The organism is Marinomonas sp. GJ51-14, from assembly GCF_055808695.1.
Genome location: NZ_CM147879.1, coordinates 324,848 through 382,518, shown reverse-complemented (window position 1 = coordinate 382,518; position 57,671 = coordinate 324,848). Strand labels below are relative to the sequence as shown.

56 protein-coding genes (1 of these 56 cut by a window edge) are annotated in these 57,671 nt (G+C 40.9%); 31 read left to right on the top strand and 25 right to left on the bottom strand.

Translation table 11 applies throughout. The annotated features are described in order from the left end of the window. From fghA to AC0L3Y_RS01855, 3 genes are all read left to right on the top strand, one after another. On the top strand, positions 1 to 624 hold the 3' portion of the coding sequence (fghA, locus tag AC0L3Y_RS01865; RefSeq protein WP_473468067.1) for an S-formylglutathione hydrolase. 228 nt of this gene lie to the left of the window's left edge; 624 of the gene's 852 nt are visible here — the last part of the coding sequence; its start codon lies off the left edge, out of view; it ends in the stop codon at positions 622 to 624. Positions 625 to 856: 232 nt separating this feature from the next. Beyond that, positions 857 to 1,879, top strand: coding sequence for a GTP pyrophosphokinase (locus tag AC0L3Y_RS01860; RefSeq protein WP_473468064.1), 1,023 nt, complete (start codon positions 857 to 859; stop codon positions 1,877 to 1,879). 113 nt (positions 1,880 to 1,992) lie between these two features. After that, positions 1,993 to 2,238, top strand: coding sequence for a type II toxin-antitoxin system Phd/YefM family antitoxin (locus AC0L3Y_RS01855; protein WP_473468059.1), 246 nt, complete (start codon positions 1,993 to 1,995; stop codon positions 2,236 to 2,238). A 129-nt stretch (positions 2,239 to 2,367) separates the two neighbouring features. Here AC0L3Y_RS01855 and AC0L3Y_RS01850 read toward each other — a convergent pair whose 3' ends face one another. Further along, positions 2,368 to 3,387, bottom strand: coding sequence for a succinylglutamate desuccinylase/aspartoacylase family protein (locus tag AC0L3Y_RS01850; protein WP_473468057.1), 1,020 nt, complete (start codon positions 3,385 to 3,387; stop codon positions 2,368 to 2,370). A 38-nt stretch (positions 3,388 to 3,425) separates the two neighbouring features. Further along, the gene (gene rimK / locus AC0L3Y_RS01845; protein ID WP_036162891.1) at positions 3,426 to 4,316 is read right to left on the bottom strand and encodes a 30S ribosomal protein S6--L-glutamate ligase; all 891 of its coding nucleotides are present in this window, start codon (positions 4,314 to 4,316) and stop codon (positions 3,426 to 3,428) included. Positions 4,317 to 4,465: 149 nt separating this feature from the next. Here rimK and AC0L3Y_RS01840 point away from each other — a divergent pair, with 149 nt between their 5' ends. Together AC0L3Y_RS01840 and AC0L3Y_RS01835 are read left to right on the top strand one after the other, a co-directional pair. Next, complete coding sequence (locus tag AC0L3Y_RS01840; RefSeq protein WP_473468054.1) at positions 4,466 to 5,311, top strand: LysR family transcriptional regulator; 846 nt, start codon at positions 4,466 to 4,468, stop codon at positions 5,309 to 5,311. Positions 5,312 to 5,452: 141 nt separating this feature from the next. Beyond that, positions 5,453 to 5,854 carry an MAPEG family protein gene (locus tag AC0L3Y_RS01835; protein ID WP_473468051.1) on the top strand — a complete coding sequence of 134 codons (402 nt, stop codon included), beginning with the start codon at positions 5,453 to 5,455 and terminating at the stop codon, positions 5,852 to 5,854. A gap of 44 nt (positions 5,855 to 5,898) precedes the next feature. Here AC0L3Y_RS01835 and AC0L3Y_RS01830 read toward each other — a convergent pair whose 3' ends face one another. The 3 genes from AC0L3Y_RS01830 to AC0L3Y_RS01820 all read right to left on the bottom strand — a co-directional run bounded on the left by AC0L3Y_RS01830 (position 5,899) and on the right by AC0L3Y_RS01820 (position 10,156). Continuing rightward, on the bottom strand, positions 5,899 to 7,614 hold the full coding sequence (locus AC0L3Y_RS01830) for a SulP family inorganic anion transporter (protein ID WP_473468048.1): 1,716 nt from the start codon (positions 7,612 to 7,614) through the stop codon (positions 5,899 to 5,901). A gap of 13 nt (positions 7,615 to 7,627) precedes the next feature. Then, positions 7,628 to 9,214, bottom strand: a complete 1,587-nt coding sequence (locus AC0L3Y_RS01825) for a bifunctional protein tyrosine phosphatase family protein/NAD(P)/FAD-dependent oxidoreductase (protein ID WP_473468046.1) — start codon at positions 9,212 to 9,214, stop codon at positions 7,628 to 7,630. A 66-nt stretch (positions 9,215 to 9,280) separates the two neighbouring features. Then, on the bottom strand, positions 9,281 to 10,156 hold the full coding sequence (locus AC0L3Y_RS01820) for an MBL fold metallo-hydrolase (RefSeq protein WP_473468044.1): 876 nt from the start codon (positions 10,154 to 10,156) through the stop codon (positions 9,281 to 9,283). A 241-nt stretch (positions 10,157 to 10,397) separates the two neighbouring features. Between AC0L3Y_RS01820 and AC0L3Y_RS01815 the strand changes: the two genes are divergently transcribed. After that, positions 10,398 to 11,750 (top strand): sigma-54 interaction domain-containing protein, encoded by a 1,353-nt coding sequence (locus tag AC0L3Y_RS01815; protein ID WP_473468041.1) that lies wholly within the window; start codon positions 10,398 to 10,400, stop codon positions 11,748 to 11,750. A gap of 135 nt (positions 11,751 to 11,885) precedes the next feature. Next, positions 11,886 to 12,719: an SDR family NAD(P)-dependent oxidoreductase gene (locus AC0L3Y_RS01810; RefSeq protein WP_473468039.1), complete on the top strand. Its 834-nt coding sequence runs from the start codon at positions 11,886 to 11,888 to the stop codon at positions 12,717 to 12,719. Positions 12,720 to 12,780: 61 nt separating this feature from the next. Here AC0L3Y_RS01810 and AC0L3Y_RS01805 read toward each other — a convergent pair whose 3' ends face one another. Further along, positions 12,781 to 13,785 carry an alpha/beta hydrolase gene (locus tag AC0L3Y_RS01805; RefSeq protein WP_473468037.1) on the bottom strand — a complete coding sequence of 335 codons (1,005 nt, stop codon included), beginning with the start codon at positions 13,783 to 13,785 and terminating at the stop codon, positions 12,781 to 12,783. Positions 13,786 to 13,812: 27 nt separating this feature from the next. Continuing rightward, the gene (locus tag AC0L3Y_RS01800) at positions 13,813 to 14,100 is read right to left on the bottom strand and encodes an HlyU family transcriptional regulator (RefSeq protein ID WP_473468035.1); all 288 of its coding nucleotides are present in this window, start codon (positions 14,098 to 14,100) and stop codon (positions 13,813 to 13,815) included. A gap of 209 nt (positions 14,101 to 14,309) precedes the next feature. On the opposite strand from AC0L3Y_RS01800, the gene AC0L3Y_RS01795 reads away from it, so the two are divergent. Further along, positions 14,310 to 14,528 (top strand): VF530 family protein, encoded by a 219-nt coding sequence (locus tag AC0L3Y_RS01795; RefSeq protein WP_473468033.1) that lies wholly within the window; start codon positions 14,310 to 14,312, stop codon positions 14,526 to 14,528. Positions 14,529 to 14,563: 35 nt separating this feature from the next. On the opposite strand, the gene AC0L3Y_RS01790 is transcribed toward AC0L3Y_RS01795, so the two are convergent. From AC0L3Y_RS01790 to AC0L3Y_RS01775, 4 genes are all read right to left on the bottom strand, one after another. Continuing rightward, complete coding sequence (locus AC0L3Y_RS01790) at positions 14,564 to 14,947, bottom strand: GGDEF domain-containing protein (RefSeq protein WP_473468031.1); 384 nt, start codon at positions 14,945 to 14,947, stop codon at positions 14,564 to 14,566. Further along, positions 14,944 to 15,594, bottom strand: a complete 651-nt coding sequence (locus AC0L3Y_RS01785) for a hypothetical protein (RefSeq protein WP_473468029.1) — start codon at positions 15,592 to 15,594, stop codon at positions 14,944 to 14,946. The genes AC0L3Y_RS01790 and AC0L3Y_RS01785 overlap by 4 nt, the downstream gene beginning before the upstream one ends. Before the next feature lie 81 nt (positions 15,595 to 15,675). Next, positions 15,676 to 16,152, bottom strand: coding sequence for a LabA-like NYN domain-containing protein (locus AC0L3Y_RS01780; RefSeq protein ID WP_473468027.1), 477 nt, complete (start codon positions 16,150 to 16,152; stop codon positions 15,676 to 15,678). 65 nt (positions 16,153 to 16,217) lie between these two features. After that, entirely contained in the window at positions 16,218 to 17,141 is a 924-nt protein-coding gene (locus AC0L3Y_RS01775) for a hypothetical protein (protein ID WP_473468023.1), read from the bottom strand. Positions 17,142 to 17,374: 233 nt separating this feature from the next. Here AC0L3Y_RS01775 and AC0L3Y_RS01770 point away from each other — a divergent pair, with 233 nt between their 5' ends. The 12 genes from AC0L3Y_RS01770 to AC0L3Y_RS01715 all read left to right on the top strand — a co-directional run bounded on the left by AC0L3Y_RS01770 (position 17,375) and on the right by AC0L3Y_RS01715 (position 29,878). Further along, positions 17,375 to 17,740 carry a DUF1304 domain-containing protein gene (locus AC0L3Y_RS01770; protein ID WP_473468020.1) on the top strand — a complete coding sequence of 122 codons (366 nt, stop codon included), beginning with the start codon at positions 17,375 to 17,377 and terminating at the stop codon, positions 17,738 to 17,740. A 66-nt stretch (positions 17,741 to 17,806) separates the two neighbouring features. Next, positions 17,807 to 19,573 (top strand): sensor domain-containing diguanylate cyclase, encoded by a 1,767-nt coding sequence (locus AC0L3Y_RS01765; RefSeq protein WP_473468018.1) that lies wholly within the window; start codon positions 17,807 to 17,809, stop codon positions 19,571 to 19,573. Between the two features lie 136 nt (positions 19,574 to 19,709). Further along, on the top strand, positions 19,710 to 20,993 hold the full coding sequence (locus AC0L3Y_RS01760) for a ribonuclease J (RefSeq protein ID WP_473468016.1): 1,284 nt from the start codon (positions 19,710 to 19,712) through the stop codon (positions 20,991 to 20,993). Positions 20,994 to 21,261: 268 nt separating this feature from the next. Continuing rightward, positions 21,262 to 21,888, top strand: coding sequence for an RraA family protein (locus AC0L3Y_RS01755; RefSeq protein WP_473468014.1), 627 nt, complete (start codon positions 21,262 to 21,264; stop codon positions 21,886 to 21,888). 1 nt (position 21,889) lies between these two features. After that, positions 21,890 to 23,098 carry a pyridoxal phosphate-dependent aminotransferase gene (locus AC0L3Y_RS01750; RefSeq protein WP_473468012.1) on the top strand — a complete coding sequence of 403 codons (1,209 nt, stop codon included), beginning with the start codon at positions 21,890 to 21,892 and terminating at the stop codon, positions 23,096 to 23,098. A 183-nt stretch (positions 23,099 to 23,281) separates the two neighbouring features. Next, the gene (locus AC0L3Y_RS01745) at positions 23,282 to 24,187 is read left to right on the top strand and encodes a LysR family transcriptional regulator (protein ID WP_473468009.1); all 906 of its coding nucleotides are present in this window, start codon (positions 23,282 to 23,284) and stop codon (positions 24,185 to 24,187) included. Positions 24,188 to 24,318: 131 nt separating this feature from the next. Further along, positions 24,319 to 25,005 (top strand): 5-oxoprolinase subunit PxpB, encoded by a 687-nt coding sequence (gene pxpB, locus AC0L3Y_RS01740; protein ID WP_473468007.1) that lies wholly within the window; start codon positions 24,319 to 24,321, stop codon positions 25,003 to 25,005. Further along, on the top strand, positions 25,002 to 25,979 hold the full coding sequence (locus tag AC0L3Y_RS01735; RefSeq protein ID WP_473468004.1) for a 5-oxoprolinase subunit C family protein: 978 nt from the start codon (positions 25,002 to 25,004) through the stop codon (positions 25,977 to 25,979). The genes pxpB and AC0L3Y_RS01735 overlap by 4 nt, the downstream gene beginning before the upstream one ends. Before the next feature lie 9 nt (positions 25,980 to 25,988). Further along, complete coding sequence (locus AC0L3Y_RS01730; protein ID WP_473468002.1) at positions 25,989 to 26,744, top strand: LamB/YcsF family protein; 756 nt, start codon at positions 25,989 to 25,991, stop codon at positions 26,742 to 26,744. Positions 26,745 to 27,003: 259 nt separating this feature from the next. Beyond that, a complete protein-coding gene (locus tag AC0L3Y_RS01725) occupies positions 27,004 to 27,993 on the top strand; it encodes a TRAP transporter substrate-binding protein (protein WP_473468000.1) in 990 nt (329 codons plus the stop codon). 67 nt (positions 27,994 to 28,060) lie between these two features. Further along, on the top strand, positions 28,061 to 28,573 hold the full coding sequence (locus tag AC0L3Y_RS01720) for a TRAP transporter small permease subunit (protein ID WP_473467997.1): 513 nt from the start codon (positions 28,061 to 28,063) through the stop codon (positions 28,571 to 28,573). A 15-nt stretch (positions 28,574 to 28,588) separates the two neighbouring features. Further along, positions 28,589 to 29,878 carry a TRAP transporter large permease gene (locus AC0L3Y_RS01715; RefSeq protein WP_473467996.1) on the top strand — a complete coding sequence of 430 codons (1,290 nt, stop codon included), beginning with the start codon at positions 28,589 to 28,591 and terminating at the stop codon, positions 29,876 to 29,878. Between the two features lie 90 nt (positions 29,879 to 29,968). Here AC0L3Y_RS01715 and epmB read toward each other — a convergent pair whose 3' ends face one another. Next, positions 29,969 to 31,006, bottom strand: coding sequence for an EF-P beta-lysylation protein EpmB (gene epmB / locus AC0L3Y_RS01710; protein ID WP_473467994.1), 1,038 nt, complete (start codon positions 31,004 to 31,006; stop codon positions 29,969 to 29,971). Positions 31,007 to 31,136: 130 nt separating this feature from the next. Between epmB and efp the strand changes: the two genes are divergently transcribed. Further along, positions 31,137 to 31,712, top strand: coding sequence for an elongation factor P (efp, locus tag AC0L3Y_RS01705; RefSeq protein WP_473467991.1), 576 nt, complete (start codon positions 31,137 to 31,139; stop codon positions 31,710 to 31,712). A 127-nt stretch (positions 31,713 to 31,839) separates the two neighbouring features. On the opposite strand, the gene AC0L3Y_RS01700 is transcribed toward efp, so the two are convergent. Further along, entirely contained in the window at positions 31,840 to 32,283 is a 444-nt protein-coding gene (locus tag AC0L3Y_RS01700) for a DoxX family protein (RefSeq protein ID WP_473467989.1), read from the bottom strand. A 186-nt stretch (positions 32,284 to 32,469) separates the two neighbouring features. Between AC0L3Y_RS01700 and AC0L3Y_RS01695 the strand changes: the two genes are divergently transcribed. The 3 genes from AC0L3Y_RS01695 (at position 32,470) to AC0L3Y_RS01685 (ending at position 36,113) form a co-directional block, all read left to right on the top strand. Then, entirely contained in the window at positions 32,470 to 33,198 is a 729-nt protein-coding gene (locus AC0L3Y_RS01695) for an SDR family oxidoreductase (protein ID WP_473467988.1), read from the top strand. Between the two features lie 219 nt (positions 33,199 to 33,417). Further along, complete coding sequence (locus AC0L3Y_RS01690; RefSeq protein ID WP_473467987.1) at positions 33,418 to 35,100, top strand: cation:proton antiporter; 1,683 nt, start codon at positions 33,418 to 33,420, stop codon at positions 35,098 to 35,100. Between the two features lie 26 nt (positions 35,101 to 35,126). Then, on the top strand, positions 35,127 to 36,113 hold the full coding sequence (locus AC0L3Y_RS01685; RefSeq protein ID WP_473467986.1) for a universal stress protein: 987 nt from the start codon (positions 35,127 to 35,129) through the stop codon (positions 36,111 to 36,113). 16 nt (positions 36,114 to 36,129) lie between these two features. Here the strand turns inward: AC0L3Y_RS01685 and AC0L3Y_RS01680 are convergent, their stop codons facing one another. The 3 genes from AC0L3Y_RS01680 to AC0L3Y_RS01670 form a co-directional block, all read right to left on the bottom strand. After that, the gene (locus AC0L3Y_RS01680) at positions 36,130 to 36,318 is read right to left on the bottom strand and encodes a DUF1289 domain-containing protein (protein ID WP_473467984.1); all 189 of its coding nucleotides are present in this window, start codon (positions 36,316 to 36,318) and stop codon (positions 36,130 to 36,132) included. Beyond that, positions 36,312 to 36,767: a hypothetical protein gene (locus AC0L3Y_RS01675; RefSeq protein WP_473467981.1), complete on the bottom strand. Its 456-nt coding sequence runs from the start codon at positions 36,765 to 36,767 to the stop codon at positions 36,312 to 36,314. The genes AC0L3Y_RS01680 and AC0L3Y_RS01675 overlap by 7 nt, the downstream gene beginning before the upstream one ends. Positions 36,768 to 36,918: 151 nt before the next feature. Beyond that, positions 36,919 to 38,382 carry an aminotransferase-like domain-containing protein gene (locus AC0L3Y_RS01670; RefSeq protein WP_473467979.1) on the bottom strand — a complete coding sequence of 488 codons (1,464 nt, stop codon included), beginning with the start codon at positions 38,380 to 38,382 and terminating at the stop codon, positions 36,919 to 36,921. A gap of 129 nt (positions 38,383 to 38,511) precedes the next feature. On the opposite strand from AC0L3Y_RS01670, the gene AC0L3Y_RS01665 reads away from it, so the two are divergent. The 7 genes from AC0L3Y_RS01665 to kduD all read left to right on the top strand — a co-directional run bounded on the left by AC0L3Y_RS01665 (position 38,512) and on the right by kduD (position 46,829). Next, positions 38,512 to 39,396 carry an EamA family transporter gene (locus tag AC0L3Y_RS01665; RefSeq protein ID WP_473467978.1) on the top strand — a complete coding sequence of 295 codons (885 nt, stop codon included), beginning with the start codon at positions 38,512 to 38,514 and terminating at the stop codon, positions 39,394 to 39,396. 27 nt (positions 39,397 to 39,423) lie between these two features. Next, the gene (locus AC0L3Y_RS01660) at positions 39,424 to 40,047 is read left to right on the top strand and encodes a LysE family translocator (protein ID WP_473467976.1); all 624 of its coding nucleotides are present in this window, start codon (positions 39,424 to 39,426) and stop codon (positions 40,045 to 40,047) included. A 48-nt stretch (positions 40,048 to 40,095) separates the two neighbouring features. After that, positions 40,096 to 41,073: an EF-P lysine aminoacylase EpmA gene (gene epmA / locus AC0L3Y_RS01655; RefSeq protein WP_473467974.1), complete on the top strand. Its 978-nt coding sequence runs from the start codon at positions 40,096 to 40,098 to the stop codon at positions 41,071 to 41,073. A 62-nt stretch (positions 41,074 to 41,135) separates the two neighbouring features. Next, positions 41,136 to 43,439, top strand: a complete 2,304-nt coding sequence (locus tag AC0L3Y_RS01650; RefSeq protein WP_473467973.1) for an ATP-binding protein — start codon at positions 41,136 to 41,138, stop codon at positions 43,437 to 43,439. Between the two features lie 20 nt (positions 43,440 to 43,459). Continuing rightward, positions 43,460 to 44,818 (top strand): sigma-54-dependent transcriptional regulator, encoded by a 1,359-nt coding sequence (locus AC0L3Y_RS01645; protein ID WP_473467971.1) that lies wholly within the window; start codon positions 43,460 to 43,462, stop codon positions 44,816 to 44,818. Positions 44,819 to 44,940: 122 nt separating this feature from the next. Further along, complete coding sequence (locus tag AC0L3Y_RS01640) at positions 44,941 to 45,735, top strand: GGDEF domain-containing protein (RefSeq protein WP_473467968.1); 795 nt, start codon at positions 44,941 to 44,943, stop codon at positions 45,733 to 45,735. A gap of 335 nt (positions 45,736 to 46,070) precedes the next feature. Then, a complete protein-coding gene (gene kduD, locus AC0L3Y_RS01635) occupies positions 46,071 to 46,829 on the top strand; it encodes a 2-dehydro-3-deoxy-D-gluconate 5-dehydrogenase KduD (RefSeq protein ID WP_473467967.1) in 759 nt (252 codons plus the stop codon). Positions 46,830 to 46,914: 85 nt separating this feature from the next. On the opposite strand, the gene AC0L3Y_RS01630 is transcribed toward kduD, so the two are convergent. The 9 genes from AC0L3Y_RS01630 to AC0L3Y_RS01590 form a co-directional block, all read right to left on the bottom strand. Then, positions 46,915 to 48,528, bottom strand: a complete 1,614-nt coding sequence (locus AC0L3Y_RS01630) for a TRAP transporter large permease (RefSeq protein ID WP_473467965.1) — start codon at positions 48,526 to 48,528, stop codon at positions 46,915 to 46,917. Between the two features lie 15 nt (positions 48,529 to 48,543). Further along, entirely contained in the window at positions 48,544 to 49,221 is a 678-nt protein-coding gene (locus AC0L3Y_RS01625) for a TRAP transporter small permease (protein WP_473467963.1), read from the bottom strand. A gap of 155 nt (positions 49,222 to 49,376) precedes the next feature. Beyond that, the gene (locus tag AC0L3Y_RS01620) at positions 49,377 to 50,369 is read right to left on the bottom strand and encodes a TRAP transporter substrate-binding protein (RefSeq protein ID WP_473467960.1); all 993 of its coding nucleotides are present in this window, start codon (positions 50,367 to 50,369) and stop codon (positions 49,377 to 49,379) included. A gap of 345 nt (positions 50,370 to 50,714) precedes the next feature. After that, positions 50,715 to 51,719 (bottom strand): GNAT family N-acetyltransferase, encoded by a 1,005-nt coding sequence (locus AC0L3Y_RS01615; RefSeq protein WP_473467957.1) that lies wholly within the window; start codon positions 51,717 to 51,719, stop codon positions 50,715 to 50,717. A 17-nt stretch (positions 51,720 to 51,736) separates the two neighbouring features. After that, positions 51,737 to 52,768 carry a tRNA(Met) cytidine acetyltransferase TmcA domain-containing protein gene (locus tag AC0L3Y_RS01610; RefSeq protein ID WP_473467954.1) on the bottom strand — a complete coding sequence of 344 codons (1,032 nt, stop codon included), beginning with the start codon at positions 52,766 to 52,768 and terminating at the stop codon, positions 51,737 to 51,739. A 163-nt stretch (positions 52,769 to 52,931) separates the two neighbouring features. Then, the gene (gene prpD, locus AC0L3Y_RS01605; protein WP_473467952.1) at positions 52,932 to 54,419 is read right to left on the bottom strand and encodes a 2-methylcitrate dehydratase; all 1,488 of its coding nucleotides are present in this window, start codon (positions 54,417 to 54,419) and stop codon (positions 52,932 to 52,934) included. 64 nt (positions 54,420 to 54,483) lie between these two features. Further along, the gene (gene prpC, locus AC0L3Y_RS01600) at positions 54,484 to 55,611 is read right to left on the bottom strand and encodes a bifunctional 2-methylcitrate synthase/citrate synthase (protein WP_473467950.1); all 1,128 of its coding nucleotides are present in this window, start codon (positions 55,609 to 55,611) and stop codon (positions 54,484 to 54,486) included. Positions 55,612 to 55,684: 73 nt separating this feature from the next. After that, complete coding sequence (gene prpB, locus AC0L3Y_RS01595; protein WP_473467946.1) at positions 55,685 to 56,584, bottom strand: methylisocitrate lyase; 900 nt, start codon at positions 56,582 to 56,584, stop codon at positions 55,685 to 55,687. Between the two features lie 77 nt (positions 56,585 to 56,661). Continuing rightward, positions 56,662 to 57,348 (bottom strand): GntR family transcriptional regulator, encoded by a 687-nt coding sequence (locus AC0L3Y_RS01590; protein ID WP_473467941.1) that lies wholly within the window; start codon positions 57,346 to 57,348, stop codon positions 56,662 to 56,664. Between the last annotated feature and the right edge of the window lie 323 nt (positions 57,349 to 57,671).

Below are 57,671 nucleotides of genomic sequence, written 5' to 3'. Positions count from 1 at the left end.
GTTTGTCCAGATACCAGCCCACGCGGAACGGATTACCCGAATGAACATGAAAGTTACGATTTCGGTTCTGGTGCAGGTTTTTATGTGAACGCCACAGTTGCGCCGTATTCTAGTACTTACCACATGTACGATTACGTAGTGCAAGAATTACCGCATTTGGTAGAAGCGAATTTCCCTGTGACAGACAAGCGTTCTGTTTCAGGCCATTCTATGGGCGGACACGGTGCTTTGATTTGTGCCTTGAAGAATCCGGGTAAATATCAGTCGGTTTCTGCCTTCGCTCCCATCGTCAATCCAACCAATTGTCCTTGGGGCGAAAAAGCCTTCACGGGTTATTTGGGTGAAGACAAAACAACTTGGAACGAATGGGACGCGGCTTACTTAGTGGAAAACTTGGTTGAGAGTTTAGGAGAAAACGCGGAACGCCTGCCTTTGTTCATCGACCAAGGCGAAGCCGATAACTTCTTGGTAGAGCAACTAAAACCAGAAGCATTGGAAGCGGCTTGTGAAAAAGTCGGTCATCCGATTACACTTCGTCGCCAACCGGGTTACGACCACAGCTACTTCTTCATCTCTAGCTTTATTGACGAGCATTTAGAGCATCATTCTAAAGCACTAGGTTAATGGGTGAACTGTTCTGAATAGGTAATAGAAAGGCGAGCTTCGGTTCGCTTTTTTTGTTTTTTGCATGAATTTATTAGTTTTACGGTGACTCAAACCAAGCGACGTTTCTTTTCGAAACTCGCGCCTACCTCATCGAAACGTCACTTGGTTTTTTGTGAATGGTGCTTTATGTTTAAGCATAGGATTTTAACACTAGGACTTATTGAAACTACATGGAAAGAGATTGGCTAATATGACGCATGAATACCTTAATGAAGTATGGGAACGTAACCCTAAATATGTTCGTAGGTATTACGACAATATAGAATTGAATGAAAAACTTTGTCTTGAGGTTAAGTATATTCTTGATTTTGCATTATCTAAGTCAGATGTTGAAGTCGCTCAGATATCATCGAGAGCAAAAACACTTCAAAGTTTTTGTGAAAAAATAACGAGGAAAAATTATAAAAAACCATTTGATGAAATTACTGATTTTGCTGGCGTTAGAGTTGTGTATTTATATTCGAAGAATAGGTCTGAAATTGAAGGAATAATTGAAAGGGAATTTGAGGTAGTTGAAAAAATTGATAAAGTTCTGGGAGACGAAGATAAATTTGGATATGGAGCGCTTCATTATTTAGTGAAAATACAAAACCATCATCATGCGGGAGCTCGTTATGATGAATTACAAAACCTGCTCTGTGAAATACAGGTTCGAACTATTTTACAAGACGCTTGGGCACTAGTTGCTCATCACCTGAGCTATAAACAAGAATCTGATGTTCCCAAAACCCTTCTTAGAAAATTAAATGCTCTATCAGGTTTGTTTGAAACGGCTGATGATCAGTTTGAAAGTATTAAAGAAGCTAGAGATATCTATCAGTATGAAGTTCAGAAATCATTAGCGAAAAACTATGGTTTTCCAGATAACGAAGAAGCAAATGTTGATGATCTAGAGGCATACTTGAAATCAAAATTTCCAGATCGTTTAAATGGTAGTAAAAATGACATAAATGACTTACTCAGAGACTTGAAAGAGTATGGATTTAGAAACTTGGCAGAAATAAATAAAATGTTTGATTGTGCTGGAAAAGCAGTTTATGCCATGGAATCTTTGTATCCACCTTATGATGATGAGGCTAACGTCACTTTATTTAGTGCAGTTGGTTTAGTCAGAACTGCGCTTATATTTATGTCAAAACAATTTCATATTGAACTTTATGGTAAGCCAAATGACGACAAAGTGGATCAGTTTAGATATTTAATCGAAGAGTAATGCACAACAACTTGAAAGTGTTAAATGTAATTTGGAATGAAAAGTGGTAGGTGCCTTCATTGTCAAAATGAGTCTACTTAGATATTAGAATTCAAATAAAGAGGAGTTCTTTTATGGTTAAATCAAGAATTGAAAACCTTTACGGGGATATGATCGGGCAACTCATTGATAAATCGACACTTTCCCATCAACCTATCTTGATTTATAGCGATAAAAACAATGCTGTACTAGTTGAGGAAGAGGATTGGTTAGCGATTCAAGAGACGCTGTATTTGTTGTTAGTGCCGAATATGCGTGAATCGATTCGTGAAGGCATGGCGACCCCAGTGAAGCAATGCAGTCGAACGTTAGGTTGGTAGTTTAATCATGTCTAGGATGATTTGGGCTGGTGGCAGGAGTAAAACCTTATCATTTGGAGTGCATAACTCAAGTTTTTATCCACAAAAATAAGCGCGTCGGAATTAGCCAACGCACTTATGTTTTTTTATTCAGATGTCAGTTTCTGGTAGCAAGGTGTCTTGTGCGTTTTCTATTTCTTCAGCAATGTCTTCGTCATCTTCCGTAAAGTAGGCGATGTGGAACATGGCTTCGCCTTCTTGTACTAACGGGATGTTCTGCTGACCAATCAATATCCCCGCTCGATTCGCGATAATCGAATCAATGATGTCACCGTATGGACTTCCAATATCCGCAAGTGTATCGCCTTTCTTGATTTGATCACCCAATTTAAAATGGTTGTTCACGATACCGCTGGCATTCGCTCGTAACCATTGGCTGCCGTTGGCAACAAAAGGCGTGATGGCTTTTTTACGGGTTGATGATTTGCGCATCATGCCTAAATACTGCAAGACGTTGGTGATGCCTTTCATGCCGGCCAATATCGAGAAATCATCAAAACGAAGCGCTTCGCCAGCTTCATAAAGCAAGACTTTGGTTTGGTGTTTTTCTGCGGCTTCGCGTAACGAGCCATCAATGATATTTGAGTTCAATATCACGGGAACACCAAATGCTTGCGCAAGTTCTTTGGTTTCCGCATCCGATAAATCGGCACGAATCTGTGGCAGGTTAGATCGATGGATCGCACCTGTGTGCAGATCAATACCATAGTCGCAGTGCTTAACGATCTGGTTAAGAAACGTATAAGCCACACGACCAGCCAAGGAGCCTTTCGCCGAACCAGGAAAGCAGCGGTTTAGGTCTCTTCGGTCTGGCATGTAACGGCTTTGATTCACAACACCATAAACATTCACCATAGGCACAGCAATTAAGGTGCCTTTGGTGAGTTTGAAGTTCTTTTGGTTGATTAGGCGTCGAATAATTTCGACGCCATTTAATTCATCACCATGAACCGCGGCGCTGATAAAAATAGTCGGGCCGTCTTTCTTTGCACGAGTAATATAAACCGGCAAGGAAACATCCGCTCCGGTATAAAGCTTGGCAACGGGTAATTCGATTTTCTTCGTTTCCCCAGGCGCGATGTCAAATTCGCCTATCGATAATATAGCCATGATCTTCTCCTACTTACTTTCTCAATAATCTATGGCGCTTATTGATCTCTTGGTAAGTCTACATTCTGTTCAATAAAGTCGAAAACCATGCCAGCGACGTCTTTGCCTGTTGCGGTTTCAATGCCTTCTAATCCCGGTGATGAGTTTACTTCCATCACCATAGGACCATTTTGAGAGCGAAGTAAGTCAACGCCACAGAAATTTAAGCCCATTGCTTTGGCGGCATTGATCGCGGTGTCTTGCTCTTCTTGAGTCAATTTAACGATTTCAGCGCTGCCGCCACGGTGTAGATTTGATCTAAATTCACCTTCTGCGCCTTGGCGTTTCATTGCAGCAACAATTTTGCCACCAACAACCAAGCAACGAATATCAGCCCCACCAGCTTCTTTAATAAATTCTTGCACAAGGATGTTGGCCTTTAATCCCATGAAGGCTTCAATGATGGCTTCTGCGGCTTTGGTTGTGTCCGCAAGTACAACGCCAATGCCTTGAGTACCTTCAAGCAATTTAATAACAACTGGCGCGCCACCGACATTTTTAATCAAATCTTTGATGTTATCTGGTTTGCTGGCAAACCCTGTACGTGGCATGCCAATGCCTTTACGAGATAACAATTGCAAAGAGCGTAGTTTGTCACGTGAACGACTGATCGCCAGTGAGTCATTGACGTTAAAGGTTCCCATCATTTCGAATTGACGAGCAACCGCTGTTCCGTAAAACGTAATAGACGAGCCGATGCGTGGAATGATGGCATCATATCTAGGTAATTCTTCACCGTGATAACGTACGGTTGGGCGACTACTGGTAATGTCCATGTAGCAATGTAGGGTGTCAATAATGTCGACTTGGTGTCCCTTTGCTTCGCCAGCTTCCTTCAAGCGTCTTGTTGAGTAAAGGTTTGGACCTCTTGATAAAATGGCAATTTTCATAGTGTTTTCCTGCGTAGTTTCGCCTCTTAAATAAGGCTGTCTGATTGACGAAGCGCAGTGTATAGTCGATCATCCAAACAACAAAACGATATATTATGGTGTGTTCAATCAAAATAATTGATTGGTGACTGTCTTATGAGAATTATGTTATGAAAATAGAATTATTAAAGACATGTTTGGAAGTTAGCCGGACATTAAATTTTAGAATCGCGGCGGAAAATCTCTTTATTACTCAATCCGCTGTCAGTGCTCGAATAAAGTTACTCGAAGATGATTTAGGTGTCTTATTGTTTGATCGTAGCCATAAGCATTTGAAGCTAACACCAGAAGGGAACCGCTTTATAAAGCACGCTAATGAGCTGGTTTTTATGTGGCAAAAAGCCAAGCATGATGTGGGAATTGCCGAAAACGATACACACCAATTAACCATTGGTTCCATGATGTCCATTTGGGATATTGTGCTACAAGATTGGTTGCAAAAAATTCATCGAAATTTAGACGACGTGAGTTTATTTACGAGCACTTATTCAACCACTGAGTTGAACAAAAAAGTGATTAGCCGAGTCATCGACATTGCGTTTGTGTTTGAACCGCCATTTATCGAAGATTTTGTGACTGAAAAGGTCGCTACCGTGCCTTTGCATTTGGTGACGACGGACCCAGATTATAATGGTGTGGGTAAGTTAGAAAACTATGTCATGGTGGATTATGGCGAATCGGTAAACATACAGCACATGCGCGCGTTTCAAGATTCACCGCCAGCAAAGCATCGCATGAGCCAACCTCGAATTGCACTCAACTATATATTGGAGGCGGGCGGAAGCGCTCACTTACCAAGACAAATGACGTTTGAATATGTACAGAAAAACCAGCTGTTTATTATTGAAGACGCACCGGTTTATTCCCGAGAAATATTTGCCATTTACTTGGCGAAAAGCCAAAAAGTCGACATCATTGAACAAGCGATTCAATTATTTCCCTATTTATCTCACTAACATGTGTTGTGAAAATGGCAAAATGATAACTAAGTACCTATACCTAAATTGAGATAATGAGCGGTTATAGATAAGCCTAGGGAGGACTTATTCGTACCTTCCCTAGTTAGAACAAAAGTTATTTTTAATAAGGAGGTTCATTTGTTATATCCAATGTTTTTCATGGTGTTACTGGCGTTTATTGTCGGGTGTGTTGCGATCAAAATACGAGTGTCGAGTGTCAAAGATAGAAAGGTCAGCATTAAGTATTTTAAATTGATGGAAGGTGAAAACATTCCAGAAATGATTACCAAATCCACTCGGAATTTTAATAATCAATTTGAAGTGCCAACACTCTTCTATGTGGCGTGTTCTTTGTATCTTATGTTTGAAGTTGAAAGTACCGTAGCGATTGTTTTTGCATGGCTATTTGTTGGTTTACGCTACCTTCATTCGTACATACATCTCACCTACAACCACATGCTTCATCGGGTAGTGTCATTTTGGGCCGCTTATCTTTGTGTCATGGTGCTTTGGGTGAATTTATTGATACAGAAAATGTAGTATCAATAAATTCATCCCGTTCTTCAAAAAACAGCCAATAATATTTATATGTTTCCCTCAGTAATCTCTTTAAACGCTCTGAACTGAGACATGTAAATATTGCCGCTTAGGTGTTTTAGAAATCCACTGCATTCTAAGTGATCCATGACTGGACCTTTCACTTCGGAAAAATGGAGTTTGATGTCCATGCTTTCTAATTGGCTGTTTAGGGTTTCCAGCATTTCGAGAGCACTAAAATCAATTTCATTCACCGCGCTGCATTGAATAACCACATGGGCGATTTCTGGTCGTTGATTGATCGTCTCTAGAATATGTTCTTCCAGAAATGTCGCGTTGGCAAAAAATAGGCTTTCATCAGGGCGCAAACAAAGCACGTTTGGCGAAGTTTCTACTTGGTAGCGTTTCACATTACGAAAATGCTCTGTGTTTTTGATTAAACCTACTTCAGCAACGTGAGGTTTAGAGGTGCGATACAAATGTAGGGCGATGGATAAGCCAACACCTGACGCCACACCCACTTCGACACCAAGTAACAAGGTAATTACTATGGTGGCAAATACCGCATAAAAATCACTGCGGGAAAAACGCCATGTCTTTTTCAAGATAGAAAAATCAATCAAGGTAGTCACCGCGACGATGATGGTCGCAGCCAATGTCGCTTTAGGTAAAAAATACAACATAGGTGTTAATAGCAGAGACGCAATCATGATACCGATGGCCGTCATAATTCCCGCTAATTGAGTAACGGCGCCCGCATCAAAGTTCACCACGGAACGTGAAAATCCACCTGTCACAGGAAAACCACCAGACACGCCAGAGGCAATGTTCGCTGCGCCTAAACCAATAAGTTCTTGGTTTGGTTGGACTTTCTCGCGTCGTTTCGCGCCTAGTGTTTTACCAACAGAGATGGATTCTACATAACCAATAATGGAAATCACCAAGGCAGGTAAGGCTAAGTCACGAATCAATTCAAGTGGCGGCAAGGCGAAACTCAAGCTAGGTAATCCTGCTGGAATGTGTCCTGTGATCGCAACGCCATGGGACTGAAGGTCGTACGCATAAACCAATGCAAGGCTCGACAATACGCCAAAAATCGGCGCTGTTTTCGCGAGCGCTGCGGCTGATTTTTCTGGCACGTTTAACATGATGAAAAAAGGTTTCGCATAACGGCGCGCTAGTAGCAAAAAGGCGACGACAGAAAAGCCAATAACAAAGGTCATTGGTTTAAATTGGCCGATATTGCTCACCATACTAAGCAGTTGCGTGACGACATTGTCGCCATGGGCTTCTATGCCGAAAATGTGTTTCAGTTGGCTCAGAGCAATAATAATACCGGAAGCAGAGATAAAGCCTGAGATGACAGAATGGGATAACAAATTGGTAATCATGCCAAGCTTCATCACACCCATAACAACCAACATGGTGCCAGATAAAAGTGCGAGCGTGATCGCGCCTGTTAGATAACTTGCGGTGCCTTGTTCTGCAATAGTTGCTAGAGAGGTCGCCGTCATTAATGATGCGACGGCAACCGGACCAACAGACAAAGAGGTGCTGGTACCAAATAAAGCGTACAGCACCAAAGGCAAGATACTTGAATAAAGTCCTACTTCTGGCGGAACACCAGCCAACATAGCGTAAGCCAGTGACTGGGGAATCAGCAGCATGGTCACGATTAACGCGGCGGTAGCGTCTTGACTGAACTGTCCACGGTTATAGTGTTTTATCCAAGCCAGCGCTGGAATGTAACGTGCGAAGATCATAGTTAAGCTCTCGTTATTTACGCATTTCTGGTTTTACAAACCATTCATGGCCTTTTAGCATGCCATACCAGTAAAAAGGAGGAAGTAAATCTTCTTTTAATATCCAAGCAAGCTTGGTTGGTTTGGCACCGTCGTTTAACCAGCTAGGGAAGGTAGGTAACAGTTTTCCGCCATAACCAAACTCCGCTAAGACGATTTTGCCGCGTTCAACGGTGAGTGGGCATGAACCGTAGCCATCGTAAATTGCATTGACTGGTCGACCTTGCATCGCATCCGAAATATTCTGTGCAACGACTGGCGCTTGTTTTCGTGCCGCTGCCATTGTTTTCGCATTGGGCGTGTTTGCCACATCACCCAGTGACCAAATGTTAGGGAAGGATGTGTGTTGTAGGGTTTCTTTGTCCACATCTACCCAACCTGCATCATCGACTAATGGACTGTTACGAATAAAGTCTGGTGCGCATTGTGGTGGACAAACATGCAGCATATCGAATTCGGTTTCGATCGTGATTGTTTCACCGTTTTCGTCTTTTGTTGCAAAGTAAGCGCGTTTATTCGGGCCATCTACCTTGATCAGATTTTGGCTGAAATGCGTTTCTATATCGTATTTTTTAATGTAGCTTTCCAATGCTGGAACGTATTCAGATACGCCAAAGAGTACTCCGCCTGCATTATAAAAAGAAACGTTTAAATCTTTTTGTTTGTCTGTTTTTAACCAATGATCACAAGATAAATACATGGCTTTCTGTGGTGCACCAGCGCATTTAATTGGCATAGGTGGTTGTGTGAATATGGCTTTACCTGAGTGTAGGTTTGTTACCAACTCCCATGTGTAAGGCGCTAAGTCATAACGATAGTTAGATGTGACGCCATTACGGCCTAATGTGTCAGACAAGCCTTCAATCGCATCCCAGTTCAGTTTGATACCCGCGGCCACTACTAGGAATCGATAGGCAATTTGCTGACCATTTTCTAGCGTAATAGTGTTGGCATCAGGTGCAAATGATTTCACAGACTCTTTTAGCCATTTAGTATTCTTAGGGATGATATCCGCCATGTTTCGACGAGTGTTTTCGGCTTTGAAAACACCGCCACCGACCAGTGTCCAGCCTGGTTGGTAGAAATGATTTTCAGCTGGATCAATCAAGCAAATACGAGCGTTTGGTTGACGCTTTAATAAACTGGCTGCAGTTGAAATACCTGCTGATCCTGCACCGACAATAACCACATCGTATTGACTGATTGCCATATCATTGGTTTGTGAATTAAAAGCCTGAGTTTTTGTCGCTTCCCATATTAAGTTACTGCGATTACCTGTTCGACAATAGGCGTGAATATTGTTTGCGCCACTGATGGCTTGTGCAAAAGCTTCTACCGTTGTTTCTTCCATTTGTCCTGCTACAAAAGGAATATGTAGTGCGGCGATATTTTTCTCTTTTGCCCGCTCTGCAATGCTAGAAAAAGACAATTGGCCTTCTTCTTCGTGATCAGGGCGGTTGCAAATAATGAGTGTAACGCCAGCTTCCGCTAAGGTATCTACGTCTTCTAGGGTTATTTGCTCTGACACTGAATACTGATTTGTTATCTGCTTACGTATCATGATTGTTCTCTCTATTATTCTTTCTATTGTTTTTTCTGTTGTTCTAGCGTTGAGCTGCTTTCGTAATTATTTAAAAGCATTCAGAGGTATTTTTAAGTAAGCCATCCCGTTTTCTTCTGGTTCAGGCATGTGTCCTGCTTTCATGTTGATTTGCAATGAAGGTAGGATCAATCTAGGCATAGCTAGGGTTTTATCCCGTGTTTCACGTAAGTCCACAAATGTGGATTTGCTGATGTCTTGTTTTACATGAATGTTTTGTTCACGTTGTATTTTTACCGTAGTTTGATATTCGAGTTCACGGCCATTTGGACAGTAGTCATGACACATGAAAATACGATAATTATCTGGCAAAGCTAAGATCTTCTGGATTGAATCGTACAATATGCCAGCGTCTCCACCTGGGAAGTCGGCACGAGCTGTACCTGCATCTGGCATAAATAAAGTGTCGCCGACAAAAACTGCATCACCTAGCACATGAGTGAAACACGCTGGCGTGTGGCCTGGTGTATGTAATGCTGTACATTGAAGTGCACCAATAGAATATTGTTCGCCATCGCTGAATAAGTGATCGAATTGAGAACCGTCGTGTTTAGCGCCAGCACCGTCATTAAATACTTTACCGAATGTGTCTTGCACGACTGTAATGTGTTGGCCAATACCGATTTTCCCGCCTAACTTTTCTTGGATATAGGGTGCTGCAGAAATATGGTCGGCATGAACGTGGGTTTCAATTAACCATTCTAGGTTTAGGTTGTGTTTTTTAACATAATCAATTATTTCGTCAGCGCTTGTGTTGAAGGTGCTTCCTGAAGCGTAGTCAAAATCTAATACGCTATCGACAATGGCACAACTGGAAGATTCTGGGTCTTTTACGACATAGGAAAAGGTATTGGAATCTTTATCAAAAAAAGCAGCGACTTCTGGTTTCAATATATTTGTCATAATTTTTAGCCTCACTATTAGGTCTTTTATTAAGCAGATTGTCTGTTTAACGGACAGGCTGTTTAACTGAGTTATAGCTTAGATAAGGCAGAAAATGTGCCAATTATTTAATAACGCTATAACCAATTGAAATAACTGGATTTTATTTTTATTGTTTAATTTTTATGCAATATTAGTTTTGACTAATGTGTTTTATTTTGTCATATTTGTCTTTAGTTTTTGACATAAATGGCAAATTTTTATGAATGTTATTGCATCAGATGCCCCTTTTTTTGAAGGGCTAGCCAGTATGCTAGAGGGTTATGACTGTCCTGCCATTTTGGTGTCTTTGGACTATCAGATTCTAGCTGTAAATCAGCTTTATCGAGAGGCGTTTGGGGAAGTGCCTTTGCAAGATAAGGTGCGCTGCTATGAGGTGTCCCATGGATATAAAGTGCCTTGTGATGAAGCTGGTGAAGACTGCCCCTTGTCGGCGACTTTGCAATCAGGACGCAAAGAGCGGGTGCTTCATATTCATCAAACCCCAAGAGGCAAAGAGCACGTAGATGTAGAGATGCTACCCATTCATGATAAGCAAGGTGGCTTGCTGTATTTTGTCGAGTTACTGCGTTCTGTCTCAATTGCCAGTGCTGAAGGTATTGGCAAGCAGTTAGTTGGCTCTAGTAAACCTTTCAATCACATGCTCGAAAAGATTACGCGCGTTAGTCACAGTGATGCGTCCGTTCTATTATTAGGCGAATCAGGCAGCGGTAAAGAGCTGGTGGCCCATGCGCTTCATCAAGGTAGTGATAGAGCAAAAAATGCTTTGGTTACGTTGGAATGTGCAGGGCTGACAGATTCATTGTTTGAAAGTGAATTGTTTGGTCATATGAAAGGTGCGTTTACAGGGGCAAATAGCAATCATCTTGGTCTTGTGGAGCAGGCTAATGGGGGAACGCTATTTTTAGATGAAATTGGGGATGTACCTCTTTCCATGCAGGTTAAATTACTTAGGTTGATAGAGACTGGTTCATTTCGCCCAGTAGGCTCTTCGACAATAAAACACACCAATTTCCGATTAATTTGCGCGACCCATAAAAATTTAGCGCAAATGGTGCAAGGTGGCGAATTTCGCCAAGACCTTTACTATCGAATTAATGTCTTTCCTATTCATGTTCCATCATTACGAGAACGGCAAGATGATTTGCCTTTATTGATTACTACCTTATTAAAGCGCATCAGTGACCGTAAAGAATATCACCTGACCGATTCGGCTTTACAGGTTTTAAAACAATATAGTTTTTCTGGAAATATTCGTGAGTTGAGCAATATTCTTAATCGCGCGACACTGTTAACGGATACTAATCTTATCGATCGGCATGTGATTCAAGAATGTTTAGATATTGATCATGAGCAAAGCCGTTATGGAATGTCCTTGTTTCCACTTTCTACTCAATCTTTTACATACGAGAATATACAGGGAGAAGAGTGGGATTTGAAAACAGCGGAGAAACGTTATCTTGCTGCTTTGATGGCTTCCTATGATAACGATAAAGAAAAAGTTGCCCAAGTAGCAGGCATTAGTCTACGTTCTCTTTACCGAAAGCTCGAATAAAGTGCCGAAAGCTTGAATAAAGTGTAAAACGTTAAATTTGGCTTTCATCATGTATCTATGCTTTGCTACTAGTTAAACGTTTTTTTGATTTTCAGTTTGAATATCTGACAATACACAATTATTTATGAGGTTATTATGCAGTACGCGATTCTTATTACTGGGTGTTCAACAGGCATTGGATTAGAAGCGGCTAAAATGCTGCAAGAGCGCCAGTTTTTAGTGGTAGCGAGTTGTCGTAAACAAGAAGATGTAGAAGCTTTAAAAGCGCAAGGTATTAAGCATGTTGTGCAATTGGATCTAGCTGATTCTGCTTCTATCGCTAAAGGATTAGAAGACACGTTAACTATCACGCAAGGTAAGTTGTTCGCACTATTTAATAATGGTGCTTATGGGCAGCCGGGTGCAGTAGAAGATTTACCTGTTGATGCCTTACGTGAGCAGTTTGAGAGTAACTTTTTTGGTACTCATGAACTGACAACTAAAGTGCTGAAGATCATGCTAGCGCAAGGTTATGGTCGTATTGTGAATAACAGCTCAGTATTGGGCTTGGTTGCTGCGCCATTTCGTGGTGCTTACAACGCCAGTAAGTTTGCGTTAGAAGGCTTAACAGATACCATGCGATTAGAGTTGCATGATACTCCGATCAAAGTGAGTTTAATTGAGCCGGGCCCAATAGAAAGCCGTTTTCGTGCTAATGCTTTAGTCGCTTTAAAAGACAAAATTGACATGAAAAGCAGTCGCCATAAAAAAGGTTACGAAGAGGCTGTAGCGAGACTAAGCAAAGAAGGCGCAACGTCGTCGCAAACTTTGCCTGCCAGTGCGGTAGTGAAAAAGCTGATTCATGCTTTAGAGTCTTCTCGTCCAAAAGCTCGATATTACGTAACAATGCCAACCTATGGCGCAGGCTTGATGAGACGAGCCTTCCCTACGTGTTTACTTGATTGGGTTATGCGTCGACAAGGTGCTTAGCGTTAAGGTTTTTAGAATAAGGTGCTTAGTGTTAGTTTTTTTAAAAGAGATAAAGCGCTAATTACTTTAGCGCTTTTAACCAATTTGTCATGGCTGATAAATACACTTTACGAGCTGGCTCGTGGGATAGATATAAATCGTGAAACCCTTCCGGAATAATGGCTTTTTCTAGATTCGTGAAGGTTTTTTCAGCGGCTTCTTGCATACTGTCTACATCTAAAACGCCATCACCTTTTTGGGTTTCTTCTACGGTTTTCTTTCCTATCGTACTGATTTCAGATCGGCACAATAATGTTGGTATGTCGATTTTCTGATTGGCTAAAGTGCGCTGCGCTCGGATAATTTCTCTCAACCAATGGAAAGAAAGGCCAAATCCTTGAGCAGGTTTCCAGTCCAATCGATAATCCCATTCTCCACCGAATACTGTGTGTAATGTTTTTGCGTAAATGATGATTTTTCTTGCTCGTAAAACCATAAATGGAAAGACCGATACGATAGCCCGAATTGGCCAATGAATGCGGTTTAGTAGCGCAGGAGGAAATGGCAAGGCAAGAAATGGACTGTTTAATATGACACCGACAACTTCAGGGAAGGCTTTCTTGTAATGGCTTTCTCGCTCAGGCAAGGCATAAGGTTGAGCAAGGTAATTAGACACCACTAAACCGCCCGTAGAATGAGCCAGCATCACGACTTTTTTAACCCCATCTTGTCTCATGGTGGCTAGGGCAATGTCTAAGTCTTGACCGTATTGATCAATGGAGTCACACCAATTGGGTGGTGTTGATGGGCGAATAGAGCGCCCATAGCCTTGTAAATCAACAGCGTAAAAACGATAACCAAGTTTAATGAAATGTTCTGCTAAACCCGTTTGGAAAAAGTAATCGGTATAACCATGAACGTATAAAATGGCTTTCGTTGTTCTTGGACGACCAACATGATTAATAAGTGTAGTGTGAACTTGAGTTTTTGGCCCAGGAAAAGCAAAGGTGCGGGCGACAAAATCAGCACCTAAAAGATCTTCACGTTCGTTAACTTGTTTCCAGTGTTGTCCTATTGGTGTACTCATACTGCCCTTCTTTTTATTTTTATTCGTTTAACCAAATATATTATCACCAAGCTGGTCGATTGTGAGTTTGGCTTTGCGTATTGTAATTTCGATGCATTCATCACGGCTGGCAATTAAGTCGGAGCGAATAAAGTTATGAACTTTTTGCTCTTCTGCTTCATCTTTTGTTACGGTTGCAGCCACTCGAAATTGACCGCCATCTTTCATTGGCGCTGGCGTAATCGTAAAACCTTTGTATTCGATAGATTCTTCTGCCTTTTCTGGCGCGCTTTCGCCACTAGAAAATAACCCTTTAAGACTGGATAAAATACTCATTTACTTGTTCTCCTTTGGTTGATGCTATCTCTCAGAGCTATTCTTCTGGGAATAGCTCCATTAGTCAAATGCCATCGTATGATTTTTTCTTTTTAAAGAACACTGTTAATCAGGATTATCGAGTGATTGAAGAAAAGGTAAGTTTGTTTCGTCTTACTGTATACTGCTTGAAATGGTAGATATGAATTGAAGAATAGGAATCCGTAGAAATGAATGAAACGCAAATTAATAACCCACTACATGGTGCTAAGTTAGAACAGATAGTGACAGATTTGGTTGAGCATTATGGTTGGGAAGAGTTGTCTATTCGTATTAATATTAATTGCTTTAAAAGTGACCCGTCGATTAAGTCGAGCTTGAAGTTTTTGAGAAAAACTCCCTGGGCTCGAGATAAGGTGGAGGCTTTGTTTTTAGAGACGTTTTTTTGATTCTTTCTTTAGCTTGCTTAAAAAAATCTGAAGGGTTAATCATCTAAAGAGCTGTGGTAGACACGATTACGACCTTCACTTTTTGCAGAGTAAAGGTTTTGATCTGCTTCCCGTAAAAAATCTTTATAAGTTTTTCCTGTACTAAGTTGTGCAACACCTATGCTAACAGTTAATGCGATTTTGTGTTCTTGACTTCTAAAGGTATGGCTTTCAACGCGTTTTCGAATCATCTCTGCAAAGTTAAAAGCTTCAATATAAGTACAGTTAAGAATAATAAGAAACTCTTCACCACCAATTCTATAAACAGGGGTTTTGCTTTCGAAATCTTGTAACAAATCAGCTGTCTCTATTAAGACTAGGTCGCCAACATCGTGACCAAATTTATCATTTACACTTTTAAAGTGGTCAATATCTATCAAAACAAGCTGAGTATTTTCATTGTTATAAAAAGATTTTTTTCTTGTTTATTAAAATGATCAAAAAATAGCTTTAGAGCATGACGATTCTGTGCACCCGTTAAAGAATCTTTGAATGCCATCTGCTGTAATAAAATGCTGCTTTTTGTATATTGCTCAGCATAAAAATAACAAATTAAATAAGCTAAAAAGTATGCCAAAGTGAAATTGATGACTGAGCGATAGTGTATGTTAGTATCTATATCAGACTTAATGAATAGTATTGAAATGGCTGGAATGGATAGAATTATTGTATAAATGAGGCCAGTTTTAGGTCCTGCTAATATACAGTAGATAGGTGGTAAAAGAATAAGCCAGTAAATAGAGCCTGCTCTCAGGTCTGCAGAATGGAAGACATATAATATGGTTATGGTTATTGTCGACATCAACATATAGAGATGCCATTTAGGCGTTTTCTTCTGATTAGCTGACCAGAAAAAATATAGATTAAGAGAGCCTAAAATAGCTTGTGCAATACCTATTTCTAATTGATGTAGCATGACAATATTAAAGAAACAGAAAAATAAAATAATAAGTCCAGTGACTAAACTTAACCACTGGTGAAACTTGTACTTTGCTTCCATGAGTAACGGGTTTGTTTGAATATTCATTTATCTATTTTCTTCTGTTAAAGAACGACGCAAAAAATATCTGGCGACATATTCTCTCTTAAATGAATAGATTCTTTGTTTTTATTTTAGTAACAAATTGTTATTGATGGGAATGAAGTCATCGGAAGCTTGAATTAATGCCTGTGCAGTTAAGGCCTCCACACCATAGACTTCAACCTTAGTTTGGTATTTTTCTCTTAGTGTATTGGCAAGTAAAGCAAAGTCTCCGTCACCAGAAACGAGAACAAGAACGTCACTGTCTTTGCCATATTCAATACCATCAATGGCAATACCAACATCCCAATCACCTTTTGCAGAACCATCAGAGCGTTGGATAAAGGGTTTTAATTTTACTTCAAAGCCAATTGCTCTAAGGATATTTTGGAACTGTCGTTGTTTTTCGTCGCCTCTGTCTATGGCGTAAGCAATCGCTCTAACGACATTTCTACCTTCAGTGGCTTGTTTCCAAAAGGCGTTGTAATCGAAGGATTTTCCAAACGTGTGTCGGGCTGTGTAATAAACATTTTGAACATCGACCAAAATTGTTACGTCTGTCATTTTTATCCTAAAGAGTTGGTTGGCAAAGGTAAGCGCCTGTTATTCGAGTCTAGCTACTGTATCTGTTATTGATGAGATATTCTCATATTGCTTCCTTTATACAAATTCTTGTCACCAAATAATAAGGCTAACGCTTTTAAGTTAATGGGAGATGGTGGTAATAAAGAAAGGTTTATTTGGTTTGGTTCTTGTAAAAAACCAATGATTGAATCTGTTATCTGATTCGCTTCAAGAGAGTTTTTTGTTGTGAGTCCTAACGACTCGCTGCTGGACTTTAACATACTACGTAAGGTGTTTTTAGCGTCCGCTGATTGAGGAAGCTGAGGGTTTATTAAACCAGTATCCGTGTAGTTAATATTTAAAGATCGTAACTCAAGTGTCTCACCATAAATAATAAAAATAGCTTCTGGCTGCCCTAACGCTAATGAAGCGAGTAAGTCGGTACGGAACTCTGACATGACAATATTATGATCGAGTAAATTCACTTCGCTAGAGACGCTGATAATACCTATGTCTTTAACATTTAGTTTAAAGTGAGACGAAATTGCTTCACCATCAATCGCCGAGGTAAATGAGCCTTTCCCAATTAAGGTTTCAATGCCTGCCGCGCGCATTAATCTTCCTGTATCGCGAGACAAATCAGACGCTGAGCTTTGTTTAATCCAAAAGTCTATATCCAGGTCTGGATAGTTTAGAGAGAAGCTATTAAAGGTAATTCGAGCGAACTGTAACCAAGGCGCGCTTTCAATGCCTACACTGACATTATCAATGGAAGGTGTAAGGGTGAAAGGGTTGAAGTTGACACTTTCATAATGCACTAAATCTTTTAGATCCGATTGAGCTAATTGATCGTTAATTTTTTGCTGAGCGTATTTTGTACCAAAATGTTGAATGCCATAAACGCCGAAAACAGCAAAACATAAAATTAATATAGAGCCGACGATAATATTAGAGGCGTTGTCTTTTAACTTTTTTGTGATAGTGCTCAAAGGGCTAATCCATAAATCAGAAAGGGAATAGAGTGTCGAACTTCGAATGGTTATTCAGATTAAGGTGATTAGGTTAAGCGTCATCTCTAATAGATGCAAACAAAACGCCTCACTCATCAAATTTAGACTCATAATAATAGCTAAGAAGGTGTTGTTAACTCGGTGGTGTGCTATACATAGGTTTAGGATTTTTTTAGTCTGTTTATTATTTAAATTCAATAGGTTAATTAAGAATGCATTGTCTTACTTATATTTTAGTCGCTCTGGTTGCAGCCGAACATTTGTATATTCTGATTTTAGAAATGTTCATGTGGACCAAGCCGAGAACCCGAAAAATATTTGGTATGGAAGCTGGATTGGCTGAGCAGACGAAAAATCTTGCCGCGAACCAAGGTCTCTATAACGGCTTTTTAGCGGCGGGTTTGTTGTTTAGTTTATTGAACAGCAATTATGAATTTGCCCAACAGCTGCAAATATTCTTCTTATCTTGTGTTGTTGTCGCGGCGATTTATGGCAGCCTGACAGTGAAGAAATCTATTATTTTTGTTCAAGGCTTGCCAGCGATGTTGGCGCTTTTGAGTGTGCTGACTCTGGGGTGATCTGATAGAAAGTAATATTTATTGTTACATTTTCTGCGCTAACTATTTTTCTAAGGAGTGGCCGTGATGTCTGTTTCATTGCGTCGATTAATCATAGTGCCATTTTTCGCGCTGGCTTTAATCACTGGTATTACCATGTACTTTGTTGCGACCACAACGATGTCCAACATAGCGAACAAAGTGGGTCTGCAATATATCCATGAAGTGGAAAATCGAGTTCAGGAACGTGTTCGCAGCTTTATGGCTCCGTTATTTCGCATTGTTGAGGTTAATCAACAGGCCTTTTTAGCGCGACCCAATGAACTTAATGATTTGTCGAAAGCTGCGATACGTTTTCATGAGCAGGGAATGCCTTATCGACAAATGACCTTTGTTTCAGTTGCCACATCTGATGGTCGTTACCTTGCTTCTGTACAAACACCTGTTGGAATTCGTAGTCATCATATCGCAACAAACTTCGTTCATAAGCCGCTTACAATGGAAGGGTTTGAATATGACCCTACAGTTGGCATTGGCAGTAAAAAACAGCAGGACGCTGAGTTCGCATATGACCCGAGAGTTCGGCCTTTTTACCAAAGTGCTGTCGGCTTAGAAACGCCTGTTTGGGGAAAGATAGAGCGCTATTATGGTTACAAAGCATTGGGAGCGACATTGTCTGCGGCCGTTTATGACGACAATGACACCTTGTTAGCGGTAACTGCGACCAGCGTTGCGCTAAATGAACTGGATAACTATTTGAAGTCATTAGAGATTGTTGACGATGGCTATCTTTTTCTTGCCGAGCAAAACGGCGACATGATCGCAACATCGACTGATACGGCGTTATTCTCTACTCAAGATGGCAAACCAAAACGAACCAACCTGCATGAGCATCAAAATGATTTGTTTCGTTTGGCGAGCGAGTATTTAGAGGATGGTGCCTATAGTCTTTCTCTAGATGGGCGAGATTATTTATATTATGTGCACCCTGTCAGTTTTGAGTACGGTGAAACCTGGTTGTTGGGCGTTTTGATTCCGAGTGCTTACCATGAAAACCTTCTAAGTGATTATAATCGCAGTTCTATTTTGATTACGCTCGGTTTGTTTGTTTTTATCAGTTTGTTAGGCGCTTTAATTGCTTGGTATATTGGCAAACCGATTCAATTATTGAGTGCCGCAACGAGTAATAAACGTCTTGAAAATATCCAAGCGTTGCCTGAGTCGATCAGCAACGTCAAAGAGATAAATACTCTGAATCAAGGGTTAAAAGAGATGGCAGATGATCTTAGTGATGTGATGAACAATCTCGAAACCAAAGTGGCAGAAAGAACGATTTTACTTCAAGGAGAGAATGACACCCTGCTTGAAACATCTGTTAAAGATGAGCTCACGAACATCTATAATCGTCGCGGTCTTAAACAAGATTTTATTCGAGTCGTCGGCTTAAAAGGCGAACAAAAACATAATGTGACGCTTGTTTTGTGCGATATCGATCACTTTAAAGTATTCAATGATAAATATGGACACGGTGAAGGAGACCAAGCTCTGATCAAAGTGGCTGAGAGCTTGAAGATGTACATCCGAACTGGGGTTGATATTGTTGCTCGATATGGTGGTGAAGAGTTTATTCTAGTGTTTTCCAATATGTCGTTAGATCATGTTTTAGAAAGGCTCAATGGGATTCGCCAAGAGTTAAAAAATACAGAGTTGGCGGGAAAAGAGCGTATCACAATGAGTTTTGGGGTTGCGCATGATGAAGGTAGTGACAGCATACAGATTGAAGATTTGATAAATAAAGCGGATGAGAAATTGTATGAAGCCAAAAATGGCGGTCGGAACAAAATTGTTAGCTAAGTGTCTAAAAATCTTAGACAAAATATATCAAGACCAGAATGGTTTTAAATTTTAAAAGGAGTGAATTATCTCGTCTTTAATACCAACACAACAAGATTTGTGGTTTTTGCCATTAGGTGGCACGGGCGAGATTGGCATGAACATGAATCTATATGGCCATGATGGACAATGGCTCATGGTCGATTGCGGTGTTTCCTTCAACGAACCTTTAAAGCCTGACGACATTCACTCTGCGGAAGTCGTTTGCGCCGACCCTACTTTTATCAGTGAACAGAAAGAACGTCTCGCTGGTATCGTTATTACTCATGCACATGAAGACCATGTGGGTGCTTTGCCTTTTCTATGGCGACGTTTTAAATGTCCTGTTTATACCACGGCGTTTACGGCGGAAGTGTTGCGTCGTAAGTTGGTGCAAGTTGGCTTGGCGGATGAAGTGCCAGTGATTGTGGTGAAGGACAACGAAACCCAGAAAATAGGTGTGTTTAATGTTACTTGGCTTGCGTTAACCCATTCGGTTCCAGAGCCTTTTGGCATGACAATCGATACCCCCGCGGGACGAATTTTTCATACGGGCGATTGGAAGATTGATAAAAAGCCGATTATTGGTGATGGCTTTTCGCCAGAGCGCTTCAAAGCACTGGCGAAAGAAAATATTCTGGCTATGGTATGTGATTCGACAAATGCCTTGCAAAAAGGTCATTCTATTTCAGAAAGTGATTGTTACGAGGCGTTGCTAAAAACCATATCAACTGAGAAAAAACGAGTTGTTGTCGGTTGCTTTAGCAGCAACGTGGCTCGGCTGGTGGCATTAGGTCGAGTAGCGCAAGAAACAGGGCGTTACTTAGCTTTAATTGGTCGCTCGTTGACAAATATGGTGGGTGCTGCAAAGGCGACAGGGCATTGGCCTAATGATTTACCTTTAATCGACGCGGCGCATCTTGGTTATTTGCCTCGCGAAGAGGTGTTGGCTGTGGTAACCGGAAGCCAAGGAGAACCTCGCGCTACATTGAATCGTCTGGCAGCAGGCAATTGTTTTGACTTAACGTTAGACGCCGATGATCTGGTGATCTTTTCTGCAATGATGATTCCGGGCAATGAAGACGCCATCATGCGTTTGGTTGAGCAATTCAAAGGGCAAAAAATCCGCACTTTGCAGCAACAGGACACAGACTTGCCCATTCATGTGAGCGGGCATCCATGTCGAGATGAATTGAAACATCTTTATACTTTGGTGCAGCCGCAACTCGCGGTGCCAGTGCATGGTGAGCCGAAACATTTAGATGCCAATGCTGACGTCGCCAAACTCAGCCATATTCCTAGGCAACTGATTGGTCGCAATGGTGACATTTATCAATTCGCACCAAACATTGGTGTTAAGCCTAAACAAGTCAAAGTCGGTCGAATTGCTTTATCTCGCTAATGGCAAAAAGTTATTTTTTTACTTTTTTTCGATCTAGCCTGCCTCGTTTGTTTATATTTTCATTGGTTTAAATAATAAAAGTTAATCAACGATTCTCTTCAAAAATAGAATGATTTTAGAGGATGATTTAAAAAGTCCTTTTAGGAATGGTTTTAAATTAAAAATCATTCCTTTTATTCATTGTTTATGATGCGAAAAACTCCCTTTTTTTGATCTTAAAATAATGTGACTCTGACATGATTAGTAGCAAGTCACAGAGAGTCGCTTTATGAGCACAGAAAACATTATTGCATTGAAAGAACAATTTAAAAGAATTCCAACCACAATTATTAGTGACGCTTTAGGTCGTAATACAGGTATTAATGGATTAAAAAAATATCACCAAAAAAGTCTTAAACTAGTTGGTCGTGCTCTTACGATAAAATGCAGCCCTGGCGATAATTTGTATATTTATAAAGCCCTTAAGCAAATTAAAAGAGGTGATGTATTAGTCGTTGATGGTCGAGGTGCGATGGACAACGCGTTAATGGGCGAGCTAATTATGCTCCAAGGTCTTAAAAATGGCTGTGATGGTTTTGTTATCGATGGTGCTGTTCGAGACGTTGAAGCATTTGATGAAGTTCCAGTTTATGCGCGTAGTAACACACATTTTGGACCTTTTAAGAATGGACCTGGTGAAATTGGTGTACCAGTGTCTATTGGCGGTCATGTTGTTATGAATGGCGATATTATTGTAGCGGACGATGATGGAGTGGTGTCTTTTCCTGTGGCAGATACAGAGAAGGTTTTGAAAGCTTCATTAGTATTGCTGGAAAAAGAGGACGGTATCATTGAGCAGATCACGACGGGTAAGATGGATTGGGTTGATCTGATTTTAGATAAGGCAGGCATATAAAATGACAGTCAGCATACTATCTCAGAAGGTTATAAATCTTAACGAATCAGCGAGTTTGAAGGCTGCAGCCTTGGCTCAGAAATTAATTTCCGAAGGACGAAAAATTATCAATTTTTCAATCGGAGAACCTGATTTTAATACACCTGATGCGCCTTCGTTAGAGGCAATAAAAGCCATTACTATGGGTAAGACTCATTATTCTAACCCGCAAGGAAATTTAGATTTACGAGAAGCTATTTGCGAAAAGTTGCAACGCGATAATGCGCTTGACTATGGTACGGACGAAATAATTGTCGGCAGTGGTGGTAAACACATTATTTACCACGCGTTTTTAGCAACCATTAATCCAGATGATGAGGTGATTGTTCCGTCTCCTTATTGGGTGTCTTATCCTGATATCGCGGCTCTTTGTGGTGGAAAACCTATTATTGTTCAGCCAAACCCTAAAAGCCTAAAGCTAGAGGCAGAGGAGTTAGAAAAAAATATTACCGCGAAAACAAAGTGGGTTGTATTGAATTCACCCTCTAATCCTACTGGTGCGGTTTACACTGAAGATGAGTTACAAGCGATTGCAGAGGTGCTTAGAAAGCAACCGCATGTACTGATTTTATCAGATGAAATTTACGAAAAGTTTGTCTATCCGCCAGCGAAACATGTATCTCTTATTAATGTGGCACCAGACTTAAAAGAACGTACTCTGATTGTAAATGGCGCGTCTAAAGGTTATGCCATGACTGGGTGGCGTATTGGGTTTGGTGCTGGTTCTACTGCTTTGGTTGCTGCCATTAAAAAGCTTATTTCTCAAACAACCACTTGCCCAAGTTCTATAAGTCAAGAAGCCGCTAAAGTGGCATTTTCAGAAACTCAGCCTTCTATAATGATGCGCGATAGTTTTCAGAAAAGAAGAGATAAGGCCGTTACTATTTTATCGGCTTCTGAGTTTTTGGGTGATATACGCAAGCCTGAAGGTGCTTTTTACCTGTTTTTAAATCTAGAAAATGTCGTTGGTAAGAAAACAGCAAAAGGCAAGGTACTCAATATAGACGATGATGTTGTCGAGTTTTTACTTGAAAAAGCGAATGTATCCACAGTCTCTGGTAGTGCTTACGGCTTTTCACCTTGTTTGAGAATCTCTTTTGCGTGTTCGATTGAGCAGATTACTCAAGGCTGTCAGGCGATTGTTGATGCGTTGGCAAGCCTAAAAAATTAATCTAATTTTTGTGTTCATTACCCTCCCGGTGATGGTTTGCCACTGGATCCTTGTGATTCAGTGGTTTTTTATTCTGACGAGCTTGGATTATTGGTAAAGTGGGTTTCTTTATCTTGGGAGTATTTCTAGATATCTCATAAAAAATGAATGTGCCCAAATACTGGCATTAGCTGGAGTATATAAATGATCACCTTTAAACAAGTAGAAGCTCTATATTGGATTTCAGAGCTAGGTAACTTTGCTGCTGCCGCAGATAAATTAAATACGACGCAATCTGCTATTTCTAAGCGAATAAATGAGCTTGAATCGGTTTTTGATATAGAGGTATTTGATCGGTCTAGACGAAATGCAAAATTGACAGAAAAAGGCACTGAGTTATTGGCCTTGTCAAAAGATATGCTCGACATGCGAGATTATGTTCTTGAGCGAATGAGTAGCCCTGAAACTCTTCATAAGCGTTTTCGTATCGGTGTAACGGAACTGACCGCATTAACTTGGTTACCTAAGCTAGTGAAGCTGATTGCACACAACTATCCCAAATTGATTATTGAACCTCAAGTTGAGTTAAGTTCAACCTTACTTGAAAAACTGGCAAATGATTCTTTAGACATGATTATTGTGCCAGATGTTTATGAAGATACAGCCTATAAGGTGTGTCGTCTCAAAACAGTAAAAAATGCATGGATGTGCACACCAGACTACGTACCGACTGACGGACCAATTGATTTTGAATCTCTTTCTAAACTGAATGTACTGACTCAAAGTAACTTGTCTGGAACCGGGGTGATTTATGAAAGGTGGTTTTTACAGAATGGTTTCAAGGTAACGAGAAAACTATTGAGTAACAGCTTGGTTGCGCAAATTGGTTTGACACTATCCGGTATTGGTATTAGCTACTTACCTATTTCAGCGATGAAAAAACACCTAGATAGCGGCTCATTAAAAATATTAGACATTACGCCTCAGCTTCCTGAAGTTAGATATGCAGCACTTCATAGGGCGGATCGAGACTCTAAGCTTTATAGCGATGTTATAAGTTACGCATTGGAATCTTGTGATTTTGATGGGGTTTTAATTGGCACTTCTTAAGATCACTAAAAGTGATGGTTTCGAATGATTTTAAGTCTCTTTTTTATTTCTTTTCTTCACTATAGAGTGATTCCTATCCCATAAGTTAACACGTTCCGATCAATATGAAGAACGACAATAGATTTTTATTTATGAAAACGTCACTAGAAAATAAGCCTGAATTAATCATAAGTATGATGGGTGAGGCAGCAATATTATTTGATGCAGGAATGGAATTGGACGTTCCTGCATTAGGGTTGCAGAAAAAAATTTGGAGTATTTCCAAAAGGCTTGAAGCAATCAAAGGGATTTCTGAAGTCATTATTGGTATGAATAATTTCTTAGTGTCATTCGTACCCGTAGATTTACCTCATGCAGAAGTACAGCAAAAGGTCTCTGAGTATTGGCAACAAGATGTGCTTGAAGGCGCTTTGAATGTGAAATCACATATTATTGATGTGGTTTATGGCGGAGAGTATTTAGAGGATTTGAAACAGGTTGCAGAATACAGTCAGCTGTCTATTGATCAAGTTATTGAACTTCATTCCACATCAAAATACACGGTTTTTACTCTAGGTAGCCAACCTGGATTACCTTATTTGGGAGGTTTACCCAGTCAATTAGATATTCCGCGCAGGTCTTCTCCTAGAGCAAGAGTCGAGTCCGGTGCAGTTATTATTGCAGGCGGGCAAGCCAGCGTCTTGTCTCGAACATCTGCTTGCGGTTGGCATGTTATTGGCCAAACAGACTATGACGTTTTTAATATTAAAAATGACAGTCCTGCGATATTTTCGCCGGGTGATATTGTGGAATTCAGAGTAAAAGGGGTTCACCTTTGATTGAAGTTATTACTCCAGGTATTCAGACCACAATTCAGGATAGAGGGCGAAAAAAATACCGTACTATTGGTGTAGGCTTTAGTGGTGCTATGGATGCACTTTCTTTTGCAATCGCTAATCACTTGGTTATGAATGATGAAGATGCCGCTGTATTGGAGATTACGTATGGTAACGCCAGTTTTCGCTTTCACAGTGATACTTATGTTGCTCTTACAGGCGCGGATGCATTAGCTACTCTTGACTCAAAATCGATACCTTGTTGGTGGTGTTTTCCAGTTAAAGCCGGACAGGTATTAAGATTAAAAATAAGTTCTGAAGGTTTAAGGACTTATTTATCTGTTGCAGGTGGTTTTAATGTTCCAGAGGTTATGGGATCAAAATCAACGGATTTAAAAACTCAGATAGGTGGACTATCAGGTAGACCATTACGTAAAGGAGATGAATTACCTATTCTTGCATACAAGGGGGCGCAATGTCCCTCATTTGGCCTTTCTAAATCAATACAGCCAAGGCATAAGCCAGTGGATGGCGAGTGCGTGGTGCGTTTTATTATAGGTGCTGAGTGGGCGTGTTTAACAGATGATAGCCAGCAAATGGTTTTGTCGTCTCCTTGGCAAGTTAGTAATGAAACTAACCGTCTTGGTGCTCGACTTGAAGGAGCGCCTCTTTCATTGAAAGCGCCATTAGAATTAATGTCTCATGGTATTGTGCCAGGCTGCATTCAGTTACCGCCTTCTGGACAACCCGTCATTCAGTTGCAGGATGCGAATACCTGTGGAGGTTACCCAAAAATAGGAGTTGTGATCGCTAGTGATATGAGATTTTTGGCACAAATCAAGCCGGGTAATACAGTGAAATTTGAGATGTGCAGTGTTGACGATGCATTAGAAATCACAAAACAAGAAAGCAAAAAACTATCCAAGATATTTCATAATATTGACATGATGAGAAATACTTTTTCTCATAAAAAGTAGCGGTGATATATGCGAACAATTGATATAAATTCTGACATGGGCGAAGGCTTTGGTATATACAAGTCTGCCCCTGATAGTGAGTTATTGCAGTATGTAACATCTGCAAATATTGCTTGTGGTTTTCATGCTGGTGATCCACAGGTTATGTTAAAAACCATTAAAGAAGCGCAACGAAACAATGTTCGTATTGGTGCACACATTGGTTATCCAGATATTCAAGGCTTTGGTAGAAGAGATATTAAGTTCTCAATGGATGAATTGTATTCGATGGTGTTATACCAATTGGGGGCACTGGCTGGGATGGCGAAATCCGTTGGCGCTACTCTTACCTATGCCAATTTTCATGGCGCCTTAGGTAACCTTTCTTTTCAGGATGAAGAGGTAGCAAAAACACTCATTTCAGCGATAAAAGATTTTGACTCAAGTTTGATTTATATCGGAATCTCAAATACCTGTGCTGCACGTGAAGCAGAACGTCAAAACCTAAAGGTTATGTACTCGTTTTTGGCAGATCGAGGGTATACCTCTGAAGGGCTGTTGGCAAAAAGAGGCACACCGAATGCTGTGATAAAAGATTTAACTCAAGTCAGTGACAGGGTTAAAAAGCTCTTAACAGAAGGCATCGTTGAAACAACAGAAGGCGGCTGTATCAGTATGAAAATCGATTCCGTATTGGTTCATAGTGATACACCAAATGCTTTGGAATTAGCAAAAGTTATCAAAAATGCGGTTGTTGAAAGTGGCTGTATTGTGACTGCGAATTAAACTACTCGCCTTTATTTTATCCATAAAATTGTATGGAATCATTTCGTTAATTGGTTTTATTGCTTATTGAACCTTTTACTTAACAAATCTTCGTACGCTAATTGTTGGTTTTTATTGAGTCCTAAAAGTGATCTATCAAGATAAATAAATATCCCTTTTTTTCTGTTAGAAGTGCTATTTACTGATTTCAACCCTAACAAAGAAGTAACTGATATCACATTTGCAGGGCATTAAAATTATTATTAAAGGAACGTTAACTATGAAACTATTAAAAAATATTCCCTCATTATTCATGGCTACCACGGTAGCTTTTACAACCCAATATTCTATTGCTGCGTCTCAGTGGGATCTTCCACTTGCTTGGCCTGCGGATAACTTTATTACGAAAGCGGTTACTGAATTCGCTGATGAAGTAAAAACGGTAACCAACAATGATGTTTCAATCATTACACATCCGGGCGGCTCATTAGGTTTTAAAGGCCCTGATATGTTCGGTGCAGTACGTGATGGATTAGTACCTATTGGAGATATGCTACTAAATCAACAAACAGGTGCAGACCCTCTTCTTGGTTTGGAATCTTTACCTTACCTAATTGGTAGTATTGAAGAACTTGAGAAATTTAGTACTTATTACCGTCCTTTATTGGATGAAATTTACGCAAAAAACAACCAAAAAATTCTTTTTACACTTCCTTGGCCTGATCAACAGATCTTTACTAAAGACGTTATCGAAACAATTGATGATATGAAGAACGTAAAAATTCGTACTTTTAATAAAAGCTCAACAGAAGTATTTGATGCTGTCGGTATGACACCTGTTCAGCTTCCTTGGGGCGACGTAGTACCTTCATTAGCATCAGGTGCAATCGACGCCGTAGCGACTTCAGCAGCCTCTGCAGTTGATGGATCATTTTGGGAATTTCTAGGTTACATTTACCCAACTCGTCAATCTTGGAACACCAACGTGATTAGTGTAAACCTGGATTACTGGAGTGATTTGTCAAAAGAAAATCAGGAAAAAATCGAAGCGTTAGCTAAGGAATTCCAACCTAAAGTTTGGGCTTCTATCGGTGAAATTAATGCTAATGATATGAAGAAGCTAACGGATAACGGCATGGTTGCAGGACGCATCAGCGATGATTTAAGAGCGAAGTTTAAAGCGCTTGCTTCACCATTGCGTGAAAAAGAAATTGACGCCATGGGACCTTCTGCACGTAAAGTTGTAAATGCTTTCCAAGCAGCAAAATAATTTTCATCCCTAATCTTATTGACCCTGCTCGTTTTGCAGGGTCAATACTATTTATTTGGAGCAAAGCATGATTGCTGTACTAACCAAAATAGTTGACCGCATTTGTTTGATTGCATGTTATATCGCGGGCATTGCTATTCTTGTCATTGCATTGATGCAAGTCGCAGAAATTATTATCCGAAACATGTTCGATTATAGCCTTCCATTTGTTTGGGAATTTGCTTCTTATTTTCATATTGGTGCTGTGTTTCTTGCCGCTGGTTATACCTTGCGTTCGGGTGGACATATTAGGGTAACCATCCTTCAGCGCTTCCACTCTAAAGCCTTTGAAATTTTAGCGACAAGTGTAGCTTTAGTTATTTCTGCTTTTTTATCCATGTCGATTTTTAAATTTGCGTTTAAATATATCGAAACGGGAAGAACATCAGGCACAGTAAATGATATTCCACTTGCTATTCCTGCGTCTTTTATGGCCATTGGTGCTGCATTGCTGACATTACAACTGGTGCTAAGATTACTTCAAGCTATTACGAATAAGCCGTTTGAAAATGCACCGAATTTGAAAAATGATAACTCGTAGAAGGAATGCATCACCATGTCACTCCCAATAATTACCACCTTCGCTTTACTGTTTTCTTTATTAGCCTCTGGAGCGTGGGTATTTCTTTCATTGCTTGGTGTTGGAATCGGTAGTCTTTCTATCTTTCGCAGCATCCCTGTCGATAGAATTTTGTCTCAAACTGTGTGGAATGGTCTTTCATCGCCAGAGTTAGTAGCATTGCCATTATTTATATTAATGTCTGAGTTGCTCATGCGTTCTCGTTTTATTGATGGGCTTTTTAGAGCGATTGAGCCTTGGGTAAGACGTTTACCTGGTGGGCTTCTTCACACTAATGTGGTTGGTTGTACTTTCTTTGCTTTGATTTCGGGGTCATCTGCAGCGACAACCAGCGCTGTAGGTAAAATCACCTTAAAAGAGTTGGATTCACGTGGGTATGACTCCCAGCTTGCAATGGGAACATTAGCAGGTGCAGGGACATTAGGTTTCTTAATCCCACCAAGTATTATAATGATCATCTACGGTGTATTGTCTCAAACATCAGTATTGAAACTGTTTGCCGCAGGTATTATTCCTGGACTGATGTTAGCTCTCTTGTTGATGATTTATATCGCGTTTGCAGATCGAAAAAGACACACTCGTACGGAAGCGGTAGATGAAAACATATGGAAGGATAGGTTGGTTAACCTTCCTGCTTTGACACCTTTTATTATCCTCATGTCTGGATTGCTAATTGCTTTGTATGGTGGCTTTGCTAGCCCTTCTGAAGCCGCTTCGATTTCCGTTGTGATTACGCTGTGTATTATGCTGTGGGAGAAGTCACTTAATTTAAAAGCTTTAATGGCTGCCTTGATAGGTACGGCTCGAACGGCCAGTATGCTGGGGCTTATTATTGCATCGGCGTCTTTTTTATCGACGGCAATGGGCTTTCTTGGGCTTCCGCAAGCGATATCAAGCTTGATTGGCTCATTTAACTTATCACCACTCGAACTGGTTGCGCTCTTAGTTATAGTGTACATTATTTTAGGGTGTTTTTTAGAAGGTATGTCTTTGATTCTAATGACATTGCCGCTAGTTTTGCCGCTTATTACTGCTGCAGGGTATGATAAAATTTGGTTTGGTGTATTCTTGATTATCGTTGTAGAGCTGGCACAAATATCGCCACCTGTTGGCATGAATTTATTTGTTATTCAGGGGCTTACGGGCGAAAAGCTGGGTAAAATAGCGAAATCTGTGTTGCCTATTTTTATCATTATGGTGTGTTTTGTATTCTTCTTAGCTGTCTTTCCTGAAGTTGTAACCTTCTTGCCTTCCTTGATGGGGTAATTATTTACTCTTATAGATTTATTACTTAATTCGCCCATGGATGGGCTGAATTAAGTTGAATTTGTTTAATCCGTGTTTCGATTGTTTCAGTTAGTTAATTGGTGCAAATACTGTTTTAGACGTTTGTCCCGGAATTTCTTTGGCCAGTTTTGGCACCAAATAACCTGGTAATTCCGCGGCGACTTTCCCCATGAGTTGCTGGGCTTCTTCAATTGTTATGTCAAAATGCGCCGCACCTTCTACGGGATCTAGTGTGAACATGTAATAAGGCAAAATACCGGCAGAAAAAACGGCTTCACTTAGGTTTACTTGCGCTTCTACGGAATCGTTTATGCCTTTCAATAACACACCTTGGTTCAATAGCGTGACGCCAGCCTGTTTTAGTTTAAAGGCGGCTTGAGCGAGTTCTTCGTCTATTTCATTAGCATGGTTTATGTGCCACACCATGACAATATCGAGACGGCTTTTGTTTATCCAATCGAGCATCTCGTCACAAATGCGAGCGGGAATCACCACAGGTAATCGAGAGTGAATACGCAGGCGTTGGATTTGTGGCAAAGCTTCGATTTGACGAACTTTATCGGCGAGCAAGGTGTCTTTCATCATCAGAGGGTCGCCACCGCTCAAGATCACTTCATTGATCTCTGGGTGTGCGATTAGGTAATCAATCACGGATTGCCATTCCGCTTGAGCCAGTTGATTGTCGCCATAAGGAAAGTGACGACGGAAACAGTAGCGGCAATTTACTGCGCAAGTCCCTGTCGTAATGACTAGTAATCGACTCTTATATTTATGCACTATGGCTTTTTGAGGATTATGATTAGCTTCTTCTAATGGATCTTTACTATAGCCTAATACTTTTTGCATCTCGGTTGAACTGGGTAAAACTTGTAATAACAGCGGATCGTTTGGGTTACCGTATTCAATACGTGATAGATAAGGGCGCGGCACCAGCAGCTTAAAACTCTCCTGTGCTTCTACGCCTTGTTCAGCTAAGTATTCTGGTAAACCAAGGTGTTGAATCAGCTCTGGTAAGGACGTCAACGCTTGTGACAAGTGTTGTGGCCAGCTTATATTGTTCGTTGTTTGAATAGGGATCACGTCAAATATCTGCAAAATTGAGTTCATTTAGGTTATGATTACGCCAACTTTTTTTGGCCAATTAGGCCGATGGCTTTTAAAGTTCTTATAAAAGACCTTTAGACTGACATGATACGCCAGTCGGAGCCTTTTCTCTAAATTTATACCGTGAGGATTTATGGCTAATATTTCTACTAGCGATATGCGCACTGGCGCGAAAGTAATGGTCGATGGCGACCCATGTTCTGTTTTAGAAAACGAACACGTAAGACCAGGTAAAGGCCAAGCGTTTAACCGTCTTAAATTGCGTAACCTAAAAAGTGGTCGTGTATGGGAGCGTACCTTTAAATCAGGTGAATCCCTAGAAGGCGCGGATGTGATGGAAACCGATATGGAGTACTTGTACACCGACGGTGAATTCTGGCACTTCATGGCAGTTGATGGTTCTTTTGAGCAGCACGCAGCAGATGAAAATGCGATTGCTGATACGAAAAACTGGTTGAAAGAACAAGAGAAATACGTGGTAACTTTGTATAACGGTGCACCATTGGCTGTTACACCGCCTAACTTTATCGAACTTGAAGTAAAAGATACCGATCCAGGTGTTAAAGGTGATACCGCAAACGGCGGTTCTAAACCGGCTTATTTAGTGACTGGCGCTATGGTTCGTGTTCCTTTGTTCATCAACATTGGTGAAATCCTACGTATTGATACACGTAGCGGTGAATACGTTTCCCGCGCAACAGGTAAGTAATAACTTATTTACTCTAGAGTATAAATAGTAAAAAGCCTTCGATAGAAAACTATCGAAGGCTTTTTTTTGGGTAAATATTTTGCTTCTTAAATAAGAACTCAACCCTGAAGCTGGTTGAATATCGAGACTATTGTTTTGCAGCTATGATTTTGTCTATAGAGTAAGAACCAGCACCGCTGAAAGCCAATGAAACTGCGACAACAAATAATGCTAATGCGTATTCATAGCCACCGTTAGACATAAATAATCCATTTGAAATATGTACAGTGAAGATAGCCATTAGCATGGTGAAGGCAATTACAACAGACGCAGGTCGAACCAATAAGCCTATGACTAATGCCAGTCCACCAAAGAATTCTGCACTACCAGCTAGAAGCGCCATCAAATAACCTGGCTCTAAACCAATTGAGGCCATCCATTGACCAGTGCCTTCTAAACCATAACCACCAAAAGAACCGAACAGCTTTTGTGCGCCATGAGCCATTAAGATAATGCCAACAGGAATTCGTAATATCGTGCTTGCTATGCCTGAGGTTGTGTTTGTAATCGTTTGAATTAAAGAAGATTTCATCTTGGTTTTCCTTATTGAAATTAGGTAGAAGGTTTAACTTAAGCCCACTATAACTAATAAGTTTCGAGTTAAATAACGGAGGTTTTTGAGGTCTTAGTTCAAAAAAATTGAACATAGACGAAAAGGCTCACTTGTGATTAGCTTGCTCACTATTAATCAATCAAAAAACAATAAATAGGGTGAAGTATGACTCAGTCATTAATGGGAAAAGTTGCTGTTGTTACTGGCGGTGCGTCGGGTATTGGTCTTGCCAGTGCTGAGTCTATGATAGCGGAAGGCGCTTTGGTGGTTATTGTCGATCGAGACGAAACCGCATTAGCCGCGCTACAAGAAAAACATGGCGACGCTTTGATAGTTTTGCCTACAGACTTACTTGATACAGAAAGTTGTGCAGGCTTGATTCCTCGAATTTTAGAAAAAACCAAAGTGATTGATATTTTTCACTCCAATGCTGGTCTATATGTCGGTGGTGATTTGGTCGATGCAGAAAACGATGCCATTGATCGCATGTTGAATTTGAACATCAATGTCGTGATGAAAAATGTGCGTGATGTTCTTCCTCACATGATCGAGCGTGGAGTTGGCGATATTCTTGTCACTAGTTCTTTGGCGGGACATTATCCGACACCTTGGGAGCCTGTTTATGCATCCTCAAAGTGGGCGATCAATTGTTTTGTACAAACCGTTCGTCGCCAAGTTTGTAAGCAAGGTATCCGTGTTGGCTCTGTTTCACCGGGTCCTGTAATTACGTCTTTGCTGTCTGATTGGCCTGCCGAAAAATTAGAGGAAGCAAAACGTTCAGGTAGCTTGATGGATGCTAGTGAAGTTGCTGATGCCTTGTTGTTTATGGTCACACGTCCGCGCCATGTGACGATTCGAGATATTGTGATCATGCCTTCACAATTTGATTTGTAGACGCCTTAAGGTGTTTTTTGCCTTTAAAAAAAGAGGAAGTAGTCATGCGGCTACTTCCTCTTTTTCGTTGTTTTATGACTTATATCAATATAAAGCTCGTCTGTTTAATAATTGGGGAACTTGTCTCACTTTTTCCCAGTCGACAGCTTATCTGAAATGTTATTTTTTGGGTTGAAGCATAAATTTAGAACGAAGGATTATTAAAATGAGGGATCAAGATTGTTTGAATTAATTACCCAGTCGTCTTTCAACGAAGTTGCTGCATTGTTGGTGTTGGCGGCTCTTACTGGTTTTGTTGGCCTTTTGCTCCGACAACCTCTTATCGTGAGCTTTATTGTGGTTGGCTTAATTGCTGGGCCATCGGCTTTGGATATCGTTCATTCTAAAGATCAAATTAAACTGCTTTCTGAGCTTGGGATCGCTATTTTGCTTTTCCTCGTGGGGATAAAGCTGGATATAAAGCTCATTAAATCCATTGGTTGGGTATCGGTTTTAACCGGTCTTGGCCAAGTGGCTTTCACCTCGATTATTGGGTACTTGATTGGACTCATGATAGGTTTAGATACTACTTCAAGTCTTTACCTTGCGGTCGCTCTTACGTTTTCTTCCACCATTATTATTGTAAAACTCTTGTCTGATAAACGAGAAATCGATTCGCTGCATGGACAGATCGCACTGGGCTTTCTAATCGTCCAAGATCTTGTCGTGGTAATGGCCATGATTGTACTGGCGACTATCGGCATTGGTTCTGGGCATGGCGGTTCTGGTGATTCATCCGTCTGGCATGTCGCTGCTTCAGGCGTGGGTTTGGTGTTGTTTGTTATGGTGTTTATTCGCTATATCGCCAATCCGTTGACCGGTTTACTGGCAAGGGTGCCTGAATTATTGGTCATTTATGCCATTGCACAAGCTGCGTTGTTTGCTGCGATAGGTAATATGGTGGGCCTTGGTATGGAAGTTGGCGGATTGCTAGCGGGTGTTGCTCTTGCTTCTACGCCTTATCGCGAAAGTATCGCGGCGAGGTTGGCGCCGTTACGTGATTTCTTACTCTTGTTTTTCTTTATTGCTCTGGGCGCAACATTGGATTTGTCGTTACTCGGCTCACATATTTCTGGCGCGATTATCTTTTCCTTGTTCGTCTTGATTGGTAACCCTTTGATTGTCCTGATTATTATGGGCCGAATGGGATATCGAAAAAGAACCGGTTTCCTAGCCGGATTAACCGTCGCGCAAATAAGCGAGTTCTCTCTTATTTTTATTGCGATGGGCATTAGCTTAGGGCACGTTTCACAAGATATTTTAGGGTTAGCAACATTGGTTGGCATTATTACGATTGCCGCATCCACTTATATGATTACTTACTCCCATCAACTGTATGACTTTTTTGAGCCTGTGTTGGGCATCTTTGAACGAAAAAATCCGACTCGTGAACAAAGTTCCGAAGCCGTAGCCAGTAATCATCCTGAAGTGGTTGTGTTTGGGTTAGGCCGATTAGGAACCGCCGTTGCGACCAGACTAAATGAACAGGGAATTAGGGTCATGGGAGTGGATTTTAATCCGTCAGCGACAAAGCATTGGGAGCAGTTGGGTCTTCATACCGCTTATGGTGATGTGACCGATGCAGAATTTATTGCTGAATTGCCTTTGCGTCAGGCAAAGTGGATTGTTTCTACCATTCCACATCATCACACTGGGGTATCTTTTGAGGATACTAGTAGAACCATAGTGCAACTTCTTAAAATGACGGATTTTAGTGGGCAATTAGCGGTTGTGTCACAAACTAAATTAGAAGCTGAAGAGTTAAGTCTCCTTGGGGTCAATCTTATCTTAGAGCCATTTCAGGATGCAGCAGACAGAGCGACTGAGCTGTTACTTGAAGGACTTGATCATCAGGCGGTTTGATCTCAATTTATAAAGGGAGTTTTGTCATGCAAAAATTTAATAACATCGTTTATGTATTCGATGGAGAGATAAATGCACTTTCAGCGTCCTTCACACAGGCCGTGAATTTGGCGAAAAACAATCAAGCGAATTTAACCGTGTTGAAAATACACCCAGATATTAAGGCGGCTGGTTTTTCAAATCTAACCGATGAAGATTTTAAGAGCAAAGTACTGGCTTATGAGCAAGATATTTTGAATGAACTTGTCTCTTCTCTAGATGAAATGCTCAACGCCATTGCGGAAATCCGGTTTGGTAAAAAATACATTGAAGTGATTCGAGCTGTTCAAGAAAAACAATACGATTTAGTCATAAAAGAAGCGGATGGAATTGATTGGCTTGATCGTTTATTTGGCAGTGATGATATGCATTTATTACGAAAGTGCCCTTGTCCAGTTTGGTTAATGAATAAAAATAAATGGACAGAAAGTAAAACCAAAGACAAACATATTATTGCAGCTATTGATTTCGGTGATGAATTTGAATCAGATAGTCGAGAAGTCAATTATGAGCTAAATCAGACAATTCTCGAACTGTCTAGTTTACTGGCTTTATCAGAAATGGCGACTCTTCATGTGGTAAATGCTTATGATGTTCCTCATGCTGGTTTTATAGGTTTATGGGTAGAGCAACCAGATAAAGTCGAAAAGGATTTATTTGAGCATGAATATAAGAAATGTCGTCAGCAAATGAATATTATGATGGAGAATTTGAAGCAAACATTAGGAGAGGAAACCTTTAAATATTTATCTCCCAAAATTCATATTTTGCAGGGCGCTCCAGATAGAGAGCTACCCAAATTAGCGAGTGATATGGAAGCGGATTTGATGGTCATGGGAACGGTTGGTCGATCTGGAGTAGCTGGTGTCATCATTGGTAACACAGCAGAAACGATACTTTCTCAAATTCAATGTTCTGTATTGGCAGTGAAACCAGATGGTTTTGTATCGCCTATTTCTACAATAAAGAAATAAAGATTGAATTCATAATTCACTCTGCTGTTTTTTTGATTTGGTTCATGCGCCTTTGCAGTTCCTTTTCTATGTTGTTTTTGTCATAAGGCTTCATTTTTTGCCATTGGTTGCACTCTGGGCGAGTACGAGCGCAACCCAAGCACCAACCTTTCGGTCCAGAGAAGTCGCAAAGATCAATGCAGGGGCTTTTCTGGCGCTTTACCATTCAGGCTCTCCGTTGACTTCATCGAGTGCTTGTTCAACACCGTCTTCAAGTTGGCGCAGTCGGTTAAGTTCTTCAAAGATACGTTGCTCTAGATTTTTGAAGTTAAGAGGCAGTGTACGTTCACAAATATGATAACCCTTGCCTATGGTTTGGTAGCCTTTCCAACTTTTTATACGACCGCTTTCAAGTGCTAGAAATTTTTCAATAAATTCTGGTTGAGATGGGCAATCTTCTTCGGCGTGCATACAGATAGGAAACGACTTTTGCTTGATTTGAGGCGCTTCAATAAAGGTCTCAAAATGAATGCCGCCTTGGTTTTGATTGTGCCAGTTTGATTTATAAAGCTGCAAGTACGGGCCACGATTGTAAATCTCCCAACCATCGTCGAACCAGTTTGCATTTTTCAGTAGTTTTTCTAGGTTGCGGAATACGTTTTTTATGTCTTTCATAAGGTTAAGAGTCTCTGTTTCACTATGGTGCTATTGTAAACGATGAAAGGTCATTCAAAACATGGCCTTTTTACAAAGTATGAGTAAGCATCGCAGTTATGCAAGATCTTAAGTTGCTTATGCAAACATCTTTTAATTCATGTTGTGATCTCTAACGGTGAGAGGTTCTTGTTTTAATTATGATGTCACATAAATCTTTAAGTTGTTGATAACTAATGTATTTATCAACAGTGTTTGTTCCGTATTCTGGTTCTAATGACTTATCTACAGAAGAGTTCAACGGCCAACCGCAGTTGATGCGAAAGCAGTCGTGATAGAAGTTGTGAGTACTGAAGCAGGCGCCGCTGCGGATGTCTATACTTTGTGTTTGTGCGTCTTTTTCCAGTTGTACTGCGTTGAAGTTGGGGATTTGTACCCACAGCACCATGCCGCCGTCTGGATTGCTAACGTTTGCATTGTTGGGTAAATGCTCCACAAGGAAACGGCGGTATTGATGAATTTGTTGGTTTAAGAGTAGACGTGTTTTATTCACATGGGTTCGGTATTCGCCTGTATTAATAAACTCCGCTAAGCAAGCCTGTATGAAACCATTTACGCCAAAGCTAGTGGCGACTTGTTTCTTCAAGTAAGGCTGTAAATACCGCCCAGGTAAACACCAACCAAGACGCAAACCAGCGGCTAGGGTTTTTGAAAAAGACCCACACCAAATGATATAGCCTTCTTTGTCCCAATATTTTGCGGGTAGAGTATTTTGTTTATGATGGCCAAGTTCAAAGTACACATCGTCTTCTATCATTGGAATTTGATATTGCATGGCGAGTGCGGCCAAGGTTTGTTTTTGTTTAACGGGTAAGGTCATGCCGGTTGGATTCATGTTCGAGGTACTGAATAAGGACGCTTGAATCAAGCCTTGCTGTAAAATGGATTCGAGATGTTCTAAATCGAGTCCATCGTTTTTGATCGGAATCTCGATGACCTTTCTGGACATGGCGGTGAGTAAGTCTAATAAACCGCTGAAACAGGGCGAGCTGATAGCAATGGTGTCGCCTTCTTTAGTGATGCTTTCGATGGCGAGTCGAACTGCGTCGATACAGCCATTTGTAATGACCAATTCCTGTGGAGAAAAGTTGAAGCTCTCAAGGCGAAAATGCTCTGACAGTGCTTTTCTTAATCCTTGTTCACCGGGTGGATCTGGGTATTGAAAAAGTGAGATATCAGAGCGTTTAGTGACGCGTTTTATACAGCGTTGTAACGCAAGACTGGGTTGTAAATTGGGTGAAATCATGGACGTGCCAAATGAACTAGATAACCTTGATGTCGGGTTGTAGCCATTTAATGGTGCGAAACGTTTTGGGTCTCGCTGCTCCATCTCTTTTGAGTCTAGAGCAGGAAAGGGGATCTGTTCTGTTTGGCTGGCGACGAAATAACCCGACTGAGGTTGAGCGTAAATCCAGCCTGTTTCTTGAAGAGTATCGTAGGCTTTGGTGGCGGTTGTCATACTGACCTTGTGCTGTTTCGCTATAGCTCGTAATGCAGGTAGCCTCGTTCCCACAGGCAGCTTTTGTTTTTTGATGTCATCGATAAATCGTTGAACTAAGGCTTCATAAAGTGTCATTGCATGATTGCTCATTATAAATGAATGTTTAAATTGTACTCTATTTTTTATCAAAAATTGAATCTGCACTCTTTTTGTTTTTTTACTGATACTGCTGTTGTTTAAATGACTAAAATAGAGAACGCAGAAATGAGATTACGAGATTTAGGGTTGTTGTTTGTGCTTATGGCGCTGTGGGGATTTAACTTTAGCGTGATTAAGCTTGGTGTGAATACTATTGATCCTTTGGTTCTTACCGCATTGCGTTTTAGCTTTGCAGTGTTTCCCTTGGTCTTTTTTATTAAGAAGCCTGATGTGCAATGGCGTTATTTAATCGCTTACGGCTTGTCTTTTGGGGTTGGCGTTTGGGGGATGACAACCTTGTCTATTAGTGCAGGGTTATCCGCTGGCATGGCGTCTTTATTGCTAGATATGAGTGTGGTGAGTGGTCTGTTTGTCGGTTGTTTTTTCCTTCATGAGAAAATTACTAAAAATAAGCTCTTGGGAACAGGTTTGGCGCTACTGGGTTTGGTATTGATCATGTATTCAGAAGGCGGAGCCGTTACTTTCAAAGGCTTGGTTCTTGTGTTGATCGCTTCGATATTTTGGAGTGTGAATGGTTTGATTGTGAAGCGGGCCAATACGACATCCATCTTCGCTTTCAATATTTGGGGAATGCTGTTTGCCCCTTTGCCATTGTTGTTATTGGCGGTGTTTACTCATGGCTCAGAAACGCTGACGAATTTGCCGAGCCAGTTTACTGAGTGGACGCTGTTTTCTGTTTTGTTTCAGGCGTATCCCACCACTTTATTGGGTTATTGGTTCTGGAATAAGATGATTATGAAATACAGTGTTTCAAGCGTGGCACCCATGACTTTGTTGGTACCAGTGTTTGGTATCTTGGGTGGTTATTTGTTTTATGATGAAATTATTGGCGTGAACCAATTAATTGCCGCTGTGTTGATTCTGGCTGGATTGTTTATTGGGCAAATGGTGTTGCCACGTTTTTTAAAAGCAGTCATAGTAAAAAATTAAGAGCCAAACAATATTAAAGGAGTAGTAATGCAGGACATTCAGTACGGTTTGATTTTAATGGCGGCGCTTGTCGCAACGGGAAGCCCCGGACCTGCAACCTTAGCCATTGCTGGCACTTCCATGAATTTTGGTCATCGTCATGGGATTGTGATGGCGCTTGGCATATTAACAGGGTCTTTTATATGGTCATTCTCGGCTGCGTTTGGCATGGCTACCTTGATGTATGCGAATGCATGGTTGTTTGATATTTTTCGCTATTTTGGTGCGGCGTACCTGCTGTATTTGGCTTATAAATCGTTTAAGTCTGTTTTATCTCCGAAAGAGCTCATATTGAAAAAGACGGCAACCCTTTCCCTGAGAGGTGCCTATTTACGAGGGTTGGCGATTCACCTTACAAATCCTAAAGTTATCTTGTTCTTTGGTGCTTTATATTCAATGGGCGTACCCAGCACCGTTGGCATAGAGGAGTTGTTATCGATTATTTTGCTTGTTGGAATACAAAGCGCTTGTCTGTTTGTCGGTTATGCCATGTTATTTTCTTATGCTCCAGTAAGGCACTTCTACTTTAAAATGAGCCGTGCTTTTGATGTAACCTTCGCGTTTTTCTTTGGCGTGGCGGGTATTAAAATATTGCTAAGTAAGCTGAATTAGTTGTCTCGTATTTGCTATGATGGCTTTTATTTTTTCAGAGCTTTTCTTATGTACAATGCGTCATTATGGCAACCCAGTGCGGATCTCTCGGTTTTAAAAAAGCGTGCTCAGTTATTAAAGGCTGTTCGCGCTTTTTTTGATGCACGAGATGTGATGGAAGTAGATACACCGTGTTTGTCTTTGGGAAGCATTTCTGACCCTCATATTGAAGTTTTAACCAGTCATACTCGCTCTAAGGGTGAAGATCTAACGTATTACCTGCAAACCTCTCCAGAATACGCCATGAAACGTCTGCTTTGCGCAGGCTCTGGTTCTATTTATCAATTGGGTAAAGTGTTTCGAGCGGAAGAGGTCGGACGTCGCCACAGTATCGAATTTACCATGTTGGAATGGTATCGGATTGGGTTTGATCATTGGCAATTGATGGATGAAATTCAAGGTTTACTTGTAGCCTTATTTGACGATGAATCATTACAATGTGAACGTCTCAGTTATCAAGATGCGTTCTTGCGTCATACTGGATTGGATCCTTTTGTTGCGACCTTGGTTCAGTTACAAGAATGTGCTCATAAATACACAGAATATGGACTGCAAGAAACGGACAGAGATACCTTGTTAGAATTGATTTTTGCCAGTGTTGTAGAAGCGGCTATTGGTACAGAGCAACCTTGTTTTATTCACAGTTATCCTGCTTCGCAAGCGGCGTTGGCGAAAACCTATATGAATGATAACGATCAATGGGTAGCAGCTCGTTTTGAACTGTATTGGCAAGGAATGGAACTGGCGAACGGTTATTACGAACTAACCGATGTGGAAGAACAAACTCACCGTTTTGAAAAAGACAAAGCCACACGCGCGGAATTAAAACTTGTGGACAGACAGTTTGATGAACGATTACTAAGTGCCTTAAAAAATGGCATGCCTGAGTGTGCCGGTGTGGCATTGGGAATTGACCGTTTACTGATGCTAATGTGCCAAAAGTCCCATATTGGTGAGGTTATATCTTTTGCTCATTCAAGAGCCTAGATACCTGAATAAACTCAATGTAGACCTTTAATAATAAGTAATAAACAAAAGCAGGTTTTGTCGTGGATCTATTGATAGAAAAATACCATTTAGGAATTAAGCGCCTAGTTTCCTCTAAGCAATTGATTTGGCTTTATTTATTTGCTTTTTTTATGGTTGTTTTGCTTATTTGGAAAGGTGGAGAAGCACTAAAAAACCAACAAATTAAAACCCTCCGAATTGATACTTTTGAAGAGCTTAACCAGCTTGCTAATGTTCTAGAAAGCGCGATTGCTAAATATCAACATATGCCAACCCTGTTGGCATCAAATGATCGAGTGAAAAAAGCATTACGGGACGGTTTTGAATCAGACATTAATCAACTTAATCGTGAACTAGAGCAGATTAACCGTATCACAGAGGCATCAGACAGTTACATATTGAATGCGGATGGCTTGACTATAGCCGCTTCTAACTATGCAGGACCTAGTAGTTTTGTCGGTAGCAACTATGTATTCCGCCCTTATTTCAAAGATGCTATTGCAGGTAAACCAGGTCGATATTATGCATTAGGAATTATGTCTAATCGTCGTGGTTATTACTTTTCTTACCCCATTTATGAAGGTGATTCCATCATTGGTGTTGCTGTTGTAAAGGTTGATTTAACACAATTTGAAAAACGCTTTGCTAATCAGAACTATGAGTTTGTCTTGTTAGACCCAGATAATGTTGTATTTAGTGGTTCTCGCCCAAATTGGGTATATCGAGTATTGGGGGAGTTATCTCATGAGGAACTAAAACGCATTGCAGACTCTCAACGTTATGGCGATAAAGCGATTGAAAAACTAGCAATTACCTATCAAAAATCTTTTGATGATCAATCTCATATTATTGATATTTTAGAAAATCGAGTTACCAATAATGGCGATAATTTAAACCGAGTTTCTTATCTAAAAATGAGTAGACCTATCAGTCTATTGGGTTTCCAAGTTTCTATTTTAGCACCACTAAAAATTATTAATGAAGAAATTGCTTTATGGCGAGCTATTTTTGCTGGTGGCGTAACGATTACAGCCTTGCTGTTCGGCTTAGCCATGTTGCGTACGCGAATGTTACGCGAGCGTTCTGATGCTAATGAAATGACACGACATAATCAGGCATATATTCGAGAGGTGATACAGAATACTCAAGCGGGCTTGGTGACATTAGATGAAAATTACAAGATAGAATCTTTCAATCCTGCTGTTGAGAAGTTGGTTGGTCAGCCATTAGCGCCTTTAGTCGGGCAGCCTTTAAGTGTCTTATTTCGATCTGATAGTGAAGATTCTAAAGTTTTATCTTCTGAGGCTTTATTTTCACAGAATGATTTCTTCGATGCGATTAACAATTTAGGTATTAAGGTGCTTACTAGAGAAGGTAGTTTGTACTACTCCAATCAGGCACCAGTACCCGTGGAAATGACCTTATGTGAGATGCAGCTACCAAATCGATTAAGTTATTTGGTGACCTTTCATGATATGACCGAGCGTAAGCGTTATGAGCAAGAAATTACTCAGGCACGAATTGATCTAGAGGAAAGGGTACGGGAACGGACCTTTGAATTAGAAGGGGCAAACACTCGTCTTCGTCAGGAAATTGAAGAGCATAAAGGTACACAGAGAGAGCTTATTCAAACAGCGAAACTGGCAGTACTTGGTCAGTTGAGTGCAGGTTTGAATCATGAATTAAATCAGCCGTTAACGGCGATTCGAGCTTTTGCAGGTAATGGTTTGAAATTTCTCGATCGTGAACAATATGATCAGGCTCAGACAAACTTGCAGCATATTAGTCAACTTGGTCATCATATGAGTGACATTATTGCTCGCTTTAAGGTGTTTGCGCGTAAAGGTGATGTACATCAAGGGCCCATTTCTGTTCAGACGGCGATAATGGGGGCTCTGAAAATCATGGAAACACGTTACAAAGAAGTGGGAATTGAATTGGTTGTAACGGAAGACCAAGGTTTTATTGTGAATGGTGATATGGTCTTTTTAGAGCAAGTTTTGGTTAATTTATTGGCGAATGCCGCCGATGCTATTTTGGAATCTTCTAAGCAAGAACGACGTGTTTGTATTGAACAAACGGCGACGCAGGATAGTATTATCATCTATGTTCAAGATTCGGGGAGTGGATTGAGTGATGAAGCCATTCGGAATTTATTTGAACCTTTCTTTACGTCTAAATCGTCTGGTTTAGGACTAGGGCTTGGGTTGTCGATTAGTCAGCGAATTATTGATGCAATGGGTGGACAAATTAGTGCCACGAATCAAGCCTCTGGTGGTGCTGAATTTTGTGTTAGGCTACCACGTTTCAAATCGTCTTCCATGGCTTATGATGCCGCTTTATAACGCTTTCAATAGGAAATCTGATGCCAGATAACAAGCAGGTAATATTAATTGATGATGAGCAAGCTGTCCGTATGGCGATCTCTCAGACATTACAGCTGGAAGATTTTGATGTAGATGAGTTTTCCAGTGCGCAAGGTGTGGTTGAGCGTTTGTCCCTGGATTTTCCGGGCGTTATTGTCAGTGATATTAACCTTCCTGGTAAAAGCGGTCTGGCATTGTTTGATGACGTAAAGAAGATTGATGCCGAAATTCCTTTTATTGTTATCACAGGTCATGGCGATATTAGTATGGCGGTCAATGCCATCCGAGATGGTGCTTATGATTTTATAGAGAAGCCTTTTTCGAATGAAGATTTTATTGAGGTCGTCAGACGAGCTACAGAAAAACGGCATTTAACTCTAGAAAACAGAAATTTACGCCTTGAACTGGTGGCGCAGAATGCACCAGGACCTCGAATTATTGGTAATACATCAGGTATTCATCGTTTGCGTCAGGCGCTATTGCATGTGGCGGATACGGGCGCAGATATTTTGATTCAAGGTGAAACTGGTACAGGTAAAGAGTTAGTTGCTCGATATATACATGAACATAGTTCACGTCGAGGGCATGCTTTTGTAGCTATTAACTGTGGTGCTGTACCTGACTCTATTATGGAATCTGAACTTTTTGGACATGAAAAGGGTGCTTTTACTGATGCTAAGACACAGCGTATTGGTAAGCTAGAGCATGCGAATGGTGGTACCTTATTTCTTGATGAAATTGAAAGTATGCCTATGTCCATGCAAATTCGTTTATTACGGGTTCTAGAGGAACGTCGTCTAGAGCGTTTAGGATCCAATACTTCGATTGATTTGGATTTACGAATTCTAGCTGCGACTAAGGTAGACCTAAAACAATTGAGCGAAGGTGGCACTTTTCGAGAGGACTTGTATTACCGATTGAACGTAGTGCGCGTAGATATTCCACCGCTACGCGAACGAAAAGACGACATCTCATTGCTTTGGCAACATTTTTGTTTGGTGGCTACAGCACAATATAAGCGTGAATCTGAACCCCTTTCTGCAGCTCGAATGCATAGCTTATTAAGTTATGAATGGCCTGGAAATGTACGTGAATTACGGAACCTTGCTGAGCGTTATGTTTTGATGGGAGAGGCTGGTTCTTTTGAGTTCGATGAAATCATCACCAATGAGAATAATCCCGGTGTTATGACCTTGCCTGAGCAAATGGAGCGTTTTGAAAAAACCTTGTTAGAACAAGAGTTAATGCGCCAAAAAGGGTCAATAAAAAGCACCATGGATGCACTTGGTCTGCCACGTAAAACCTTGTATGACAAAATGCGCAAATATGGTTTAGATAAGGACATATTTAAGTTATAAAAAGGTTTTTTGAGTATCGAAGTTAGACTATTATATAGTCACATTCTATGGTCTATGGATTGAAGGCATAAATGATAATTTGGGCTTTTCTTCATAAGATTTTTCTACTTTATGGAGACTAAGTGACATTCTATATTAGACGCTTGCTACGTAAACTCGGACGAGTTGGTTTAGTCGCAATCTTAACTATTTTATCTACTGTCTTGGCTTACCTACTTAATTACTTTTTTGTAGAGCTTTTCGGTTTAACTCGCATTCCTTTTGAAGACTTTATTTTAATTTCTAGTATTACTTTTCTGGTTACTCCGTTTTTGTCTTGGTACCTAGTTGGTCTATTTTTTAGAATAGATGAAATGGAAGTTATGATGACTCAGCTAGCAACTATTGATAGTCTCACTGGTACTTACAATCGTGGGTATTTTTATCAAAAAGTTGAACATATTTTATCGAATTCTTCGGAAGGAGTAAGCCTAGCAGAGCAGGCTGATCAGTTAGATAATAATTATTTCCCCGGCTTTTTTATCTTAGATTTAGATAACTTGAAACCCATCAATGACCAATATGGTCATGCTGCTGGTGATAAAGTATTAGCAGCCTTCAGTGCGGTATTGCTTGAGTTGGCCCCGGAGCCAAATGTGGTTGGTCGTTTAGGGGGAGATGAATTCGTGGTTTTTTTAGATAAAACGGCTCAAAGTACTCCGCAAGATTTTGCAGAACAAATTTTAGAAAGTGTTCGATCCTCTAAGGTGGAATTTGATGGATGCCCGATTTCGTTTGCTGCGAGTATCGGATTCTCTCGTATTCATGGTAGCGATGATCATGCCATTGATATGGCAATGAAAGCTGCCGATAATGCTTTATATAAAGTGAAACGCACTGGTCGAAATAATTTTGCAATGGGTTATGTTGATCATTGAGGCTTATCGATGTTTTCTGAGTACATAAAAATTAAGAACATATAAAAATGGCGACCTTGATGGTCGCCATTTTTATATGTTCGACCTTCCTTCTCGTTCATTGGATAAAGTCTAGTGAGTTTTGTATCCCTCTTTTTAAACCTTAGTTATGTTGATGTTAGAAAGCAGATTGTCACCTTTATCGTTTTCTATACTTGAATAAATAAAAATAAAACCTCGTTTCAAAAATATTCAATAAGCCTTTTTTTGTGCTACTCTGAATCAATAAATTTATCGTTATTTAATGTCTAAACACCTGACAAAAGAAGGTGTACTAATAAAAATAAGGTGTTGTTATGAACGGAATGTTTGATCTTACTAATAAAGTTGCGATTGTGACTGGTTGTAATACAGGGTTAGGCCAAGGCATGGCATTGGCTCTTGCAGAAGCAGGAGCTGATATTGTTGGTGTAAATCGCAGAGCTCCTGATGAAACCATTGAATTGATCACGAAGACAGGTCGAAGGTTTCACAGTGTTATTACCGATATGAGTAAAGTGGATAGTGTGGACCTTGTTATCAAGGAGGCAACTGCAGCATTTGGTAAGGTCGATATTTTAGTTAATAACGCCGGTATTATTCGCCGGAATGACGCTATCGATTTTACTGAAAAAGATTGGGATGAAGTCATGGACGTTAATTTGAAAACCTTGTTCTTTATGTCCCAAGCCTTTGCGAAGCAAGTTATTAAGCAAGATACCCCAGGCAATATTATTAACATTGCTTCTATGTTGTCTTATCAAGGTGGTATTCGTGTATCCTCTTATACATCGTCAAAAAGTGGAGTGTTAGGATTAACCAAAGCCTTAGCAAACGAATGGGCGCAACAGGGTATTAACGTCAATGCAATCGCTCCAGGTTACATGGAAACTAATAATACGGAAGCGTTACGAGCTGATGAAAATAGATCCAATGAAATACTAGGGCGTATTCCAGCAGGGCGTTGGGGAACGCCAAATGATATGGCTGGTCCTATTGTCTTTCTTGCCTCTGACGCATCTCGTTATGTGCATGGTTATACTATTGCCGTTGATGGCGGTTGGTTAGCGCGTTAGTTTTTGAATTAGGCTATTTGGAAGTACAAAACAAAAAAAGCGCCGGAAGGCGCTTTTTTTGGAACTGAGAAGAAATACTCAGTTGTTACTGAACAATCTCTGGTCCCATGATGCTGTACGGCAACGCAGTAGAAAGCGCTGGAATGTACGTCACCAATACTAAGAACACCATCAATACAGCAACGAAAGGCATAGCGGCTTTTACAACGCGCGCTAAGCTCATTCCGGTAATGCCGGATGTTACAAATAGGTTCAGACCAATTGGCGGTGTAATCATACCGATTTCCATGTTCACTACCATGATGATACCAAGGTGAATTGGATCGATACCCAATTGCATCGCGATAGGGAAAACAACCGGTGCGACGATAACCAATAGGCCAGATGGCTCCATGAACTGTCCACCAATCAATAACAAGACATTGACTGCGATTAGGAAGGTAAACCAGTTGAAACCAACATCTAGCATCCACTCTGTGATCATTTGTGGAATACGTTCTGCAGAAAGTGTGTGAGCAAACAATAAAGCGTTAGCGATGATGAACATCAACATAACGGTTGTTTTTGTACCTTCTAGCATTACTTTTCGAGACTCTTCACCAAATAAAGAAGGGAAGAAGCCGCGCAGCATCATAGACAAGTTACGGCCCCAAATAGGCATGCCTGCAAATAAGCAAGATCCGATGGATTCTTCTAACTTACTAGAGCGTTTGAAGACATAAAAAATCGCCAGCATTGCAGACATGATCACGCCCCAAATAGCACGGTCTCCACCAGTGATGGTCTCGCTGTCTGCCCAAACAAAGAAAGACATAATCTCCCAAACAAGGAAGAAAGAAACACCGTAAACCATGCCGTTAAAACCAACACGAGCATGTGGTGCGTCGTCATCGTTTGTCCATGTTTTGCCTTTTAAAGGCCCCATATCACGGTAAACAAACAAGGCGATAAACATAGAGTAGACAGCTGCAACAACTGCTGCTTCTGTTGGGGTAAACACACCACCGTAAATACCACCCATGATGATAACTACAAGGAACAAACCCCAGCCAGCTTCTTTACCGCCACGGATTAGATGGCCAAAACCTTTCCATTCTTCCGAAGGAAGATTCTTGATACGAGCAACAACATAGATAGCCAGCATCAGCATACCGCCAGCCATCAAACCAGGGATAACACCTGCTAAGAACATACGACCAACAGAAACATCAACGGATGCCGCGTAAACCACCATAACGATAGAAGGCGGAATCAAAATGCCCAAAGTGCCCGCATTGGCAATGATGCCTGCTGCAAATTCTTTTGAATAACCCACTTGAGTCATACCTGCAATCGCGATTGTACCGATGGCAACTACGGTTGCTGGCGATGAACCAGACAAGGCAGCGAACATCATACATGCTAATACAGAAGCCATTGCTAAGCCGCCTCTGAAGTGACCAACACTGGCAATAGCAAAGTTAATTAAACGTTTTGCCACTCCACCGGTCGACATATAAGACGACGCAATGATGAAGAACGGAATCGCCAATAAGGTGTAATGTTGACCTGCACCAAATAATGAAATAGCGACAGACGACAAAGAGTCGTGAGAGAAAAAAGTAATAAACAAAATGGACGATAAGCCCAAAGAAATACCAACCGGCAAGCCAATAAATAGCAGGATTAGTACAGATGAAAATAGAATAATAGATTCCACGATTAAGCTCCCGCGTTAGTCTTTCAAGACGTTTTTGTTTTCTTCGACAAGATCTTGAGCTTCATGCCCACTGATCAACATGTCACGTTTTCCACGAGCAATATCGATAAACGCTTGCAAAGAACGGTAAGAAAGCAGAGCCAAACTGATTGGCAAAATAACAAGCACTAACCAGCGGTGTAGGCGAGGGCGTAAATCAAACATTTCCTGGAAGAAAACAGGGTAACGAAGCTCTTCTGACCCTAGACCGATTTTGAACATTTTCAGCCAGTACTCGATCGCACCACCTCTAACGTCTACGCCCAACATAGCCAACCAAGTAGAGTCGAGTAAGATCAAACCGTACAACATGGCCGCGGCAGCGCCGATTAAAGATAAAGCTTTAGAAATACGTTTAGGAACTGCATTTAGAACAATATCAACACCAAGGTGAAGGCCAGTTTTTATACCGTAGCTCATACCCAATAGAATTAACCATGAGAAGGCAACAGTATTGAATTCGAGTGCCGCATCCCAACCTGTATTAAAGCCATAACGAGCAACAACTTGCCCAAATGAAACAGCCATAATGGAAGAAATAACGATGATTAGTAGATTTTCTTCTGCCCGTTCCATGACTTTTGGAAAGCGTTTTTCCAGTGCCCAAAGGACAATAATAAATACTAATAAATAAAGATGTGGCCAATGTGCCATGGGGTCGTCTCCTGAAAGAAATGGACCTTAATAAATTCAAACGCAGTATGAGGGATACATTGTGTATTCGAAGGGAATGATCAAAAAGTACACGGTGAATCACAAAAGCTGACTCAGTTTAAAACTGAGTCAGCTAACTGCAATATAAAAATTGATTAAGCGCCAGCAGCAGCTTTAATCAAATCTTTACCAATGTCTTTTTCAAACTGTTTCCAAACAGGACTCATTGTATCTACCCACTCTTGACGCTGAGCTGGAGTCAATGTGTTGATCTTGCCGCCTGCTTTTAGAATGTTTGCACGGTTTGCTGCTTCAGCCGCTTTAACATTCAAGTTTGCTGCTTGTGTTACTTCGTCTGCAATTTGAAGGAATTGCTTACGTTCAGCAGTTGAAAGACTGTTTAGGAAGTCAGAAGACGTCATGAACAAGTAAGCCAATAGCTGGTGGTTTGTTTCAGTTGTGCTGTCTTGTACTTCGTAGAATTTTTTAGTGTAGATGTTTGACCAAGTATTTTCTTGACCATCTACAACGCCAGTTTGTAATGCGCCATATACTTCAGAGAAGGCCATTGCTTGTGGTGAAGCGCCCATTGCTGAAATCATTTGCTTTGAAACGTCAGATGTTTGCACACGGAATTTCAAGCCTTTAGCATCGTCAGGAACGATAAGTGCTTTGCCAGCAGAGAAGTATTTCATGCCTGACATCCAGTAACCTAGACCAACGAAACCAGCATATTCATCCATTGCTAACAAAAGATCTTTGCCTTCTTTTGTTTTTGTGAAACGGATAGCGTGGTCCATGTCTTTAAAGATGAAAGGTAGATCGAACACACCGTATTTAGGCGTATATGAACCAAACTTAGAAAGTGATGGTGCAAGTAGTTGAACATCACCTAATAGAAGTGCTTCAAGCTCTTTAGAGTCACCAAATAGTGTTGAGTTTGGGTAAACCTCTACACATAACTTACCGTTCATTTCTTTGTTTACGCGTTCTGCCAAGCTGTTAGCCGCAACTACTTTAGGGTGTGTAGTACCGCCAGTTACGTGACTGAATTTAACAACACGTTCACCTGGATCACAGTTAGCGATAGCAGTGCCTGCTGTAAGAGCAAGTGCTAGAGAAGTTAGAGTAAGGCTGATTTTTTTCATTGTTATATGACTCCAAAAAGCTGAATTATTATTGTGTGCCCGCTATCTCATTAATGAAAAGCTCACGAAAGAAGAACTGATCAGAAATAAGTTTAGTCTAAAATAGACCGAGCAAAACGAGTATTGCTAGAGTCATAGTCTTTACACAATTTATGCCAACTGTTTGTTTTTTAGTTAAGTGATTGATTTATATTGGTATAAATATATCGGTATGTTTTATTGATGGTTTTATAAATCAAAAATAGGGGGGATTACGCACATGGTTTATTTCAGTATGGGTGGATTTCCACCCATATATTTCTGTAATAGTAATCTCGTATCGAGATTATTCGTCGAAGCTTTGTATTAGAGATATGTTTTCAACAACATTTTGAAAGTCTGATGCATTGCCTTCTTTCCTGAGAGTTTAGCCTGTATACGAGAGCTTTCAGTGTCTCGCCCTAGTGCTGCTTCCATGATAAGCCTATGTGAGGCTTCTTTCTGGTGTAATTTACCTTGCAGAGCAATAGATACTACAGTTTTTAGAAAAACAGCCCTAATCGAATCAAATGGCCTGTGATGGTCAACAAATAAGGCTATGTCGTGTTTATCTTGTAATGAAAGCTGAACGAGATTTGGTAAAGAGTTTGTGTTGTTTTTATTGCTGCCCAAGAGTTGTAGCACCAATTCAATAGAAAAGTCTGAATACTGAAGCAATAAATTGAGCGTGAGTTGTTCGACAAATCGCTGATGCCATTCTTTTGATAGATCAGAGGCTTCTTTTGTCATGGCTTTAACCATCATTAGTGAATAGCTTCCGCTAGCTTGATCTTTTGCGGTGCCAAGACGGACTGGCAAGTAATTATTTTTTAACCAAAACGCCACCACATCTGGCGTTGCGGCAAAGCTACTACAAAGGAAGTCACACTTTCCTGTCGCCGCTTTTTCTATATGGTTAAGTAATTGGCTTGCATAGCCTTTATTTTGTTCTCCAGATTTAGTCGCAATACGACTAATACGCCAATAGCGGTATTGCCCTGCTGTTTCAATGCCTTCATGGGCGAGTAATGACTGAGGTACTAGGTGACCGCGAGGCCTGCGTTTGCCTTGCATGACTTCATCATTTAATGTTTTAGGCAATTCACCTTCTTTAGTAATTACAGCAACACTGTTGAGTATATTTCCTTGTAAAGATAAAAAAGTAGATACAGAGGGATCGTCTAATATCCAACGCAGGTTATCTGGTGAGGTTTGATAATGGGCACTGACTAATAGTTGAAATGTACTGGCTAATAGCTCTGTATTTTCCAACCATTCCTTGCCTGTGATGTGCTGATATTCAAAAGAGGCTGAAGAATGACTTGAAGCCATAGCTTGATCTGTAACACCTAAAAAGAAACTATCGTTGATCCAGTTCTCGAGTGGGTCATTTCCCCCCATCGGATAGGCTGCTGTAATGTAAGCTGTTCTAGAGACGTACAGTGTTGTTCTAAATAGCGACAGAAGCGTATGCCGAAACCTTTTCCCGCGCCTTCATAACCATAATCTGTGGTACTGAAAACACATTGGTCAGCTTTCTGAGTTAAAGCTATAAGCAAAGGTACAGGAATCATAGATGCCTCATCGACAAACAAATAATCCCAATGGGTGTTATTCGCGAGTAATGCGTCAGGAGCGAAAAAAGGTAAGTTTTGATTTGGTTGAGCAACCTGTTCAAAGCGAGACTTTAGGGTCGTAATAGCTTCTTGATTGGGCGCTATGATGGCAACACGTTTCCCGTTTAATTGCAGCTTGGCAATGCTGTCGCCAAGTACAGTGGATTTTCCTCGGCCGCGAGGGGCAATAAGAACGTAAGATTCAGACTGATGGTTTAGTAAACAAGATTGTACATAGAACTGTTCTTCGGTTAATGGCGCACTCTGATCAAGAGGAGCAAGCGTAGGTAAAGCTTGAAGTGTTTTTCGATCAAGTAATTTAAATGGCGAGAGTTGGTTTTCTAGATGCTTTAAGAAAAAGTGTTTAAAGCTAGAATCAATTTGCTCCGGTGTATAAGGCCAGGGTAAATAACGGGCAAGGTCTTGATCCGCAAGAGACAGCCAACCGTCTTCAGGCAAGGCAATCGCAAAAAGACCATTGCCGCGAACCGTGCCTGATAATATCGCTACAGCACTAGCTGAAATACCTTGGCTTAAGTCGACCAAAACGGCATCGTGAGTGCTGCCAAGTTCTTGACGAACCTGTTTGAAAGTGAGAGTGGTAAAAGGCTTTGATTTACTTAGGAAATCGTCATAAGCGCTGACATCGTAGGCGCAAACTAGTGGTGTAGAAAGGTGTTTGCTCATCTGCAAAAAATCCGACAAAACCTCATTGGTCGAGCCTTTTAATAAAAAACAATGGCGATGGTTGTCAGATGAATGCATAAAGTCTCCCTTTGATCCTAGTATCATACTGAGATCAAAGAGCCTCGCCAATTTTTAATACACCTTACTTCAGTTAAAAAAGCAGATAAAAAAGTAGACAAAAAAAGCACTCAAAAAAATGAGTGCTTTGAATGGTTTAAAGGGGGATACCTAAAATCAGAGGTTAACCAATAACAAACAAATCCATGAAGCGATTCACTGGCGTTTTCTCTAGAGTTTTTTGATCTTTACATAGGGTGAAAATGGTTTTGCATTGATGATTTGGGAAGCGTGTTGCCAAGTTGTTTTTGAATTTCTGTTCAAGCAATGGAATGCCTTCTACGCGACGACGACGATGGCCAACAGGATATTCAACGGCAACTTCTTCTGTGCTAGTACCATCCTTAAAGAAAACTTGAATGGCGTTAGCAATAGAGCGTTTGTCTGCTTCCAAATATTCTGCTGTAAAGCGCTTATCTTCGGTGATTTCCATCTTATTGCGTAGTTCATCAATAATCGGATTCGCCGCATGAAAGTCGTCTTCATAGTGTTCAGCAACCAAGTTACCAAATGCCAAGGGGACAGCCGCCATATACTGCAAGCAATGGTCACGGTCAGCCGCGTTTGCCAATGGACCAGATTTGGAAATGATACGAATCGCAGATTCATGAGTGCGTATGACAATTTTATCAATTTCTGCTAAACGATCTTTTACCTGAGGATGCAGGATAACCGCAGCTTCTGCTGCCGTTTGAGCGTGGAACTCAGCAGGGAAAGAAATCTTAAACAAGATGTTTTCCATCACATAAGTGCCGTAATCCTGAGGGAAAGAAAACTGACGTTGCGCATCGGGTTTAATGGCTTGGTCTTTGTTGGTTTTCGAGAAAGACACATCGTAGAAACCCCATTGCGGTGCGGTTAATACGCTAGGAATACCCATTTCTCCACGCATTGACATATCAGCCAAACGTACCGCTCGTGATGTGGCATCGCCTGCCGCCCATGATTTACGAGACCCTGCATTGGGCGCATGGCGATAAGTTCTTAAGGCTGAACCGTCCACCCAAGCCTGAGAAACCGCCGCCATGATTTGCTCTCTGTCGCCGCCCATCATTTTAGTGACCACAGCCACAGACGCGACGCGAACTAATAAAACATGACATAAACCAACGCGGTTGAACGAGTTCTCCAAAGCAATAACACCTTGGATTTCGTGAGCCATGATCATTCCTTCTAACACTTCACGCATGGTGAGAGGTGCTTCGCCATTAGATAAACGAACCTGAGAAAGGTGATCAGCAACCGCCAGAATACCACCAAGATTGTCAGATGGGTGACCCCATTCTGCAGCAAGCCAAGTGTCGTTGTAGTCTAACCAGCGAATAATACAGCCAATATCCCACGCCGCTTTTACTGGATCAAGAGACAAAGACGTACCCGGAACACGTGCGCCATTAGGTACAACTGTGCCTTGGACAATTGGCCCTAAATGTTTAGTACATTCTGGAAAGCGTAGGGCGAGCAGGCCACAACCGAGTGTATCCATTAAACAGTTACGGGCTGTGTCTAGGGCTTCTTGGCTTTCGACTTTAAAGTTAATCACATAGTCAGCGATGTCTTGAATAACTTGATCGTAATCTGGGCGATTATTTACATCTACATTAGCGCTCATTCTCAGTGTCCTTTAGATAAAAATTCAAATAATAAAATTAGAGTTATGGTCGTTCGTTTATCTTCTATGGTCGTTGATCTAGAGCAACCCAATCTGCATGATCTGGACCGATATAATCCGCACTAGGGCGAATGATTCGATTGTTGGCTCTTTGCTCCATAACATGAGCAGCCCAACCTGTGACGCGGGCACAAACGAAAATTGGTGTGAATAACTTGGTCGGAATTCCCATAAAACGATAGGCGCTGGCATGGAAGAAATCGGCGTTACAGAAGAGTTTTTTCTCACGCCACATGACGGCTTCACAACGTTCAGATACAGCATATAAATGATCGTCGCCAGCTTCTTCACTGAGCTTCTTAGACCATTGTTTGATGATCTCATTACGAGGATCGGATTCACTGTAAATTGCATGACCGAAGCCCATGACCGTTTCTTTGTTGGCAAGTTTTCTCAGTAATTCTGCTTCGGCTTGGTCTGGTGTTAACCAAGGCTCTATCATCTCCATTGCTGCTTCGTTGGCACCCCCATGCAGTGGCCCGCGTAAACTACCAATACCGCCAGTGACACAGGAGTACATGTCAGACATGGTGGAAGCGCAAACGCGGGCGGTAAAGGTTGATGCATTGAATTCATGCTCGGCATACAAAATTAAAGAAGTATTCATAACTTGCGTATGTAACTTACTTGGTTCTACATCATGGAGCATGGTCAAGAAGTGTCCTGCCAAAGACGGTATATGAGCATTCAATGTATCGACACGAACACCATCATGACTAAAGCGGTACCAATACAAAACAATGGCGGGCAGGGTGGCGACCAAACGATCGGCGGCTTGGTGTTGTTGATCTAGTGTCGTTTCAGGCTCTAAATTGCCTAAAAAAGAGCAACCAGTGCGCATGACATCCATAGGATGAGCGTCTTTTGGAATCAGCTCTAAGGCTTTTTTTAAGGTTTCTGGCAATGATCGTAATCCCATGAGTTTTTCTTCATAGGCGGCAAGCTGCGTACGATTTGGTAAAGTGCCATACAGGAGTAAATATGCCACTTCTTCGAAGCTTGCTTTACTGGCTAATACATCGATGCCATAACCTCGATAAGTTAACCCTGACGCGGCTTTGCCAACAGTACAAAGGGCGGTTTCACCTGCGCTTTGGCCTCTTAAACCTGCGCCTGATAATATTTTAGTCATTTCATCTCTCCATTCTTATTTTTTGTTGAGAAATCAGCTGAGCTTGTTTTGCTTTCGTTTTTGCTGTTACTTCTTAATTATTTTTCCCTGACTCTTTTTTATCAGAGAAAAGCGCGTCCAGTTTGTCTTCATAGACGTGATAATTTAGGAATTCGTAAAGCTCGTTACGGGTTTGCATTGACTCGACAACGTCACGCTGGTGACCATCATTTAGTAAATGTTGATACACATTTAATGCGGCTTTGTTCATAGCGCGGAATGCACTCAATGGATAAAGCACGAGATCAACGCCAACGCTGGCCAATTCTTCTTTACTAAATAAAGGTGTCGCACCGAATTCAGTTATGTTTGCCAGCACAGGCACATTGACGGCCGCAACAAATTCTTTGTATTGATCTAGAGTGATCATGGCTTCAGGGAAAATCATGTCTGCGCCGGCTTCGACGCAAGCAATGGCGCGTTCAATCGCCGATTCCATACCTTCAACGGCCAAAGCATCGGTACGTGCCATGATGACAAAGTTATCGTCTACGCGAGCATCTACGCAGGCTTTAACTCGGTCGACCATTTCACCTTGACTGACGATGGCTTTATTTGGGCGGTGACCGCAGCGTTTTTGTTGCACTTGGTCTTCAATATGAACCGCCGCCGCACCCGCTTTTTCCATTTGTTGAATGCTTCTAGCGATGTTAAATGCCCCGCCAAACCCAGTATCAATATCAACTAATAGAGGTAAGCTGGATGCAGAAGTAATGCGGCGTACGTCTTCTAGCACATCGTGAAGGTCTGTCATGCCAAGGTCTGGTAAACCATAGGAGGCATTGGCTACGCCACCGCCAGATAAATAAAGAGCATGATGTCCGGTTTGTTCAGCCATCATGGCGCAATAAGCATTGACCGCACCAACAACTTGTAATGGTGATTGTGTTGCCACGGCTTGTCTAAAACGAGCACCTGCAGAATGTGTTGTCATGGTTTTTCTCTCTTTTATTTATTTTAATAGCGTTTATTTTAATAGCGTTTATTTTAATCAGAGTCGGTTTATGTCTTTTAGGGCGAGACCAAAGCAATTTGCTCCATGGCTTGCTGTAACAAATAACTTGCGCGGCTAATATGGCGACGCATTAGTAATTCAGCTAAATCACCTTCGTGATTCGCTATCGCATCTAAAATTGCCCTGTGTTCCCGTAATGCTTGGCGAGGGTCACTACGTTGATCTGCTGTATGACGACGGTACATGCGAATAACGGCGTACAATTCTTCCGTGAGCAGGCGGATCAGCTTAGCGTTACCGCTGGCGTGAATGATGCGTAAGTGAAAGTCATCGTTACCGCCCTGTTGTAGATAACGTTCGTCTTGGTTGTCATCAAGATAGGCTTGATGCTTATCGAGCAAATCATACAAACTGTTAACTTCTTCGGTTTGCATCATTGTTGCAGCTAATCTTGCTGCCATACCTTCTAATGCTTCACGCATAGCAAAAGAATCGAGCATGTCTTGAGTGTTAAGCTGAATCACTCGTGCACCCACATTGGCGGTGCGAGTAACCAGTCCTAAACCTTCTAATTTGACGATGGCTTCACGCAGCGGACCACGAGACACACCATATTGTTTGGCAAGTTCTGGTTCAGAGATCTTACTGCCTTGTGGAATATGGCCTTGCACAATAGCGTTAGTAAGTTGCTGTGCGAGGTCTTCGGATAGGGTGGCAGACTTAATGGAAATAAGATTACTCATAAAATAGTAAAACACTTCATTGTTGACAATGTTGTTAGTTATAGCTTTGTTTTTAGGCTTTATCAAGATAGATTGTCGACAATATGTTTATATTTTCATTATTCTTTAGTCTTATAGGTTACCTCGATTACCTTTCCCGCACGGATTAACAGCGTGTTTATTAAAAGGTTTTTCATATTTATTCGATAGGACCCCTCAAAAACTGATAAAGTCATACAAATCACTCAAATAGTACTTTTATCAAGGGTCGACAATTTATGTGGTTAACACTATCGAGTTATAAGCTCTGTGTTGTTAACGATTATTTTAGATGGTTGGTTATG

Bases quoted from the DNA above. Each gene is read 5' to 3' on its own strand.
- AC0L3Y_RS01810 (WP_473468039.1), top strand. From the start codon at position 11,886: ATGCAGTACGCGATTCTTATTACTGGGTGTTCAACAGGCATTGGATTA.
- prpB (WP_473467946.1), bottom strand. From the start codon at position 56,584: ATGACAACACATTCTGCAGGTGCTCGTTTTAGACAAGCCGTGGCAACA.
- AC0L3Y_RS01615 (WP_473467957.1), bottom strand. From the start codon at position 51,719: ATGGCTTCAAGTCATTCTTCAGCCTCTTTTGAATATCAGCACATCACA.
- prpD (WP_473467952.1), bottom strand. From the start codon at position 54,419: ATGAGCGCTAATGTAGATGTAAATAATCGCCCAGATTACGATCAAGTT.
- AC0L3Y_RS01700 (WP_473467989.1), bottom strand. From the start codon at position 32,283: ATGAAATCTTCTTTAATTCAAACGATTACAAACACAACCTCAGGCATA.
- AC0L3Y_RS01665 (WP_473467978.1), top strand. From the start codon at position 38,512: ATGAGATTACGAGATTTAGGGTTGTTGTTTGTGCTTATGGCGCTGTGG.
- AC0L3Y_RS01715 (WP_473467996.1), top strand. From the start codon at position 28,589: ATGTCACTCCCAATAATTACCACCTTCGCTTTACTGTTTTCTTTATTA.
- AC0L3Y_RS01850 (WP_473468057.1), bottom strand. From the start codon at position 3,387: ATGGCTATATTATCGATAGGCGAATTTGACATCGCGCCTGGGGAAACG.
- AC0L3Y_RS01625 (WP_473467963.1), bottom strand. From the start codon at position 49,221: ATGGCACATTGGCCACATCTTTATTTATTAGTATTTATTATTGTCCTT.
- AC0L3Y_RS01685 (WP_473467986.1), top strand. From the start codon at position 35,127: ATGCAAAAATTTAATAACATCGTTTATGTATTCGATGGAGAGATAAAT.
- AC0L3Y_RS01765 (WP_473468018.1), top strand. From the start codon at position 17,807: ATGTCTGTTTCATTGCGTCGATTAATCATAGTGCCATTTTTCGCGCTG.
- AC0L3Y_RS01815 (WP_473468041.1), top strand. From the start codon at position 10,398: ATGAATGTTATTGCATCAGATGCCCCTTTTTTTGAAGGGCTAGCCAGT.
- AC0L3Y_RS01680 (WP_473467984.1), bottom strand. From the start codon at position 36,318: ATGGTAAAGCGCCAGAAAAGCCCCTGCATTGATCTTTGCGACTTCTCT.
- AC0L3Y_RS01830 (WP_473468048.1), bottom strand. From the start codon at position 7,614: ATGATCTTCGCACGTTACATTCCAGCGCTGGCTTGGATAAAACACTAT.
- AC0L3Y_RS01820 (WP_473468044.1), bottom strand. From the start codon at position 10,156: ATGACAAATATATTGAAACCAGAAGTCGCTGCTTTTTTTGATAAAGAT.
- pxpB (WP_473468007.1), top strand. From the start codon at position 24,319: ATGAAAACGTCACTAGAAAATAAGCCTGAATTAATCATAAGTATGATG.
- AC0L3Y_RS01750 (WP_473468012.1), top strand. From the start codon at position 21,890: ATGACAGTCAGCATACTATCTCAGAAGGTTATAAATCTTAACGAATCA.
- AC0L3Y_RS01760 (WP_473468016.1), top strand. From the start codon at position 19,710: ATGAACATGAATCTATATGGCCATGATGGACAATGGCTCATGGTCGAT.
- AC0L3Y_RS01860 (WP_473468064.1), top strand. From the start codon at position 857: ATGACGCATGAATACCTTAATGAAGTATGGGAACGTAACCCTAAATAT.
- AC0L3Y_RS01670 (WP_473467979.1), bottom strand. From the start codon at position 38,382: ATGACACTTTATGAAGCCTTAGTTCAACGATTTATCGATGACATCAAA.
- AC0L3Y_RS01795 (WP_473468033.1), top strand. From the start codon at position 14,310: ATGAATGAAACGCAAATTAATAACCCACTACATGGTGCTAAGTTAGAA.
- AC0L3Y_RS01745 (WP_473468009.1), top strand. From the start codon at position 23,282: ATGATCACCTTTAAACAAGTAGAAGCTCTATATTGGATTTCAGAGCTA.
- AC0L3Y_RS01855 (WP_473468059.1), top strand. From the start codon at position 1,993: ATGGTTAAATCAAGAATTGAAAACCTTTACGGGGATATGATCGGGCAA.
- AC0L3Y_RS01805 (WP_473468037.1), bottom strand. From the start codon at position 13,785: ATGAGTACACCAATAGGACAACACTGGAAACAAGTTAACGAACGTGAA.
- AC0L3Y_RS01825 (WP_473468046.1), bottom strand. From the start codon at position 9,214: ATGATACGTAAGCAGATAACAAATCAGTATTCAGTGTCAGAGCAAATA.
- prpC (WP_473467950.1), bottom strand. From the start codon at position 55,611: ATGACTAAAATATTATCAGGCGCAGGTTTAAGAGGCCAAAGCGCAGGT.
- efp (WP_473467991.1), top strand. From the start codon at position 31,137: ATGGCTAATATTTCTACTAGCGATATGCGCACTGGCGCGAAAGTAATG.
- AC0L3Y_RS01610 (WP_473467954.1), bottom strand. From the start codon at position 52,768: ATGCATTCATCTGACAACCATCGCCATTGTTTTTTATTAAAAGGCTCG.
- AC0L3Y_RS01770 (WP_473468020.1), top strand. From the start codon at position 17,375: ATGCATTGTCTTACTTATATTTTAGTCGCTCTGGTTGCAGCCGAACAT.
- AC0L3Y_RS01725 (WP_473468000.1), top strand. From the start codon at position 27,004: ATGAAACTATTAAAAAATATTCCCTCATTATTCATGGCTACCACGGTA.
- AC0L3Y_RS01730 (WP_473468002.1), top strand. From the start codon at position 25,989: ATGCGAACAATTGATATAAATTCTGACATGGGCGAAGGCTTTGGTATA.
- AC0L3Y_RS01590 (WP_473467941.1), bottom strand. From the start codon at position 57,348: ATGAGTAATCTTATTTCCATTAAGTCTGCCACCCTATCCGAAGACCTC.
- AC0L3Y_RS01800 (WP_473468035.1), bottom strand. From the start codon at position 14,100: ATGAGTATTTTATCCAGTCTTAAAGGGTTATTTTCTAGTGGCGAAAGC.
- rimK (WP_036162891.1), bottom strand. From the start codon at position 4,316: ATGAAAATTGCCATTTTATCAAGAGGTCCAAACCTTTACTCAACAAGA.
- AC0L3Y_RS01675 (WP_473467981.1), bottom strand. From the start codon at position 36,767: ATGAAAGACATAAAAAACGTATTCCGCAACCTAGAAAAACTACTGAAA.
- AC0L3Y_RS01755 (WP_473468014.1), top strand. From the start codon at position 21,262: ATGAGCACAGAAAACATTATTGCATTGAAAGAACAATTTAAAAGAATT.
- AC0L3Y_RS01780 (WP_473468027.1), bottom strand. From the start codon at position 16,152: ATGACAGACGTAACAATTTTGGTCGATGTTCAAAATGTTTATTACACA.
- kduD (WP_473467967.1), top strand. From the start codon at position 46,071: ATGAACGGAATGTTTGATCTTACTAATAAAGTTGCGATTGTGACTGGT.
- AC0L3Y_RS01785 (WP_473468029.1), bottom strand. From the start codon at position 15,594: ATGAATATTCAAACAAACCCGTTACTCATGGAAGCAAAGTACAAGTTT.
- AC0L3Y_RS01645 (WP_473467971.1), top strand. From the start codon at position 43,460: ATGCCAGATAACAAGCAGGTAATATTAATTGATGATGAGCAAGCTGTC.
- AC0L3Y_RS01695 (WP_473467988.1), top strand. From the start codon at position 32,470: ATGACTCAGTCATTAATGGGAAAAGTTGCTGTTGTTACTGGCGGTGCG.
- AC0L3Y_RS01660 (WP_473467976.1), top strand. From the start codon at position 39,424: ATGCAGGACATTCAGTACGGTTTGATTTTAATGGCGGCGCTTGTCGCA.
- epmA (WP_473467974.1), top strand. From the start codon at position 40,096: ATGTACAATGCGTCATTATGGCAACCCAGTGCGGATCTCTCGGTTTTA.
- epmB (WP_473467994.1), bottom strand. From the start codon at position 31,006: ATGAACTCAATTTTGCAGATATTTGACGTGATCCCTATTCAAACAACG.
- AC0L3Y_RS01840 (WP_473468054.1), top strand. From the start codon at position 4,466: ATGAAAATAGAATTATTAAAGACATGTTTGGAAGTTAGCCGGACATTA.
- AC0L3Y_RS01720 (WP_473467997.1), top strand. From the start codon at position 28,061: ATGATTGCTGTACTAACCAAAATAGTTGACCGCATTTGTTTGATTGCA.
- AC0L3Y_RS01620 (WP_473467960.1), bottom strand. From the start codon at position 50,369: ATGAAAAAAATCAGCCTTACTCTAACTTCTCTAGCACTTGCTCTTACA.